This is a genomic window from Kitasatospora sp. NPDC059160 (assembly GCF_042755465.1).
Lineage (GTDB): Bacteria > Actinomycetota > Actinomycetes > Streptomycetales > Streptomycetaceae > Kitasatospora.
On record NZ_JBHZCN010000045.1, the window covers coordinates 31,064 to 74,894 of the forward strand.

Below are 43,831 nucleotides of genomic sequence, written 5' to 3' on the forward strand. Positions count from 1 at the left end.
GTGGGGGGGGCCTTGGTTGGGGGCGCGGGGGGCGCCGGGGCGGCGTCGGTGGCGAGCCGCCCGGTCGACCGCGAGCAGCTGCGATCCGCGGCCGACGACGGCGCGGACCCGCTGCTGGGTGTGGACTGGACCGAAGTGCCGCCCCCGCCCGGGGCAGCGGCCGGACGCTGGGTCCTGCTCGGCACCGACCGCCTCGGGCTGCCCGACGACCTGCGGCTCGGCACGCATCCCGACCTCACCGCCCTCGCCGGGACCGTGGAGGCCGGTGCGACGGTCCCGGACGCCGTCCTGGTCACCTGCGCCGGCCCCGAATCGCCGGACGACGCCCCCGCCGCCGCGCGCGAGGCCGTCGACCGAATCCTGACGGTCGTTCAGGACTGGCTGACGAAGGAGCAGTTCGTCGCCTCCCGGCTCGTCGTGCTGACCAGGGGCGCGGTGGCGGCTGCCGACGGCGAAAGCGTGCCGGACCTCGCCCACGCCGCGGTGTGGGGCCTGGTGCGCTCCGCCCAGACCGAGCATCCGGGCCGCTTCGTCCTCCTCGACCTGGACGGGCACCCTGACGGGCTGCCGCTCACCCTGGCCGCCGCGCTCGCCACCGCCGAGCCCCAACTCGCGCTCCGCCAGGGCGTCCTGCTCGCCCCGCGGCTCGTCCGGGCGAGCACCGGCCGACTGCTGGAGCCCCCGGCGGACACGCCCGACTGGCGCCTGGACACCACCGCGAAGGGCACGCTGGAGAACCTCGCCCTCCTCCCCCACCCGGCGGCCTCCGCACCGCTCGGCCCCGGCCAGGTCCGGCTGGCCGTACGAGCCGCCGGCATGAACTTCCGCGACGTGCTGCTCGGCCTGGGCATGGTCGACCAGGACGTCATGGGCGGGGAGGCCGCCGGCGTCGTGCTGGAGACCGGCCCCGGCGTCACCGCGTTCGCCCCGGGCGACCGCGTGATGGGGATGGTGCCCGGCTCGTTCGGGCCGGTCGCCGTGGTCGACCAGCGGCTGCTCGTCCCGCTCCCCGCACGCTGGACGTTCACCGAGGGGGCCTCGGTGCCGATCGCCTTCCTGACCGCCTACTACGGCCTGGTCGACCTCGCCGGGCTGGGCGCCGGCGAGTCGGTGCTGATCCACTCGGCGACCGGCGGCGTCGGCCTGGCGGCGATCCAACTGGCCCGCCACCTGGGCGCCGAGGTGTTCGCCACGGCCAGCCCGGCCAAGTGGGGCACCCTGCGCGCGCTCGGCATCCCGCCCGAGCGGATCGCCTCCTCGCGCAGTCTCGACTTCGAGCAGCGGGTCCGCGCCGCCGCCGGGGGCCGGGGCGTGGACGTGGTGCTCAACTCCCTCGCCCACGAGTTCGTCGACGCCTCCTTGCGGCTGCTCGCCGACGGCGGGCGGTTCGTGGAGATGGGCAAGACCGACATCCGCGACGCGGCCGAGGTCACCGCCGCCCACCCCGGCACCTCCTACCTCTGGTTCGACCTGATCGAGGCCGGCTACGACCGGATCGGCCGGATGATGGCCGAGCTCATGCCGCTGTTCGAACGCGGGGTGCTCCGTCCGATCCCCGCCCGCACCTGGGACGTGCGGCGGGCGCTGGACGCGTTCCGCTTCATGGGCCAGGCCCGGCACGTCGGCAAGGTGGTGCTCACCATGCCGACGGTCCCGGACCCGGACGGCACCATGCTGATCACCGGCGGCACCGGCGCGCTCGGCGCACTGGTGGCCCGGCAGCTGGTCACCGAGCACGGCGTGCGGCACCTGCTGCTGCTCGGCCGCCGCGGCCCCGAGGCCCCCGGAGCGGCCGAACTCACCGCCGAACTCACCGGCCTGGGCGCCCGGGTGACCGTCACCGCCTGCGACACCGCCGACCGCGAGGACCTCGCCCGGGCCCTCGCCGCCGTCCCCGCCGACCACCCGCTCACCGCCGTCGTCCACGCCGCCGGCGTGCTGGACGACGCGGTGGTCGCCTCGCTGACGCCGGCCCAGGTCTCGGCCGTGATGCGCCCCAAGGCGGACGCCGCCTGGCACCTGCACGAGCTGACCCGCGACGCGGACCTCGGCGCCTTCGTCCTGTTCTCCTCCTCGGCGGCCGTCCTGGGCGGCCCCGGCCAGGGCAACTACGCCGCCGCCAACGCCTTCCTCGACGCGCTCGCCCGGCGCCGCCGCGCCGAGGGCCTGCCGGGCCTGTCGATCGCCTGGGGCCTGTGGGAGCGGGCCAGCGGCATGACCGGCCACCTCGGCAGCACCGACCTGGCCAGGCTGCGGCGCTCGGGGGTGAGCCCGCTGTCCGACGGCGACGGCGTGTCGATGTTCAGCGCGGCACTGCCCTCCGACCGGGACCAGCTGGTGGCGATGAAGCTCGACGTCGCGACCGCCCGTACCGCCTTCCAGTCCGGCTCGGTGCCGCCGTTGCTGCGCCGGCTGGTCGGTGCCGGCACCAGGCGCACGGCGGCGGCCACCGGAACGGACGACGGGCCGGCCCCGGCCCTGCGGCTGGCCGCCCTGCCCGAGGCCGAACGCACCCGCGCGCTGCTGGAACTGGTGCTCACCAACGCGGCGGTGGTACTCGGCCACGCCACGGGCGGGGCCGTCCAGCCGGACCGGGCGTTCAAACAGCTCGGCTTCGACTCGCTCACCGCCGTCGAGCTGCGCAACCGGCTCAACCTCGCCACCGGACTCCGGCTGCCCGCCACCCTGGTCTTCGACCATCCGACGCCGGACGCCCTGGCCGCCTTCCTCCGGACCGAGCTGGCCCCGGCCGAGCCCGCCGCTGGCCGGCCGGCCTCCGACGGCGAGATCAGCCGGCTCCTGGCGACCGTCCCGCCCGCCCGGCTGCGCGCCGCCGGCCTGCTCGACGCCCTGCTGGCACTGGCCGGCGCCGGTCCGGAGGAGCCGCCGGCCGAACCGGACGGGGACCTCGACGAGATCGACGCCATGGACGCCGACGACCTGATCGGCCTGGCTTTCGGCACCACTGACCTCTGATCGCGCTCGGACTGCGGAGAACCAACGATGGCTGCATCACAGGCTGGATCCCAGGAGAACAGGGTGCTGGAGGCGCTCCGGCTCTCCCTCAAGGAGAACAAGCGGCTCCAGCAGCAGAACCACCGGCTGACCGAGGCCCGGCACGAGCCGATCGCGATCGTCGGCATGGCCTGCCGCTACCCCGGTGACGTCGACAGCCCCGAGGAGCTGTGGCGCCTGGTGTCCGACGGCCGCGACGCCCTGTCCGGCTTCCCGACGGAACGCGGCTGGGACGCCGAGGAGTTGTACGACCCGGACCCCGACCGGGCCGGCCGCAGCTACGTCCGGACGGGCTGCTTCGTCCGCGGCGCGGAACGGTTCGACGCCGCCTTCTTCGGGATCAGCCCGCGCGAGGCGCTCGCCATGGACCCGCAGCAGCGCCTCCTGCTGGAGACCTCCTGGGAGGTCTTCGAACGCGCCGGCATCGACCCGGAGTCCGTGCGCGGCACCGCGACCGGCGTGTTCGTCGGCGCCTCCCCCCTCGGCTACGCCTCCGACCCGCGCGGCGCGGAGGGCTCCGAGGGCTACCTGCTGACCGGGACCACCGTCAGCGTCGCCTCCGGCCGGCTCGCCTACACCTTCGGGCTGGAGGGCCCGGCGGTGACGGTGGACACCGCGTGCTCCTCCTCGCTCGTGGCCCTGCACCTGGCCGGCCGGGCGCTGCGCGACGGCGAGTGCTCGATGGCGCTGGTCGGCGGCGCGGCGGTGATGGCGGCACCGCACATGTTCATCGAGTTCAGCCGTCAGCGCGGCCTCGCCCCCGACGGGCGCTGCAAGGCCTTCGCGGGCGCGGCCGACGGCACCGCCTGGGGCGAGGGCGTCGGGGTGCTGCTGGTCGAGCGGCTCTCCGACGCCCGCCGCAACGGGCACCCGGTGCTCGCCGTGGTCCGCGGCTCCGCCGTCAACCAGGACGGCGCCTCCAACGGCCTGACCGCGCCGAGCGGACCGGCCCAGCAGCGGGTGATCCGGGCCGCGCTCGCGGACGCCCGGCTCACCGCCGCCGACGTGGACGCCGTGGAGGCCCACGGCACCGGCACCCGGCTCGGCGACCCGATCGAAGCGCAGGCCCTGCTCGCCACCTACGGCCAGGACCGGCCCGCCGAACGGCCGCTCTGGCTCGGCTCGGTGAAGTCCAACATCGGCCACACCCAGCTCGCCGCGGGCGTCGCCGGCGTCATCAAGACGGTGATGGCGATGCGCCACGGCGTCCTGCCCGCCACCCTGCACGTCGACGAGCCCACCCCGCAGGTCGACTGGTCCCGCGGCGCGGTCGAACTGCTCACCGAGCGGCGCGACTGGCCTGCCGTCGACCGCCCTCGGCGGGCCGCCGTCTCCTCCTTCGGCATCAGCGGCACCAACGCCCACGTGATCCTGGAACAGCACGTCGAGGACCAGCACGTCGAGGACCAGCCCGTGGAGGAGCGGCCCGCCCCCGGCGGCCGCACCGCACCCACCGCGACCCCGTGGCTGCTGTCGGCCCGGAGCCCGGAGGCCCTGCGCGCCCAGGCCGGTCGGCTGGCCGACGCCGCGGCCGCCGCCCCGGAGTGGGCGGCCGCGGACGTCGCGTGGACACTGGCCACCGCCCGGGCCGGCCTCGACCACCGCGCGGTGGTGCTCGGGACCGGCCGCGAGGAGCTGCTCGCCGGCCTCGACGCGCTGCGCCGGGGCGACGACGCGCCCGACCTCGTCCAGGGCTCGGCCACCCGCACCGGCAAGCTGGCGTTCCTGTTCACCGGCCAGGGTGCCCAGCGCGCCGGCGCCGGCCGCGAACTGTACCGGCGTTTCCCGGTGTTCGCGGCCGAGCTGGACCGGGTGTGCGACCTGCTGACGAAGCGGAGCGGCCTGCCGGTCCGCGAGGTGCTGCTCGCCGAGGAGGGGGCGCCGGGAGCGGACCGGCTGGACGAGACGGCCTTCACCCAGTCCGCCCTGTTCGCGCTGGAGGTGGCGCTGTTCCGGCTGGTCGAATCCTGGGGCCTGCGGCCGGACTTCGTCCTCGGGCACTCGATCGGGGAACTCGCGGCGGCCCACGTCGCCGGGGTGTTCTCGCTGGAGGACGCGGTCACGGCGGTGGCCGCCCGCGGCCGCCTGATGCAGCGGCTCCCCGCCGGCGGCGCGATGGTGGCGGTGGAGGCGACGGAGCAGGAGGTGACCGCCCTGCTGACCGACCACGCCGGCGCGGCCGGCATCGCCGCCGTCAACGGGCCCCGCTCCGTCGTGCTCTCCGGCGAGGAGGACGCGGTCGCACCGATCGTCGAGCAGCTGAGCGCGCAGGGCCGCCGGACGAAGCGGCTGACCGTCAGCCACGCCTTCCACTCCGCCCGCATGGACGGCATGCTCGCCCCGTTCCGCGAGGTGCTCGACGGCCTCACGCTGCACGAGCCGACGATCCCGGTCGTCTCCAACCTCACCGGCCGGCCGGCCGCCGCCGAGCGGATCCGCACGTCGGAGTACTGGGTCCGGCACGTGCGCGAGGGCGTGCGCTTCCACGACGGCGTCCGGCACCTGCTCGACCAGGGCGTGACGACCTTCCTGGAACTCGGCCCCGACGGCGTGCTGTCCGCCATGGTCCGGCAGAGTGCCGGGGACGGGACCGGGGACGTCGCCGCGGCGCCGCTGCTGCGCCGCGGCCGCCCGGAGTCGGACACCGTGCTCGGCGCGGTCGCCCGGGCCCACGCGCGCGGCACCCGGGTGGACTGGCCGGCCCTGCTCACCGAACTGGTCGGCCCGGCCGGCCACCGGCCGGACCTGCCGACGTACGCGTTCCAGGGCGAGCGGTACTGGCTGGCCCCCGCCGACGGAGCACCCGCCGAGGCCGCCGAACTGGGCGTGGCGAGCGCCGGGCATCCGCTGCTCGGCGCCGTCGTCGCCCCGGCCGAGGGCGGCGGGCTGCTCCTCACCGGCCGACTGTCGACCCACACCCACCGCTGGCTCGCCGACCACGTGGTGCTGGGCAGCACGGTGGTGCCCGGCACCGCGTACCTGGAACTGGCGCTGCACGCGGCCCGGCTGGCCGGCTGCACGACGGTCGAGGAACTCGACCAGGAGGCGCCGCTGATCCTCGCCGGCGCCGGGACGGCCCAGGTGCAGGTGACGGTCGGCGCGGCCGACGGGTCGGGCCGACGGCCGATCGGCGTGTACGCACGGCCGGACAACACCGCGGACTGGACCCGGCACGCGGCCGGCACGCTGGCCGCCGGGGACGGCGGCGCGGGCTGGCGGCCGACCGGCGTCTGGCCGCCCGAGGGCGCCGAGCCGGTGGACCTCGACGGCTTCTACTCCGCCGTCGCCCGTGACGGTTTCGACTACGGCCCGTCGTTCCGGGGCCTGCGGGCGATGTGGCGCGCGGGCGAGGACGTGTACGGCGAGGTCGCCCTGCCCGAGTCGGAACGGAACCGGGCGGACGGGTACGGGGTCCACCCCGCCCTGCTCGACGCCGCCCTGCACGCGGGCCTGGTCGGGAACACCGGCGAGCAGGTCCTGCTGCCCTTCGCCTGGAACAACGTGCGGGTGCACCGGCCCGGCGCGGTCGCCCTGCGGCTGCGGCTGGCCCCGGCCGGACCGGACGCGATGTCCCTGGACGTGGCCGACGGGACCGGCGCGCCGGTCGCCTCGGTCGGCGCCCTGCGGGCCCGTCCGGTCTCGCTCGACCAACTCCGCGCGGCGGCCCGGGCCGGGCTGGGCGACGCGCTGTTCCGGGTCGAGTGGGCTCCCCTCCCGGCCGCGGACGGCGTCGAACGGGAGCGCGGCCGATGGGCCGTGCTCGGGGACGGTGCCGGGTTCCCCGGTCTCGACCGCCACCCCGACCTCACGGCCCTCGGCGAGGCCGTCACCGCGGGACTTCCGGTGCCGGACGCGGTCGTCCTGCCCCTGCCGGACACCACGGGCGACCTCCCCGCGGCGGTGCGGGCGGCCCTGCGCCGGACGTGGTCCACGCTGACCACGTGGGCGGCGGACGACCGGTTCGCGGCCTCCCGGCTGGTCCTGGTGACGCACGGCGCGGTGGCCGCCGACCGGACGGACCCGGGCGACCCCGCCACCGGCCGGGCCGCGGCCGCGGACGTCCCGAACCTCGCCCACGCGCCGCTGTGGGGTCTCGTCCGGGCCGCCCAGGCCGAGCAGCCCGACCGCTTCGTCCTGCTCGACCTCGACCACCCCGCCGACCTCAACCGTGACGGCCTCGACCACCGTGACGGCCTCGACCCGGACGGCGGCGCGGACACCACCGCGGCACTGGACCGGGCGGCCGTCGGCGGCGAACCGCAGCTCGCCCTGCGCGCCGGCACCGTCCTGGCCCCGCGCCTGGTACCCGCCCGCCCGGCGACGACCGAAGCAGCCGACACGGCCGCCGCGCTCGACCCGGACGGCACCGTGCTGATCACCGGCGGCACCGGCGCGCTCGGCTCGCTGCTCGCCCGGCACCTGGTCACCGCGTACGGCGTGCGGCACCTGCTGCTGCTCGGCCGCCGCGGCCCCGAGGCCCCCGGAGCGGCCGAACTCACCGCCGAACTCACCGACCTGGGCGCCCGGGTGACCGTCACCGCCTGCGACACCGCCGACCGCGAGGACCTCGCCCGGGCCCTCGCCGCCGTGCCCGCCGACCACCCGCTCACCGCCGTCGTGCACGCCGCCGGCGTGGTCGCGGACGGGGCACTGGCCTCCCTCACCGAGGAACGCTTCGAGGCCGTGCTCCGCCCGAAGACGGACGCCGCCTGGCACCTGCACGAACTCACCCGGGACGCCGGCCTCGCCGCCTTCGTGTTGTTCTCCTCCGCCACGGCCACCCTCGGCGGTGCCGGCCAGGGCGGCTACGCGGCGGCGAACGCCTTCCTCGACGCCCTCGCCCAGCACCGCGCCGCGCGGGGCCTGCCCGCCCGGTCGCTGGCCTGGGGCCCGTGGCAGCAGGACCGGGGCATGGCGGGCACGCTCGACGAGACCACGCTCGGCCGGATGCGGCGCTCGGGCGTCCTCCCGCTCGGCCCGCAGGACGGCCTGGCCCTGTTCGACGCGGCGCTCGCCGGACCCGACCCGACCTCGCTGCCGGTCCGACTGGACCCCGCCGCGCTGCGCCAGGCCGGCCCCGACCTCCCGCCGCTGCTGCGCGGGCTGGCCGGCCCGTCCGCCGCCCCCGCCCACCGACCGGACGCCGCGGCGGCCGACGGCCTGCGGCAGCGGCTCGCCGGGCTGTCCGACGCGGAGCGCGAACGTGCCCTGCTGGACCTGGTGCGCGCTCAGGTGGCCGTGGTGCTGGGCCACTCGGCCCCGGCGGCGGTGGGCGCGGACCGGGCGTTCGGCGACCTCGGCTTCGACTCGCTGACCGCGGTCGAACTGCGCAACCGTCTTACCACCGCCTCGGGGCTGCGCCTGCCGGCCACGCTCGTCTTCGACTACCCGACGGCGGCGGAACTCGCCCGCTACCTGGACGCGGAACTCCCGCGCGAGGACGCGCCCTCGGCCGCACCGGTCCTGGCGGAGCTGGACCGCCTCGAAGCCGTGCTCGCCGGGGTCGGCGCCGACCACCCCGAGCGGGCCCGGATCGCGGATCGGCTGCGGGCCGTGACCGACCGCTGGAGCCCGCGGTCCGGGCCGGCGGACGACCCGTCCGCCGGCACCGGACTGGAGTTGGACTCCGCCGACGACGACGAGGTCTTCGACTTCATCACCAACGAGCTCGGCATCTCCTGACTCCTCCCGCCGGCGCCACCGCCGACCAGCCGTCCTGTTCCTGTTCCATCCGAAGGGGTAGCGCCACTGTGGCCAGCGAGACCGAGGACAAGCTCCGTTACTTCCTCAAGCGGGTGACCGCCGACCTCCAGGAGACGCGCCGCCGGCTCCAGGAGACGGAGACCGTCGCGGCCGAACCGATCGCGATCGTCGGCATGGCCTGCCGCTACCCCGGCGGCGCCGACTCCGCCGAACGGCTGTGGCAGCTGGTCGCGGACGGCCGGGACGCCGTCACCCCGTTCCCCGCCGACCGCGGCTGGGACGTGGAGTCGCTGTACGACCCGGACCCCGACCGGGCCGGCCACACCTACGCCCGCGAGGGCGGCTTCGTGGACGGTGCCGACCGGTTCGACGCCGGGTTCTTCGGCATCGGCCCGCGCGAGGCGCTGGCGATGGACCCGCAGCAGCGGCTGCTGCTGGAGACCTCCTGGGAGGCCTTCGAGCGGGCCGGCATCGCCCCCGAGTCCCTGCGCGGCAGCCGGACCGGCGTCTTCATGGGCGCGGGACAGGTCGACTACGCGGCGCTCGCCCAGCGGGCCACGGAGAGCCTGGAGGGGTACCTGCTCTCGGGTGGCGCGGCAAGCGTCATCTCGGGCCGGCTGTCGTACGTGTTCGGCCTGGAGGGCCCGGCGATCACGGTGGACACCGCGTGCTCCTCCTCGCTGGTCGCCCTGCACCTGGCCTGCCAGTCGCTGCGCAGGGGCGAGTGCTCGACCGCCCTCGCCGGCGGCGCGGCGGTCATGGCCGCCCCCGGCATGTTCGTCGAGTTCAGCCGCCAACGCGGCCTCGCCCCCGACGGACGCTGCAAGGCCTTCGCAGCCGCCGCCGACGGCACCGGCTGGGGCGAGGGCGTCGGCGTCCTCCTGCTGGAACGGCTCTCCGACGCCCAGCGCAACGGGCACCCCGTCCTCGCCGTGATCCGCGGCTCCGCCGTCAACCAGGACGGCGCCTCCAACGGGCTCACCGCGCCCAACGGGCCGTCGCAGCAGCGCGTCATCCGCCAGGCCCTCGACAACGCCCGACTGGCCGCCGACGACGTCGACGCGGTCGAGGCCCACGGCACGGGAACCACGCTCGGTGACCCGATCGAGGCGCAGGCCCTGCTCGCCACCTACGGCAAGGACCGGCCCGCCGAACGCCCGCTCTGGCTCGGCTCGGTGAAGTCCAACATCGGGCACACCCAGGCCGCGGCGGGCGCGGCGGGCGTCATCAAGATGGTGATGGCGATGCGCAACGGCGTACTGCCGCAGACGCTGCACGTCAACGAGCCGACCCCGCACGTCGATTGGGCCTCGGGAGCGGTGTCGCTGCTGACCGAGCCGAGGGAGTGGCCCGAGGAGGACGGGCGTCCGCGACGGGCGGGCGTGTCGGCGTTCGGAGCGAGCGGGACGAACGCTCACGTGATCCTGGAGGAGGCGCCGGCTGCTTCGCCCGCCGCCTCGGCGGAGGACGCCGCCACCGACTCGCCGTTCCCCGTCGTGCCGTGGGTCCTCTCCGCCCGCGACGAGCAGGCGCTGCGCGCCCAGGCAGGACAGTTGGCCGCGTTCCTCCAGGACCACCCCGACACCGACCTGCGAGCCGTCGGCCACACCCTCCTCACCGGACGGGCCCACCTGGACCACCGGGCCGTCGCCATCGGACAGGACCACGCCGAACTGCTCAGCGCTCTCGCCGCCGTCGCTGAGGGGACCGCTCCCATCGGCAGCGGCAGCTTCGAGCGTCCGGTGTTCGTGTTCCCCGGACAGGGCTCGCAGTGGATCGGCATGGGCGCCGAACTCCTCGACACCTCACCCGTGTTCGCCGCCAGCATCGCCCGCTGCCAGGACGCCCTGGCCCCGCACATCGACTGGTCGCTGACGGACGCCCTGCGCGGCACCCTCGACCTCGGGCGGGTCGACGTCGTCCAGCCCACCCTGTTCGCCGTCATGGTCGCCCTCGCCGAACTCTGGCAGTCCCTCGGCATCCACCCCGCCGCCGTCATCGGCCACTCCCAGGGCGAGATCGCCGCAGCCACCATCGCCGGAGCCCTCACCCTCCACGACGGCGCACGGATCGCCGCCCTGCGCAGCCGCGCCATCCTCGCCATCAGCGGACACGGCGGCATGGCGTCCATCCCCCTCGGCCACCAGGACACCGTCGAGCTGTTGAAGGCCTGGGACGGACGGCTGAGCGTCGCCGCCCACAACGGCCCCACCACCACCGTCATCGCCGGCGACCACGACGCCCTCGACCAACTCCTCACCCATTGCGAGAACTCGGACATCCGCGCCCGCCGCATCGACGTCGACTACGCCTCCCACACCCACCACGTCGAACAACTCCGCGACCAGCTCGCCGAACAACTCGCCGGCATCACCCCCAAGCCCGCCGACATCCCCTTCTACTCCACCGTCACCGGCGAACGAATCGACACCACCCAACTCAACGCCGACTACTGGTACACCAACCTCCGCCAACCCGTCCTCCTCACCCAAGCCCTCAACTCCGCCCTCACCGACGGCCACACCACCTACCTCGAAATCAGCCCCCACCCCGTCCTCACCCCCGCCATCGAGGAAACCCTCGACACCACAACCCCCACCCTCATCACCGGCACCCTCCGCCGCAACGAAGGAACCTGGACCCGACTCCTCACCTCCGCCGCCCACCTCCACACCCACGGCCACCCCGTCGACTGGACCCCCTACCTCACCCCCGGCACCCACCCCGACCTCCCCACCTACCCCTTCCAACGCAGCCGTTACTGGGTGGACACCGTCGGGACGGCCACGCCGACCGCCGAGCCGGACGAAGGCACCGCGGGTTCGGCCGGGGCGCAGCTGCGCCGTCGCCTCGCCGAACTGGCCGAGCCCGACCGCGAGCGCCTGCTGTTGGACCTGGTGGAGTCCCACGCGACCGCCGTCCTCGGCCTCACCGGTCCGATCCCGCCGGGGCGCTCGTTCCACGAGCTGGGGTTCGTCTCGCTCACCGCGGTCGAGCTGCGCAACCGGCTGATCGCCGTCACCGGTCTCCGGCTCCCGGCGGCCGTCGCCTTCGACCATCCGACGCCCGAGGCCCTGGGCCGCCACCTGCTCGGCCGGCTCGCGGGCACCGAGGCCCCGGCCGACGAGGCGCCGCCCGTTCCCACGAGGGCCGGTGACGACGAGGAGCCCATCGCGATCGTGGCCATGGCCTGCCGCTACCCGGGCGAGGTGCGCAGCCCCGAGGACCTGTGGCGGCTGGTCGCGGACGGCCGCGACGCGATCACGCCGTTCCCGGGCAACCGGGGCTGGGACCTCGACAACCTCTACGACCCGGACCCGGACCGCCCCGGCCGCACCTACACCCGCGAGGGCGGCTTCCTCCATGACGCCGACCGCTTCGACGCCGCCTTCTTCGGCATCGGCCCGCGCGAGGCGCTCGCCATGGACCCGCAGCAGCGGCTGCTGCTGGAGACCTCCTGGGAGGCCTTCGAGCGCGCCGGGATCGACCCGGAGTCCCTGCGCGGCAGCCGGACCGGCGTCTTCGCCGGCAGTAGCGGCCAGGACTACCACCTGCTGGCCCAGGAGTCCGCGGACGGCCTGGAGGGCTACCTGCTGACCGGCAACGCGGCGAGCGTCATCTCCGGTCGGCTCGCCTACACCTACGGGCTGGAGGGTCCGGCCCTGACGGTGGACACCGCGTGCTCCTCCTCCCTGGTCGCCCTGCACCTGGCCTGCCGCTCGCTGCGCGCCGGCGAGAGCACGCTCGCGCTCGCGGGGGCCGTCACGGTGCTGTCCACTCCGCAGGCGTTCATCGGCTTCAGCCGGCAGCGCGGGTTGGCCCCGGACGGCCGGTGCAAGCCGTTCGCCGCCGCGGCCGACGGCACCGCCTGGGGCGAGGGTGCGGGTGTGCTGCTGCTGGAACGGCTGTCCGATGCCCGCCGCAACGGGCATCCGGTGCTGGCCGTGATCCGCGGCTCGGCGACCAACCAGGACGGTGCGAGCAACGGCCTGTCCGCGCCCAACGGCCCCTCCCAGCAGCGGGTGATCCGGCAGGCCCTGGCCAGTGCCGGGCTGGCACCGGACGAGGTGGACGCGGTCGAGGCGCACGGGACGGGCACTCCGCTCGGGGACCCGATCGAGGCCGAGGCCCTGCTCGCGACGTACGGGCGGGACCGGTCGGCGGAACGGCCGCTGTGGCTGGGCTCGGTGAAGTCCAACATCGGGCACACCGCGGCGGCCGCCGGCATGGCGGGTGTGATCAAGATGGTGAAGGCGATGGAGCACGGCGTCCTGCCGCCCACCCTGCACACCGACGCCCCCACCCCGCACGTGGACTGGTCCTCCGGCGCGGTCGCCCTGCTCACCGAGCCGGTGGCCTGGCCGGAGGGGGGCCGTCCCCGGCGCGCGGGCGTGTCCGCCTTCGGCATCAGCGGCACCAACGCCCACGTGGTCCTCGAACAGGCCCCGGCGGTGCCCGGACAGCCGCGCCCGGCCGACGCGTCCGGGGGCGACGCGCCGCAGGCCCCGACGGAGCACGGGGCGCCGGCCGAACCCGCACCTCCCGCGCCTGCGCCGCTCGTCGCCTGGCCGGTCTCGGCCCGCAGCGCGGCCGCCCTGCGCGGCCAGGCGGAGCGCCTCCGGGACCACCTCGCCGACGGTCCCTCCCCCGCCGACGGCCCGTCCCCCGCCGCCGTCGGGCGCTCACTGGCGCTGTCCAGGGCCGCCCTGCCGCACCGGGCGGTCGTGCTCGGCCGCGACCTCGGCGAGCTGCGGGCCGGGCTGGCCGCGCTGGCCGCGGGCGACACCGCCCCCGGACTGCTCCGGGGCACCGCGGTGCCCGGCCGGGTCGGCTTCCTGTTCCCGGGCCAGGGCAGCCAGCGACCCGGCATGGGCCGGGGCCTCCACCAGGCCCATCCGGTCTTCGCGCGGGCACTGGACGAGGTGTGCGCGGAACTGGACCGGCACCTGGCCGCGCCCGGGCGTCCCGCGCTGCGCGACGTCCTGTTCGCCCCGGAGGGCAGCGCCGAGGCCGCCTTGCTCGACGAGACCGTGTTCACCCAGGCCGGGCTCTTCGCCGTCGGCCTGGCGGCGTTCCGCCTGCTGCTGTCCTGGGGTGTGACGCCCGACTACGTCGGCGGCCACTCCGTCGGCGAACTGGCGGCGGCCTGCGCGGCCGGCGTGCTGACGCAGGAGGACGCCTGCCGCCTGGTCGCCGCCCGCGGCAGGCTGATGCAGGACTCGCCGGAGGGCGGCGCGATGGTGGCCGTCGAGGCGTCGGAGGACGAGGTGCTGCCGCTGCTGGCGGGCGGGGAGGGCCGGGTCGGCATCGCGGCCGTCAACGGGCCGCGCGCCGTCGTGCTCTCCGGCCTGGCCGAGGCGGTCGAGGAGGTCGCGGCCGTCCTCGCCGCGCGTGGTCGCCGGACGAAGCGCCTCCGGGTCACCCGGGCGTTCCACTCGCCGCTGATGGACGGCGTGCTGGACCGGTTCCACGAGGCGGCGAGCGGGCTCGCGTACCGGCCACCGCGGATCCGGCTGCTGTCGAACCTGACCGGCGAGCAGGCGACAGCCGAGCAGGTGTGCGCACCGGAGTACTGGGTCCGGCACATCCGGGAGGCGGTGCGCTTCCACGACGGCGTGCGCCGGATGGCTGCGGACGGCGTGACCACCTTCCTCGAACTCGGCCCCGGCGGCGTGCTGTCCGCCCTGGTGCGGGACGCGCTGGCCGACCTGAGCCCGGCCCCGGCGGCGGTGCCGCTGCTGCGGAGCGGCCGGCCGGAGGTGGACAGCGCGCTGACCGCGCTGGCCGGTGTCCACGTCCGTGGCGTCCCGGTGGCCTGGGAGGCCGTTCTCGCCGACTCCGGTGGAGACGACCGGGTCGCCCTGCCCACGTACGCGTTCCAGCGGCGCCGGTTCTGGCCGGAGGGCGTCGCACCGGCCTCCCGGACGGCCGGGCCCGCCACCGGGACGCCCGCCACTGAACCACCGGCCACCGAACCACCGGCCACCGCGCCGGGTGACCCCCGAACGCCCGAGGAGAACGCCGGCCCCCGGTCGCCCGAACGACTGTCCTCCCTCGATCCGGCCGAACGCGGCCCGTTCCTCAGGGAGTTGGTGGCCGCCGAGGTGGCCGCCGCGCTCGGGCACAGCTCGACCGAGGACGTGGAGACCGCTCTGAGCCTGCCCGAGCTGGGACTCGACTCCCTCGCCGCGACCGAGCTGAGCGCCGCCCTCCAGGCCGCCACCGGCCTGGACCTGTCCGCCACGGCGGTGTTCGAGCACTCCACGCTCGACGCCCTCGCCGCCCACCTGCTGGACCGGTTGGACGCCGCCACGGTGCCGTCGGCCGGTCCGCCCGGCGGGCTGCTGGCCTCGCTCGCTCCACGGGCGGCGGAGCTGGGCCGGTTCGCGGAGTTCAACGCACTCCTGTCCGCCGCCGCGCGGTTCCGCGACACCTTCGACTCCCCGCCCGACCCGTCCGGCCGGCCGGCTCCCGTTCGCCTCACCCAGGGTCCGGCGGCCCCCCGCCTGTTCTGCTTCCCGTCGTTCGCGAGCAGGTCCGGCGCCCACCAGTACGCGCGGCTCGCCGCCGCCGTGGGCGGCCGGCACGAGCTGTGGGCGCTGCCGGCCCCCGGCTTCGCCGCGGGCGAGCGGCTCCCGGCCGATCTCGACGCGCTGGTGCGCCTGCACGCCGAGGACGTCGAACGGCTCGCCGCCGGGCAGCAGTTCGCGCTGCTCGGCCACTCCGCCGGCGGCTGGATCGCGCACGCCGTGGCGGAGCGCCTGGAGGACCTCGGCGCCCTCCCGGTGTCGGTCGTCCTGCTGGACAGCTACCGGCCCGGCAGTGCCATACTTCCCCTCGTCCAGGCGGAGATCGCCGCCCAGTTGACGGACGGTCGGATTCCCGCCGACGCCCTGCTGGACGACGTCTGCCTCACCGCGATGGGCGGCTACGCCCAGCTCTTCGAGGCCTGGCGGCCCCGGCCCCTGGCCACGCCCACGCTCCACCTGCGCGCCGCCCGGCCGCTGCCCGGCTTCCCGGCCGCCGACTGGCAGGCCTCCTGGCCGGTCCCGCACACCGGGGCAGAGGTTCCGGGCGACCACTTCACGATGACCGGCGAGCACAGCCCCACCACCGTGCGCGCGGTCCTCGACCGGCTCGCCGAGCCGGTCGCCTGACCACCACGACCGGCACGGCCGGCCCGACCACCACGATGTCCGACTCCTGACGAGGGTGAGCAGAACATGAGCACTGACAACGGCAACCGGCCCACCTCCCTGGACCAGGCGGTCCACGACGGCCAGGCCCCCTACCACCGCCGCGCGCTGACCTTCTACGACCTGGTCGTCTTCCGCGGCAGCGCGCCGCTGTTCTGGCGGTGCTCGCCGCGGAACTTCCAGCAGATGTACGACACCTGCCTCGGTGCGAAGCACCTGGAGATCGGCGTCGGCACCGGGTACCTGCTGGCGCACTCCCGGTTCCCGGTGTCGAACCCGCACATCACGCTGGCCGACCTCAACCCCAGCACGCTCGACTTCACCGCCGAGCGGCTCGCGCACTACCGGACCACCAAGGTGGTCGCCAACGCCCTGGAGCCGCTGCCGGTGCCCGCCGAGAGCCAGGACTCGGCCGCCCTGAGCTTCCTGCTGCACTGCATCCCCGGCAGCCTGCGCGAGAAGGGCGTGGCCATCCGCCACGCGGCCGCGGCCGTGAAGCCCGGCGGCACGGTCTTCGGCAGCACCGTGCTGTCGTCGGGGGTCCCGGTCACCGGGGCCGGCCGCTGGCTGATGAACAACCTCAACGCGAAGGGCGTCTTCCACAACGACCAGGACGACCTGGAGGACCTGCGCGACCAGCTCAAGCAGTCCTTCGACGACTTCGACCTCGTCGTGCGCGGCTCCGTCGGCCTGTTCCGGGCCCGCAAGGCCTGAGGCGTGGGCCCCGGCCCCGTCCTCACCGCTCCTCACCGCTCCTCCCCGCCCCACCGCCCCGTTCCCGGAAGGACCCGACACCATGTCGACACGCTGGTACCCGATCGAGGAGGCCGACGACTCGCTGTTCGCCACGGCCCCGCTCTACCACGCCCGTTCGGTCGAGGTGCCGTTCTCCGCGGAGGAGACCTGGGCGGCCCTGACCGGCGACGGCGTGTCCAGCTGGACGAAGGGCATGCGGCGGCTCACCTGGACCTCGCCCCGGCCGTTCGGCGTCGGCACCACCCGCGAGATCGAGATGGACGGTGACTTCACCCTCCGCGAGCGCTTCTTCCGCTGGGAGGAGGGCACCCGCAAGACCTTCAGCGCGACCGAGGCGACCCGCCCGATCTTCCGTCACCTGGTGGAGGACTACGTGGTCGAACCCACCGAGAACGGCGCCCGGTTCGGCTGGCGCTGGGCGGCCGAGCTGAACCGCCCGTGGTCGTTCCTCCAGGGCCCGCTGGACCGGTTCTTCTTCGCCCCCACCGGCCGCTCGCACATCGACGGCCTGCCCGCCTACATGGCCTCCCGGCACGGCGCCGCGCACCGCTGAGCACCCGGCCCCAACCCCCGCCCCCGAACGAAAGAAGAACCGAATGTGCGGGATCGCCGGCTGGATCTCCTTCCAGCACGACCTCGAACGTGAACTCCCCGCCCTGACCGCCATGACCGACACCATGGCCTGCCGCGGTCCGGACGCCGCCGGCACCTGGCTGTCCCGGCACGCCGCGCTGGGCCACCGCCGGCTCGCCGTCATCGACCTGACCGGCGGCGCGCAGCCGATGGTCGTCGAGACGCCGGACGGCCCGGTCGCCATGACGTACAGCGGCGAGGCGTACAACTTCACCGAGCTCCGGGACGAACTCCGCCGCCGGGGGCACGAGTTCCGCACCTCCAGTGACACCGAGGTCGTGCTGCGCGGCTACCTGGAGTGGGGGCAGGGGATCGCCGACCGGCTCAACGGCATGTACGCGCTGGGCATCTGGGACGGCCGCGTGGAGAAGCTGGTGCTGCTGCGCGACCGCCTGGGCATCAAGCCGCTCTACTACTACCCGACCGCCGACGGCGTGCTGTTCGGGTCCGAGGCGAAGGCCCTGCTCGCCCACCCGGCGGTGGAGCCCGTGGTGGACGCCGACGGCTTCCGCGAGCTGTTCGGGTTCGTCAAGGCCCCCGGCCGCGCGGTCTGGACGGGCATGCACGAGGTCAAGCCGGGCGCCATGGTGACCGTCGACCGCTCGGGCCTGCGCGAGCACGTGTACTGGCGGCTGGAGGTCACCGAGCACCGGGACGACACCGAGGCCACCGTCCGGCGCGTCCGGGAGCTGCTGGAGGACAGCGTGGCCCGGCAGCTGGTCGCCGACGTGCCGCAGTGCGTGCTGCTCTCCGGCGGCCTCGACTCCAGCGCCCTCACCGCCCTGGCCGCCCGCCGCCTGGCGGACGGGGGCGAGCGGGTGCGGACCTTCACCGTCGACTTCGAGCAGCCGGACGAATTCCGCCCCGACGACCTGCGCGGCTCGGCGGACGCGCCGTTCGCCCGCGCGGTGGTCGAGCACGTCGGCGCGCAGCACCACGACATCCGGCTCGACCACCTCGAACTGGCCGATCCCGAGGTTCGCCGGGCCACCGTGACCGCCCGCGACCTGCCGTTCGGCTTCGGCGAGGCGGACAACTCGCTGTACCTGCTGTTCAAGGCGATCCGCCGGCACTCGACGGTCGCCCTTTCCGGGGAGTCGGCCGACGAGATCTTCGGCGGCTACCCGTGGTTCCACCTGCCGGCGGTCCAGCAGACCGCGATGTTCCCGTGGGTGACCGCCTCCGGCCTCGGTCCGCGGAAGCACCCCACCAAGCTGATCGACGCCGGGCTGCTGCTGGGGACCCTCGACGTCCCCGGCTACTGGGCGCAGCGCTGGAGCGACTCGGTCGCCGCCATCCCGGTGCTGGAGGGCGAGGACGCGCACGAGCGGCGGATGCGCGAGTTCTGCCACGTGCACCTGACCAGCCTGCTGGGCCTGCTCCTGGACCGCAAGGACCGGATGAGCATGGCGGTGGGCCTGGAGGTGCGCGTGCCGTTCTGCGACCACCGCCTGGTGGAGTACGTCTACAACACCCCGTGGGCGATGAAGACCTTCGACGGGCGGGAGAAGAGCCTGCTGCGCGCGGCGGTGCGGGACGTGCTCCCCGCGTCGGTGGTGGAGCGGGTGAAGGCCCTCTACCCGCACACCCAGCAGCTCGCCTACGTGGGGCAGTTGCAGCAGCAGGTCGGCGAACTGCTGTCGGGCGGCCACGAGGCGGTCGAGTTCTTCGACCGGGCCGCGCTCGCGGCGGCCGCGGGCGCCCGGCCCGAGGCCGTCGACCGGGACGAGCGCGAGGCGTTCGAACGGGTCCTCGACCTGGCCGTCTGGCTCGACCTCTACCGCCCGACCATCAAGCTCTCCTGAGGAGTCGCACCATGCCCGTCGACAACGACGTCTACAACACCCACTCCTGGTGGCACGACGACCAGCCGTTCGCGACGCTGGAGGCCTTCACCCCGGCCCGGTTCGCCTACTTCCAGGAGGTCCTCACCCAGCGGCTGAGGCTGGACCTCAAGGGCCTCAAGGTCCTCGACGTGGGCTGCGGCGGCGGTCTGCTGGCCGAGCTCTTCGCCGGCGCCGGGTGCCGGGTCACCGGCGTGGACCCGTCCGGCCCGTCCCTGGAGGCCGCCGGCGAGCACGCCCGGCAGTCCGGGCTGGAGATCACCTACCAGCAGGGCTTCGCCGAGGAACTCCCCTTCGCCGACGGCACGTTCGACCTGGTGTACTGCTGCGACACCCTGGAGCACGTCACCTCCGTGGACCGGGCGGTGGGCGAGGCCGTACGGGTGCTCAAGCCCGGCGGCCACTACCTCTACGACACCATCAACCGGACGTTCCGGTCCAAGCTGGCGATGATCAAGATGGCGCAGGACTGGAAGTCCGTCAGCTTCGCGCCCAAGGACCTGCACGACTGGAAGAGCTTCATCAAGCCGGCCGAGCTCCACGCGGTGTTCCGCGCGCACGACCTGACCAATCAGGACCTCGTCGGATTCGCCTCCACCCGGCCGCAGTTCGAGCTGCTGAAGGCGATGCGCCGCCGGGCCCGGGGCGAGATCACGTACGGCGAGCTGGGGCGGCAGTTCCAGCTCGGCGTGCACAAGGACACGTCGGTGATCTACGCCGGCTACGCACGGAAGGCTGCCCAGTGACCCTCACCACCGCCCCCGACGTCCGGGTCCCGGTACTGATCGTCGGCGCCGGCCCGGCCGGCCTGACCGCCTCGCTGGCGCTCTCGCGCTACGGCGTCGCGCACCTGGTGGTCGGCAAGTACCCGGGCACGGCCCACACCCCCCGCGCGCACCTGCTGAACCAGCGCACCGGGGAGATCCTGCGCGATCTCGGCGCCGAGGACCAGGTGATGGCCGAGGCGACCCCGAGCCCGCTGCTGGCCAACCACGTCTTCATGTCGACGTTCGCCGGACCCGAGGTGAGCCGGCTGGACGCCTACGGCAACGGCCCGGACCGCATCGGCGACTACCTGGCGGCCAGTCCGAGCACGATGTGCAACCTCGCGCAGCACCGGCTGGAGCCGCTGCTGGTCGAGCGGGTCCGGCAGGCCGCGGTCGGCGAGCTCCGCTTCGGTCACGAGTTCCTGCGCATGGAGCAGGACGAGGACGGGGTCACGGCCGTGGTCGCCGACCGGCAGTCCGGCCTGGAGTACACCGTGCGCGCCGACTACGTGATCGGCGCCGACGGCGCGAAGAGCCGGGTGATGGAGCAGGCCGGACTCACCGTGGAGGGTGCCACCGGGCTGGCCAAGGTCGCCTCGGTCTGGTTCGAGGCGGACCTCTCGCAGTACTGCGAGGACCGTCCGGCCATTCTCTACATGGGCGCCGTGCCCGGCAACCCGCCGGAGGACGGCCGGGTGTTCGTCAGCATCCGCCCCTGGAACGAGTGGGTCTACCTGCGCTTCCTCGACCACGGCGCGGAGTTCGACCGCGACGACCACGAGGAGATCCTCGCGCACATCCGGGAGAGCATCGGCGACCCGTCCGTCGAGGTCCGGATCAAGAACGTCTCGCCGTGGGAGGTCAACGCGGTCGTCGCCCCCCGCTACGCGAACGGCCGGGTGTTCTGCGTCGGCGACGCGGTGCACCAGATGCCGCCGACCAACGGCCTCGGGCTGAACTCGGCGGTCGCGGACTCCTTCAACCTCTGCTGGAAGCTGAAGCTGGTGCTCGACGGCTCGGCCTCGCCCGCACTGCTGGACACCTACCAGGCCGAGCGGCTGCCGGTGGGCGGACAGATCGTCGACCGGGCGGTGCGCAGCATGCTGGACTTCCTCGGCATCCCGGCCGCGCTGGGCTTCACCGCCGGGCAGGACGCCGCCGAGCAGTGGGAGCTGCTGCGCGGCCTCGCCGACGACACGGAGGAGGCCGCCGCCCGGCGGGCCGCCCTGGCCGCCGCGACCGACCGGATCAACTACCAGGTCAACGCGCACGGCGTCGAGATCGGCTACCGCTACCGCAGCGGTGCCCGGGTCGACGACGGCACGCCCGAGCCGGTCGGCGACCGGGACCCCGAGCTGTACTACCAGCCCACCACCTGGCCCGGCGCACGTCTGCCGCACGCCTGGCTGGAGGACGGCGGCCGCCGCCGCTCCACCCTGGACGTGGTCGGGCGGGGCCGCTTCGTCCTGCTCACCGGCCGCGGCGGCGACCGCTGGCACGATGCCGCCCGCGAGGCCGCCCGACTCACCGGGGTGCCCGTGACGGTCCGGACGATCGGCTCCGCCGAGGGCCTGCGCGACCCGTACGGGGCCTGGGACCGGCTGCGCGAGGTCGACGCCGACGGCGGCGTCCTGGTCCGCCCGGACGGACACGTCGCCTGGCGCGCCCGGACCGCCGACTCCGCCGGCGAGCTGCCCAAGGTGCTGGCCGCCGTCCTGCACGCGCCGGCCGGCCCCGCGGTCTGAGCCGCCGCCGGGCGGCCCCTTCGGGGGGACGCCGAGGCCGGTCGGTCCGACAGTGCGTCGGACCGGCCGGCCTCCCCGGGTGGGGAGGGGACGGTCAGACGGCGCCCATGGGGTACCAGCAGATGTTCATCTGGACGTTGCCGTTCGCGTTCGCGACGTCGTCGATGTCCTCGATCCAGACCTTGGCGGTGGCGTTGCGGGCGAGCGGGACGGTCATGTTGTCCCAGACTCCCTGGGTGTTCTGCCGGGTCTTCTTGCCGTGGGCGACGAGGTCGAAGTAGTAGGTCATCCCGGGGGCTTCGACGTAGACCCGGTGCTTGCGGCCGTGCTTCTCGTCGTCGCTGAACCACTCGTAGCTGGCGGCCTCGACCACCAGGAAGCCGTTCCGGTCGGCCGTCATGGTCCACTTGCTGGTCGAGCGCGGCTTGACGGACGACGTCGGGTAGTTCTTCCGCGTCGGGCTGCCGAAGAGTGCGGTGGCGAAGGAGACGCTGCCGTTGGCGGTGAGGGTGCCGGTGACCTTGACGGTCTTGTTGGCGGTGAGCGGTCCGTTGGCGGTGAGCTCGCCCTCACCGGCCTGGGCCCCGGCCTTGGCGGTGAGCGCGCCGTAGACGGTGATCGCTCCGCCGTTCTGGGGGATGCTCAGGCCCGCGGTGCCCTGGAAGAGCAGCGTGTCGTTGACCTTGATCGCGGTGCCCGCGGTGGGGTGTGCCAGGGCGGCGGCCTTGAGCGTCTTGTCCGACTTGACGGTCAGGCCGTCGTTCGCCGTGATCACTCCGCCCGCCGTCACCTTGCCGGCTTTCAGCTCCTTGTCGGACTTCACGGTGACGTTCCCGTCCGCCTGCAGTTCGCCGCCGACGGTCAGCTTGCCGGACATGGTGACGTCCCCCTCGAAGGCGGTGTTGCGGGCCCAGGTCTTCCTGGCGTTCTTGTTGTCCGCCCAGAAGGTGTCCGTCACGGTGACCTTGTCGGTGGCGGAGAGGGTCTTGGCGGCGATGTCGGGGTTCTTCACCGTGACGGTGGTGGACAGGTAGTGGTGGACGTCCTTGCCCTGGGCGTCCTTGGTGCGGGCGTCCAGGACGAAGGTGGTGGTGTCGGTGAGGGGGCCGACCGGGTGGCTTCCGCCGGAGACTTCGATCGGGGGGCGGTCGTCCCAGGCCAGCCAGTAGCCGGTGCCGGCCTCGCTGCCCTCCCAGCGCAGGACGACCGTCGCCTTCCCGTCGTTGACGATCTGGGGCCTCTCGGCGGCGAAACCGCGGAAGTGGAAGGCCGACGGGCTTTCGAGGTGCTTCTCCACGGGGTCGGTGCTCACGGTGCGGTCGGCCCAATCGTCGCTGGTGGCGGGGGTCGTGTGCTCGGTGATGGTGAGGGCGGCGTGGCCGGGGGTGCGGACGACGGGGATCGCCGAGACCTTGAGGGTGAAACGGCGGGTGGCGTCGAAGGTCACCTGGTTCCCCGGCCCCTCCGGGGTGCACGTGAACACCACGGCCTCGTCACCGCGCTGCGGCACGATCAGCCAACTCCCTTGGCCCCCGTCCTGGTTGCCGTCGAGGGGGGCGGGGCTGCTGGCGAGGTCGGCGGCGGTCGTCCCCACCGGGAGGGAGACGGTGATGGACCGGCATCTGACGTCCGCGGCGCCGTCGGGCTTGGAGAAAGTGAGGCTGAGGACGCCGTTCTTGGTCTTGCTGGGTGTCGAGACGGGAAGCGGGTCCGGGCTTGGCACGCACTCGACCCGCAGCAGGCCGGGCGGTCCTGCGGCCGCGTCGAAGGGATCGGAGGGGGAGGTGTTCGGCAGCACTCTCGGATACTCGGGTGAGGACCTGATTTCGTCAACAACTCCCGCTGGTGCGCCCGAGGTTGGATGTCTGCGCCGTGTCAGAAAGAGAATGCTTTCGATCGGATCACCGAAATTCTCGGAGAGTTTCGATCAGTCCGGGAAGTCATGGCTCCGCCAAGATGTATACGTGCGACCATGGGCGCTGCTCCTCGACCAGTGATCATCAGCCGTACGGACTGAGGGAGTTCGCCATGCCCGTGGAAGCCGTCTTCTTCAATGTGGGGCAGGGCGACTGCACCCTGTTGATCTTCTACGCCGACGGCAAGGACACCCAGGGCGTGGCTTCGGTCCTGATCGACTGCGGGAGCATCAAGCGCCAGGGGCACAAGGGCGGCGGCCCCCTGGCGACGGCCGGGTCCATGTCGGAGCGGGTCATCGAGAAGATCGACGGCTACCTGAAGAACCTGAAAACCCCGAACACCATCGACTACCTGATCCTCAGTCACCCCGACCGCGACCACTACCGCTACGTCCAGGACCTCGTCGCGCCGGTCGACACGGCCACGAAGAAGCGCCGACTGCGCTACACGATCCGGAACATCCGGTACACCGGGAAGCCCGGCGACTACACCAAGGACATCCTGGGGCACGGCAAGGGCCTCAACCTGATGCTCAAGAACTGGACCACCTACGGTCGCGACGGCTCGTCCCACACCATCGCCACCGAGCCGGTCGAACAGGACATGCCCGCCACCCCGCTCCTGCTGCCGCTCGACGGCCTCCCGGACGGCCCGACCACCCCGAAGCTCTACGTGATCTCCGCGAGCGTCTCCAAGACCCGCACCACCGCCAGCGTCGCCGCCAAGAAGCGCAGGACCACCGGCAGCACCCTGGCCCGCCTGGAGGCCCTCCCGCACGGCTTCTGGCCGCTGGGAGGCAGCAAGCGCAAGGCGGACGCGCCGACCGCGGAGAGCCAGGCGAACACCGACTGCATCGTGCTGATGCTCCAGGGAGCCCCCGACAAGGACGGGAAACGGCAGAAGGTCATCCTCACCGCCGACGCCGGCGAGGAGACCGAGGACTACCTGGTGGCCAGGTACAAGGACGACCCCGACCTCAAGCGCGAGGCCGGCTCCTGGTTGAAGGTCGGTCACCACGGGAGCAGCTACTCCTCGACGGCGCCCTGGGTCCGACTGATCAACCCCGACGGCCTGTTGGTCAGCTCGGGCACCCGGGAGTTCGGCGGCACCGGGATCCCCGGGTTCGGCCACCTCCAGCGGATCGCCGACGACCGGCACAAGCCCGCGCCCACCGTCACCCCGAACCCGGCGGACGGCGAACTCCCGCGCGTGGCCTACTACGGGCAGTCCGGCGACGTCATCAAGGGCACCGGGCCGTACCACTACCGGGACCAGGTCGGCGTCGCGGGCGTGTGCACCACGCTCAACAACGTCAAGGACGCCGCGACCGGCAAGAAGCCCGACCCCCGCGGCTGGGACTGGCACCTGACCATCGACCCGGACGGCACCCCGGGCACCTACCGGCTCACCTACAAGTAAGGAGAGTTGACCATGGGGCTGTCCGTTGCGGCACTGCGCGCGAGGATCGAGGCGTCCGACGGAGGCGCCTTCACCCTCGGAGCCGCCGACCTCGACCTGCCGACCGCGGGCGAACTGTTCCAGCGGCACCTGGGCGCCGGAACGCTGAACCTCGCCCGGTCCGTCGCGCTCACCGAGGAGTTGAGCGTCGCGGGCGAGCTGCTGCTCTCCGGCGCCGCCACACCGCTGCCCGCCCTGGTGTGGTTCGCCACCGACCGGGACCCTGACGACCCGGCGGCCGGTGACGACGACGAGGCCCTGGTCACCGGCCTGCAGATCGACGTCTCGCTGCCCGACTTCACCGTGCCCGCCGGCCACCTGGACCGCGAGCTGGATCCGGCGGTGCTGCGCACGGTGGGCTTCGACACCCTCCACCTGCTGCTCGACGCCACCGCCGCCATCGACGACGACCGGACCGACGACCACGCCCGCCCGCGCAACGGCATCGGCGCCGAGTTCCCCCTGCCCGGCGCGGGGCCGCAACAGCGCGGCTACGCCGTCGGGTTCTGCCCGGAGCAGGCCGGGTGCGCCTGGAGCCTGGCGGGCGACTTCGCGGACGTCCCGCTGCGCGACCTGGCCGACCTGGCGGTGCTGGGGCCCGGCCTGGGGGCCGGCGACTTCGCGATCCCCGAGGAGTTCGGCCGGATCGGCCCGCTGGCGATGAGCGGCCTGTCCGTCACCTTCCACCCCGCCGACCAGGCCCGGGGCATCACCGCGGCGATCGTCTCCGCGGGCGTGCGGATCGAGCTCGACACCACCTTCGACCTGTTCCCCGGCGCTCTCGGCGTGTCCGGGCTGTTCGCCGAGTTCACCGTGACCCACGTGGGCCGCCCCCGGGTGCGCAGCCTCTTCGGCGGCACCCTCACGCTCGCCGGCGACACCGAGGCGCACGCCGAGGTCCGGTTGCCCGACTTCCGGGCGGTCGCCCGGCTGCTCGCCCCGGTGCCGCTCGCCCCGCTGGCCGCCGCCTACCTCCCGGGCCTCGGCCTGCCCGAACTCACCGTCTCCGAGCTGCGCTTCGAGGGGACCGCCGGCAAGGGCGCACCCGCGTTCGGCCTGGACCTCTCCGTGGAGGGCCCCTGGGAGGTCCTGCCCGGCCGGGTCGCGCTGACCGACCTCGACCTCGCCCTGACCGTCGACGGTGACGGCTGGACCGGCGAGCTGGAGACGGCCTGGCAGCTGGGCGGCGGCCAGGTCGGCGTGTCGGCCGAGTACCAGGACGGCGTCTGGCGCTTCCTCGGCCAGGCGACGGGCCTCACCCCGGCCGACCTCTTCGGCGTGTTCGAGGCCGACGTCCCGGCACTCTTCGACGAACTCGAACTGCTCTCGCTGTCGGTGGAGTTCGACGGCTCGGGCGAGGAGATCGCGCTGGGCGGTGCCCTGGCGTTCCCGATCGGCGAGGCCGACGCCGTGCTCACCCTCACCACGGTGCTCACCCGGCGCCCCACCGGTGGCGGCTACGAGAAGCAGGTGACCGGCCTGCTCACCGTGGTCGTCCCGGGTGCGGGCACCGAGGAGCCGGACGGCGGGGAGGAGCTGCTCGGGGAGGACCTGCGCCAGGAGGACGCTCCGGCCGGTGTACGGACGGCCGGGCCGCGCACCCTGGTCTTCGCCGTCGACTACCGCGAGGACGCCACCGGCACCACCGTCACCGGCACCTGGTCCTCCCCCGAAGGGGTCCGCCCGACCGATCTGGTGGCCGCGCTCGGCATCGACCTGCCCCGACTGCCCGAGGCCCTGGAGCCGGCGCTCACCGCCCTGGCCGTCCGATACGACTCCGCCACCGGCCAGGTGCTGCTCACCGCCACCACCGAGCACACCGGCTGGGTGTACGCCACCCGCCCCGGCTCCGGCCAGGGCAAGCCGCGCCGCACCACCGCCGCGGCCCGGGTACGGCTGGACGCCCGCGCCTCCGGGCTGCCCCTGGTCGGCGACGCCGTCCCGCCCGGCTCGGACCTGGCGCTGCCCGGGCTCGCCGTCACCTCCGCCCCCGAGGGGTGGAACGACCAGCAGGCCCGCGCCCTCAACACCCTGCTGGACGGGCTGGACGGCGCCGCCGAACGCCGCCTGCCCCGCTTCGCCGTCGGCGAGGCGGCCCGGCCGGGGGTCGCGGTCCAGATCGAACTGAGCATCGGCGGCGAGCCGCAGGACCCGCTCGTCCTGCCGGTCACCTCCCCGCCCGGGCGGGCGCTCACCGCGCGCGGCCCGATCGCCGCCCGTGCCATCGCCGCCCGTGCCCAGGAGGACGGCTCCGCCCGCGAACTCGGCGTCGTGCTCGGCCCGGTGCGGCTGCACCGGCTGGGCGTCGCCGTCGTCGACGGCCGGCTGGTGATCGCGCTGGACGCCACCATGGCGGTCGGCCCGCTCACCGTCGACCTGCTCGGGCTCGGCTTCGGCCTGGACACGGACTGGTCCCTGACCCCGACCCTGCGCGGCGCGAGCCTGGCGCTGGAGCGGACCGGCCCGCCCCGGGTGGTCATCGCCGGGGCCTTCACCCGGATCGACGCGGGCCCGGACTTCGAGCCGGCCTTCGCCGCCGCCGGACGGATCGAGATCCAGGACCTCATCGTCCTGCAGCTGGCCGGGAGTTGGGCGCGCAACAAGGCCGGCTGGGACTCGGTCTTCGGCTACGCCGAACTGGTCGCCGGCCGCAACCGGATCAACGGGCTCTTCACGGTCGGCCCGGTGACCTTCACCGGCGTCGTGCTCGGCTTCGGCGTCAACAGCACCGTCCGGCTGCCCGCCACCCACGAGGTGAGCGAGTTCCCCTTCGTCAAGCGGCTCGGCGCCGCGCCCGGCGAGCCGGGCGGCGAGGTCGAGAAGCTGTCCCCGACCGAGGCGCTGGACCGACTGGTCGGGCAGGGCGGCTGGGTGACCCCGGCGCAGGGCCAGTACTGGGTGGCCGGCGGCATGGAGTTCACCGTCTACCGGTTCATCCAGGCCCGCGCGGTGGCCCTGGTCGAGTGGGGCCCGGCCGGCTGGAAGGCCGTCCTGGCGGGCAGCACCTCGCTCGCGCTGCCGCCCACCCGTGGCGCCGGCGGCACCGCGGCGCGGCGGGGCGAGCTCACCCCGCACGGCGAGGCCGCACCCCAGGGCGAAGCCGCACCGCTCCTCTTCGGCAAGCCGCTCGGCCAGGTCGTCGTCGACTTCGTCTTCGCCTACGACTCCGCGCTCGGCCGCTTCTCCATGGACACCGTCATCGCCGAGGGCTCCTACCTGCTGGACCCGCAGGCGAAGCTCACCGGCGGCGTCTCCCTCTACGTGTGGGGCAAGAGCCTGCCCGGCGTCCCGAAGGGCTTCGTGCTCACCGCGGGCGGCTACCACCCGCGCTTCCGCGTCCCCGCGCACTACCCGAGGCCGCCGCGGATCGGCTGGCTGTGGGAGCGCGGCCCGGTGTCGATCCGGGCCGAGGCCTACGCCGCGCTGACCGACGGCGCCTTCATGATCGGCGGCGAGCTGGCCGCCGTCTACGACAACGGGCACGGCATCAACCTGCGCGCCTGGTTCACCGCCTACGTGCACGCCCTGGTGCAGTGGAAGCCGTTCTACGCCGACCTCGCGCTCGGCCTGCGCATCGGCGTCGCCGCCACCGTCAAGGTGCTCTTCGTCCGGATCCGGGTCTCGCTGGAGGTCGGCGTCGACCTCCAGCTGTGGCTGCCGCCGATCGGCGGCCGGGCCAAGGTCAAGGTCTGGTTCATCTCCTTCACCCTCGGCTTCGGCGCCGACCGCAAGGGCGCGCCGGCCGCCGACTGGGAGGAGTTCCAGCTCCAACTGCCCGCACCCTCGCGCGCCGCGCTGAAACAGGGCGGCGAACTTCCCGACGTCACCGAGGCGGAGACGGCGGCCCGGCAGGCGGCGGCCGCCCCGGAGCTGGTCCGGATCGACGGCTTCACCACGGCCGTCGAGTCCGCCCTGCCCGCGTCCAGGATCACCCTCAACGGCGACCTGTTCGCGGGCAGCGACACCGCCCGGATCGACATCCGGCCGATGAAGCTCACCGGCGTGGTCTGCGAGCAGATCGTCGAGATCCTCGACGAGCAGGGCCGGCGCTACGGCTGGCAGGAGGCCGGCTGGGAGATCACCGCCTCCCGCGAGGGCCTGCCGCAGGCGCTCTGGGGCCGGCCGCTGGCGAACCCGAACCAGGCGCTCGACCAGGACGGCCTGGTCGACGGCTGCCTCACCGGGCTGACCATCGACGTCCCCGGCCCGACCCGGCAGCTCGGCGTCGGCCCGGTGCCCTCCGCCGCCCTCGACGTCGAGGGGCTGCCGCCCGGCCGGATGCCGCTGCGCGACGGGTCCGTGGCCGGGCCCGCCCCGGTCTTCGAGGAGGACGGTGTCGGTGTGATCACCCGCACCCTCACCGGGGCGGCCGCCGAGCGCACCGCCGTGCACGACGCGCTGGCCGCCCTCGGCCTCGCTCCGGGGAGCGACGGCCCGCTGGACCGCACCGCCGAGCTCCTCGGCCACTCCCTGACCGACGCCCCGATGCTGACCGAAGCCCAGAGGTGACCGCCGTGCCCACCCGCCCCGACCTGGACGTCAGCTTCTACGACCACCTCGTCCCCAAGGCCACCGCCGGCGTCTACACCGTCACCGTCGAGCACCGGCTCAGCAAGGACGGCCGGCCCCTGGACACCGCCGCCGAGCTCCCCCCGGCCGAGGGCCGGTACGAGATCCGCGCGGCGCGCTTCCACCTCGACCCGAGCTCGGTGCACGCCCTCTACCCGGCCGCCGGCGCCGCCGGTCGGTACACCCACGTGCTGCCGCACGTCACGCTCACCCGCGCGGTCCTGCCCTGGGAACGGACCCTGGCGAAGCGGTCCGTACCGGCCCCCTGGCTGGCACTGCTGCTGCTCGCCGAGGGGGAGGCGCTGGACGACCCCGCCGCCGCCGGCGAGTTCACCGACCGGCCGGTCGGCGAACTCCGGCGCCCCACCGAACCCGGCACCGTCGGGCCGGAGTTGGGCGGGGACATCGACGACACCCTGCCCTGCCGGACGATCGACCTGCCGATCGGGGTGTTCCACGCGATCGCCCCGCGCAAGGCCGAACTGCTCGACCTCACCCACGTCCGCGACGTCGAACTCGCCCCGCAGCGCCGGGACGACGGCGAAGTGCTCACCGAGGGCGCGTACGCCGTCCTGGCCGCCAACCGCTTCCCGCGCACGCCCGGGAGCTACGCCGTCCACCTGGTCTCGCTGGAGGGCCACCTCGACCGGCTCGAACCCGGCACGCTCGCGGACGCCGGGCACATCCGGCTCTGCAGCCTGTGGTCCTGGTCCTTCACCAACGCCCCCGACGGCACCCTCGACCCCGGCACCCTGCTGCGCGACCTGGTCGCGCCCGGCACCGCGGACCCGGAGCGGCTCGCCCTGCGGCACACCCCGCCCGCCGGCGGGGGCGACACCGCCGCCGAGCGCCACATCCGCACCCGGCTGCACCACGGCTACACCGCCCTCCCCCAGCGCACCCTCGCCGGGGAGTCCACGTACGCCTGGTACCGGGGCCCGTTCACCCCGCTCACCGCCCCCGAACTGCCGCGCGAGGCCGTTGAGGGCCCGCACAGCACGGCCGACCACGCGCTGGTCTACGACCCGGCGTACGGCGTCTTCGACGTCAGCTACGCCGCCGCCTGGACGCTCGGCCGCACCATCGCGCTCGCCGACCCCGAGTACAGCACCGAGATCGTCGAAGCCCGGCGGGCCCTGGCCAACCGCGCCGCCACCCTGGCCGCGCTCGGCGCCGACCCGGTCCGGGCCCGGCAGGACCCGGACGCCCTGCCCGGCGACACCGCCCTCGGCGCACTCGCCGCGGCCGGCCTCGGTGCCCGGCTGGTCCAGGCCCTCGGTGGCGAGCCGCGCCGCGCACCGGCCCCGGCCCCCGCCGCCCGGACCGCCCGCGTCCGACCCGCCCGCGTCCGGCCCGCCGCCCTGCTCGCCGACCCGCGCGCCCGCGCCTCGCTGGCCGCGGTCGCCGAGGCCGTGACCCCGACCGCGCCGGACTGGCTGGAACGCCTGGCCCTGCTGCGCGGGGTGCCCTTCCCGCACCTGGTGCCCGATCCGCGTCTCCTGCCGCCGGAGAGCCTGCGGGCGTTCCGGATCGACGAGGGCTGGATCGAGGCGCTGGTCGCGGGCGCCGCCGACGTCGGCGCCCACACCTCGACGGACCACGCGCTGGCGCCCCTGCTGCGCGAACGCCGGTTCCGCGACGGCACCCGCCTGCCCGCCGCCGGGCTGCTGATGCACTCCGAACTCGTGCGCGCCTGGCCGGTGTTCGACCTGATCGCCACCCGGGCCGGCGAACCCGTCGAGGAACTGCGCCGGGACCACCTCGCCCCCGACCTCCTGCTGGTGCTGTGGGACGCCGTCCCGGACTCGGTGAGCATCCGCGAGCCGGGCCAGGGCATCCACTTCGGCGTCAACTCCGAGGCCCGGATCAGCCTGCGCCACCTGATCGGCAGCGCCGTCGGCTACCCGACCGGCACCGAGTTCCCCGACCCGGCGAGCGGCCGTACCGTCTTCGACCACCTGCGCCCGGGCCAGGGCGGGCGCCTGCCGGACGTGCTCACCCTGCACGGCGACGGCGGGCTGCTGCCGGCCCTCGCCACCGCCTGCGGGAGCGACCTGTCACCGGGGCGCTTCGCCCTGCAACTCGTCAACGCGCCGCTGGAGCAGCTGCTGCTGCCCGCTCCCCGGACCGACCTGCCGTGCGAGGCGGACACCTTCGTCCAGTACGGCCAGGGCCCGGTCGACGGCACCCGCCACGAGCTGATGGTCAAGAACGAGGGGCCGGCCAGCTCCGTCACCAGGATCGCCTACCTGCGCTTCGACGCCACCGGGCTCCCGCCCGCCGACCGGATCGCCCGGGCCGTCGTCCGGGTGCACGCGGCGGCCAGGGACGCGGGCGGCTTCGACCTGCTGCTGCACGGTACCGGCAACGACTGGGCGGAGTCCGCGCTCGCCTGGGCCGACCGCCCCGAACTCTCCGCGCAGCCGCTCGCCCGGGCCCGCCTGGGCGCCGTCGACGCCTGGACCTGGCTGGAGTTCGACGTCACCGACCACGTCCGCGCCCGCACCGGCGGCCGGGTCTCGGTGGCGCTCACCAAGGCCCAGGCCGCCCGGGAGCTCGCGGTGATCACCTCCCGCGAGGGCACCTCGCACCGCCCCGCCCTGATCGTCACCACCACGCCGACCTCGAACGCGGGGGACTCCGACCGATGAGCGACACCGACCTGATCGTGCCCGTCCAGGTGCACGCCCTGCTGGTCAACCGGAAGGTGCGCACCCTGCACCCCTTCCACCGCCCCCAGCCGAGCTTCGACCGGATGCTCGGCACCCAGCCGAAGACCAAGGGCCGGGGCGCCGCCGAACCCGAGGCCTTCACCGGAGGCAAGGAGGTCGGCGGGGACGCGGGCTTCGAGGGCGTGCACCTCCAGTGGCAGCTGCCCGAGGCGCTCACCGACGGCTTCGTACCGGACGACGGCCAGGACACCCACTTCCCGCTGGTGCCCAACCGCTGGCTGGTGGTGCGCTACGCGTGGGTGCGCGGCGCGCGCAAGGTCCGCGGCTGGGTGGTGCACAGCGACTACCTGTACTCGGACGACGAGGGCGCCTCCTGGGACGACAAGGAGGCGATCAACAGCTTCGTCGACCCGCGCCGCGAGGAGCCGGAGGTCGACTGGCTCGGCCGCCGCCACGTGCTGACGCCCGGCACCCCCTGGCGGGAGCCGGAGGCCAAGCGGTCGCTGTTCCTGAACGCCGCCGGCGCCGGACTGCCCAACTTCGCCGCCTTCGAGCCGTACCACGAGAACGTGTTCGCCCTCCACGACGACCTCCAGGACCTCAGGGACCCGGCACACGGCGACAGTTACCCGCCGGACGCCGAACTCTCCTACCTGGTCGCCGGGTGGTACAGCGACACCGACCACGACTTCCTCCGCGCGGCGGCCGCCGTCCCCGGGCTGCTGCCGCCGGACGCCTCCCCCGACTCCGCCGCCGAGGTCGTCGCGGCGCTGGGCTGGACCCTGGCCGGGCGCGGCGCCGCCGTCGCCGGGGGCCTGGGTGCGGCGGCCGGGCACGGCGTCGAGCACCTCCTCGACCACCAGGACGACACCTACTACCTGAGCGCGAACGCCCCCGTGCGCTCGGACCGGATCACCGTCGACCTGGGCACCGTCCAGGACGTGAGCTCGCTGCGCGTCCTGGCCGGCGACCCCGACGACGCCCACCTGCTGCCCGCCGTCCGGATCCAGACCTCGGTGGACGGCACCGACTGGCCCGCCGCGCACCACCAGGACTACGACGCCGGCACGCCCGTCCTCGAGTACTCCCCCGCCGCGCCCGTCCGGGCCCGGTACGTCCAACTGTGGCTGCTGGAGGCCGGACCGGAGCCGGTCGCCGTCCGGACCTTCGAGGTGACCGCCGCACCGGCCCTCGGGCGCAGCGTCTACCACGGCACCGCGCTCGGCCTGGAGTGGCGGCACGACGGCGACGCCCCCGAGGACAGTCGGCCCGACCCCAACCGCACCGACGTCGCGTTCGGCCACAGCACCGGCGAGGCCGCGGCCGAGCTGTTCGACCGGCAGAGCGACCCGCAGCACGACTCGCCGCGCACCGCGCAGCTGCTGAACGCGCTCTACCACGGCACCCTGGACACCTTCGACGGCCCGGACGGCGACCGCGACCTCGCCGAGACCACCCGGCGCAGCTGGTTCTCCGGCAGCGAGGGCGGTCACCGCTGGCAGATCCTCGCCCGTCCCGATCAGGACCCCGGGGCCGGGAGTCGCCGGGCGCCGGCCGTCGCGCCGGAGTGGCTGGCCCGGCTCAACGCGGACCAGGCCGAACACGACTCCCGGCTGCGTGAACTGACCGAGCACCAGTGGCGGGTGTGGGCCCTGCACTGGCTGCGCCACCTGCCGGAGGGCGAGCGGCCCTCGCAGTTGCCCGAGGGGTTCGACGACGAGTGCGACCGGCTGCTGGAGCCCGCCAACGAGGGCCCGGCCAAGGACGCCGACGACGCCCTGCGACGCATCGAGGAACTCCGCGGCCTGATCCCGTGGCCCGAGCCCGGCCAGGACCTCCAGGACGTCGCCGACACCTGGGCCGCCGAGCGGGGCCTCGACCCGGGCCTGCAGCTCCGGCGGCAGCCCGGTGACGCCTTCTACAAGCCCGCCGAACCGGTCCTGCTGATCAACGGCAGCGGCGGCGGCACCGTCCCGCTCACCCGCGACCGCGACAACCCGCTGCCCTGCCGACTCGGCACCGACCTGCTGCGCGAGGTGATGATCGGCTCCTCCTGGAGCCCGGTCGAGGCGAGTCCGCCCGACCCCGGCCTCACCGGCCTGCCCGCCGCCTGCGCGGCACTGCTCAAGGAGTTCGCCCTCCTGGAGCGCGCCGCCCGCACCGCCGACGGCGCCCGCACCGCGCTGCACGCCGTCGTGGAGAGCCCGGCCACCCGCGCGCGCGGTCCGCTCGCCGAGTACACCGCGCCCTGGCGGCAGCCCTGGCTGCCGATGACGCTGATGTGGAAGCTCAGCTGGTTCCCCACCCCCTACCGCAGCGACGGCACCACGCACTGGACGTTCAGCCCGCCCGATGACGGCATCGACGCCCACCACTACACCTGGGACGGCACCGGCACCCTGGCGGCGGACTTCGAGAGCGAGGGCGACGTCCTCAACCGCCTCTTCCGCTCCCGCGCCTACCTCGCGCCCACCACGGTGTACGTGCTGCGCGAACAGCTCGCCCGCTACCGGGCCAGCCACCCGGGCGCCGACCGCGCCGCGCTGGCCGGACTGCGCCGGGAGCTGGAGCCGCTGGACGTGCTGTCGCAGACGCTCGACGGGTTCAACGACTGGCTGCTGCAGCTCGACGGCGGCGCGCAGGTGCCCGTCGAGGGCGCGGTCGCCGGGCTCGCCGGGCCGCAGAACCACGTGCCCGACCCGGCGACCGGCGCGTTCACCGACCGCCACCAGCCCATCCGCGCAGGGCAGTTGTTCCTCACCGACCTGCGCCTGCTCGACCGCTTCGGCCGCTGCGTCGACCTGGTCACCTCGGGCGACGAGGGCAACTGGTACGACCAGTACCCGGTGCTCACCGCCTCGGTCACCCCGAGCCGAGCGCTGTACACCGACCCCGCGCCGGTCAACCCCGAGCGGTTCGTCCAGCTGCCGCCCCGGCTGCTCCAGGACACCCGGCTGGCCTTCACCCAGGAGCCGTCCGGGCGCAGCGACGGCCTGGCCGGCTGGCTGCTGGTCAACCACCTCGACCAGGCCCTCGGCGTGTACGCACCGGACGGCGCGGCCGTGGGGGACGTACGGATCGTGCTCACCCCGGACTCCGGCGAGGCCGCCAGGTGCGTCCCGCTGCCGCACTCCCCGTACACCGGGCACACCGACCCCCGGCTCCTCGCCGACCATCCCGAACTCGCCGGTTTCCTGGCCGGGTTGATCGACCGGCCGGACTCGGCCGGGGCGTTCCGCGCGCTCGTCGCCACCGTCGACCGCAGCGTCGCGGGCATCGTCGACACCGCGCCCGAGTCCGGGCCGCTGCCCGCCCGGCTGATCGGGCGGCCGGTCGCCCTGGTCCACGCCACCCTCGACCTCGAACTCCACCACCAGTTGCCGACCGACCCGTCCTGGGACACCGTCCTCGAACCGGTCACCGGCGCCCACGAGGACGAGGACTGGAACATCCGGCTCGGCGACCCGGAGCGCCTCGACGACGGCCTGATCGGCTACTTCGCCGGCGCGCCCGGCGAGCGGGTGGACTACGGCCTGCTGCGCGCGCTCGACCCGGCCGCCGACAGCGACTACCTGGACCCGGTCACCGACGGCGGCGACCTCGCGCTGCCCGCGCGCCCGCCCGTCCGGCGCCGTTTCCGGCGCGTCACCATGATCGCCCACCCGCACCTGCCGGTGCACGCCACCACGGACATCCTGCCCGTGCACGCCCTGCGGCTGGACGCCGAGCAGGTGCACCGCGCGCTCGGCGCCATCCGGGCCTCGTTCCGGCTCAACCCGCTGCTCGCCACCACGCGCGACCTGCGCCGCCTCGACACCACCATGGCCGTCGACCCGGCGCACCCACTCGGCAACATCGCCGGACGCGCCCCGGCGGCGGCCGAGTTCCGCAGCCTCGGCGCACCGGCCGCCGGGAGCACCGTCGTGCTCGACCTCGGGTCGGTCCAGCGGCTCGCCGGGTACTCCCTGCTCACCGGCACGGCCGACGGCTCCCACCGGCCGGGGAACCCGGTGCTGGAGTACTCGGAGCGCGGCGAGCCGAACGGCTGGCGGCACCTGCCCTACGACGCCGAGCAGGCGGTGAACGAGCACACCCTCGACGAGGCCGTCCCCGCGCGGTACGTCCGCCTGCGCCTCACCACCGGCGCCGACGGCGTCTTCGGCATGCGGCGCTTCGCCGTCACCTGCGACCCGGACGACGCCGCCCTCCTCCTGCCGCCGCTGTCCGCCCGCTACGGCACCTGGAGCTGGGCCCAGCCGCAGGCGACCGCCACGGACGACCTGGACTGGGACGAGCGGCCGCTGTTCCCCGCCGACCACCTCAGCCACCCGGACGACCCGGCGCCCACCGCCCGGGCCGGCTACCTCCAGCTCCACCCGGCCGCGCCGAACCCCCCGGCCCGCTGACCCGCCGACCGCTCGTCCGCTGACCCGCCGAACCCCGACCCCGGCCGCCACCCACCACCGGAAGGACCGCGCCGCATGGCCGTGACCGCCACGACCGACCTGCTCCGCTACACCCTCACCACCTCCCCGCCCGACCTCGTCCGGGCCACCGCGGGCCACCCCCGGCAGGCCCGGCTGGAGATCGCCGTCACCCGCAACCCGGCCGCGGACGGCGTCCCCGACTGCCGCAGCATCACCGTCGAGGTGCCGATCGGGGACGGGGCCGACGCCCTCACCGCCCGTGCCGAGCGCATCGACACCGCCTACCGGGCCCCGCACGGCCGCGGCTGGCACATCCGCGCGACCACCCCGGAGCCCGGCCGCACGGTGTTCACCTGCACCCCCGAAGGCCCGCGCGGCAAGGCCGGGTTCGACGACCGGGAGGACTTCACCCTCGTCCTGGAACGCATCCCGCTCACCGGCCCGCCCGGCACCGTCCAGCTGCGCATCAGCGACGAGACGGCGACCGGCTCCGGCGCCTACGCGCGGCGCAGCACCGTGCTGCCGGTGGCGGTGGTGGGCGAGTGATCGAGGTCATGGCCGCCGCGGGGGCCCTGCTCGACCTGGTCTGCGACACCAACCCCGACCCGGTCACCGTCTCCACCGCCACCGAGACCAAGCGGGCGACGGTCTTCCTGACCTTCCGCAGGCCGGCCGGGAGCGCGGACGTCAAGTGCCGCGCGCTCAGGGTCACCGTTCCGGTGGGCACCGCGGCCGGCGACCTGTCCCTCAACACCGACGCGGCCCACGCCGACGACATCGACGACTACCCGCGCGACAACGGCGGGCCGGAGTGGGACATCGAGCGCACCACCGTGCCGCCCGAGCCGACGGCACCGGGGCAGGTCACCTCGATCACCTTCACCTGCACCCCGCCGTCCGGCGAGACCACCTTCGGCGCCGGGCGGGAGTTCACGCTGCTGCTGTCGAACATCCCGGTCAACCGCACGGTCGGGGCCGCCCGGCTGACCGTGACGGAGACGACGCGGCCCGGCTCGGGGAGCACCGACTGGGCGGACCGGCCGACCGGGGTGCCGGTGGTCGAGAAGCTCGCGAACGAGTTCTACGTGCGGAACTTCTCCAGCCGGGTCGGCCGGGTCGCCCACGGGCAGGCCGCCGTCCTGGAGTGGGAGGGCACCCCGCAGAACAGCGAGTACTACCTCTACTGGGACGACGAGCCCGCGAAGCGGCTCCCCTCCACCGTCCCGCTCACCTACACCACCCACGCGCTCACCCGGACGACGACCTTCGTGCTCGACGCGCAGACGCGGAACGCCGCCAACCAGACGGTGCACCACTACCGTTCGACCACCGTCACCGTGAAGGACCCGGACGTCCTGGCCAGGACCCTCACCGCCGCCGACAGGCTCGCCGTCCACGACACCTTCACCGCCGACCGGACCGACGCGCGCAGGACGTGGGCCCGCACGACGGACTTCACCGGCGACGTGACCATCAGCTGACGACCCGAGGCGCCCCCATCCCATGGCAACCAGTCCGCTCGCGCCCGACGGCCGCCTCCAGGCCGAGTGCGTGCCCAGCCCGAACCCCCTTCCGGTCTCCACGCCGAGCAAGACCAAGAACGGCGTCCTGCGCCTGACCTTCTCCAAGCCCGACGGCAGCCCCGACGTCGAGTGCCGCTCCATCACCGTGTCCCTGCCCATCGGGACGGCGCCGACCGACCTCACGGACAACCCCGTGCCGATCGACGGCAACCAGGACGGCGGGCAGGGCACCTGGCTGATCGTCCAGCGCCCCTCGAAGGAGAACTCCCTCACCTTCGTCTGCACCCCCGAGGCCCCCGGCAACCAGGTCACCTTCGACGCGGGCCGCCGCTTCACGCTCAAGATCTCCGCCATCCCCGTCGCCCGCACCCCCGGCGACGTCCGGCTCACCGTCACCGCCCACACCGCCACCGACAACGACTGGGAGGACCGCCCCGTGGACACGCCCGAGGTCGGGAAACACCGTGAGGACGCCTCCGCGTTCTTCTTCCGCGCGTTCTCCAGCGTGCAGCCGCGGGTGGCGAACAAGGGCAGGGCGACCCTGCGGTGGGAGGGCAGCGAGGCGGGCACCGAGTACTGGCTGTCCTGGGACGAGGGCGCACCGGTGAAGGTCACCGGCCTCAGCCACCAGACCCACGAACTCACCGACACCACCACGTTCGTCCTGGACGCCCGCACCAAGGGCGCCGACGGCCAGGACGTCCACCACTACCTGTCCACGACGGTCACGGTGAAGGACCCGGACATCGTCGCCAGGACGGTGACGGCGAGCGACAAGGTGACGGTGACGGAGACCTTCACCGCCGACAACAAAGCCGGGAAGAAGACCACGATCGGCGCCACCACCTTCGACGGCAACGTCACCGTCACCACCGGCAACACCCTGACCGTCGCCGGGCAGATCAACGCCAACGGCGGCGTCAACGCCACCACCCTCACGACCAGCGGCGCCCTCAACGCCAACGGCACCGTCACCGCGAAAGCCGACGTGATCGTCGAGTCCGCGTACGTCCTGCGGACCGATCACATCTGGTCCTCCGGCAGGAGCACGACCGGCACCGTCAACCTCCAGAGCAAGGTCGACTTCAAGCAGCCGGTCACCGCCAACAACACGGTCACCGCGAACCGGGACGTCACCATCGACTCCGGCTACTCCCTCAAGGCGGCGAAGATCTACGCCGCCGACGGGACCACGACCGGCACCGTCACCGTCAAGAGCAAGCTGGCCGTGGAACAGGCCGTGACCGCCATAGGCGCCGCCCAGACACTGTTCTCGGACTACCTGTCGGGCTTCGCCGACCGCACCTACACGGCCGCGGGCGGCGACGGATTCGTCCACGTCCGGCTCCAGAGCCTGCGGGCGGACACGTCGTCCAGCGCCTGGCAGTTGCACGCCCACCACCGCATCACCGTCAACGTCGGCGGCGTGGACTACCAGTCCTCGACCGCCCAGTCGGGGTGGAAGGACAACGGCACGTTCCCGGGCGACAGCGTGGTCGTCCCCGTCAAGAAGGGGCAGACGATCCGGGTCACCGCGCAGAAGGGGAGCACGGGCGCGTGGTTGGCGCTCACCTGGACCCCGCTCGGCGGCAGCGACGCGCTGACGTAGGAGCAGCCACCGGCCCCGGAAGAGCACGGCAGCACAGGCCGGTGCCGGCCGCGCCCGGAGGGCGTGGCCGGCACCGGTGAGCCGGGGGGAGCGAATTCACGTTACGGAGAGTTCGACGGCGACCCAAGTCCCGGGTTCTTCCGGGAGTGGCGGTACTACGGTCGGAGAATTGCCGTTCGGGGGCCCGCTCCGCCGGTTCGTCAGAGGATCTTGATGGAGTTCACCTTCGGCGGGTGGTTCGGGTACGAGATGTCCGTCCAACGGTTGACCCGCACCGAGTCGCCGTTGGCGTCGGAGTAGACCAGGTCGTTGTTCCCGGTGGAGATCCGGTCGACCCACCACCCGCCGAAGCCGATCTCCCCACCGTTCGCATAGCAGTCCACGCTGTCGCGACCGTCCAGGTGCGACCAGATCTTCAGGAAGTCATTACGGCTCCCGTCGCACGGGATGTGGTCGATGGCGAAGGCACTGCCGGACGGCACCGCCACGGTGAGGGTGGCCGCCGCGGCGAAGGCCATGGCCATCGAGCCCACGACCTTCTTGACATTCGAGAACATGGATTCTCCCCAGTCGGATCACATGAATAATCGGAGTCCGCTCCACAACGAGTTTCCGTTGCGTCGTGCTCGATCAGTATCCGGAACGCCTTTATGAGGGTCAATCGAACAGACCTTGGCGCACGGCGTTCTCGGTCATTTCCCTCCGGAATTTCGGCAAGGCGTGGGGCGTGTCGTTCCGGTGGGTTCACCCGATGACGTGTCGCGGCCTGCCGGGAGGAGACGGGGCGGCGTCCTCGCGCCCGGGGGGCAGTGTCGGTGGGGCGGGGCGGTGGTGTCAGTCCGGATGGTTCCGGGTTCCGGGGTGGGTGGCGGGTGGTTAGCGTGCCCCGGGCGGTCCGGAGGGGCCGCTGCCACGCGTCTTCAGGAGGTCAGGATGACCGCGCACCACCCCGGTCGTAGGGCTCGCCGCCGGTGTACGGCGTGAGGGGCCGAGCGGTGCCGGGCTCCCTTCCCCGGCTGGCGCTGATGGCGGCCGCGCTGCTGCTGCCGGTGGCCGTACCGGCCGCGCCCGCCGGGGCCGCGCCGACGGCGGTGGCCGGGTTCGCGGCGTCCTGCCCGGCCCGCGGCCAGATCTCCCAGGGCTACAGCCAGGAGCACAACGGCATCGACATCGCCAACGACTACGGCACCCCGATCTACGCGGTGGGCGACGGCGAGGTGACGGCCTCCGGGCCGGCACAGGGCTACGGCCAGTGGATCCGCATCCTGCACCCGGACGGGACCATCACCGAGTACGGGCACATGCGCGAGCGGGACGTGGCCGTCGGCGAGCACGTGACGGCCGGTCAGCAGATCGCGCTGATGGGCAGTGAGGGCCAGGCCAGCGGACCGCACCTGCACCTGCGGGTCTGGGCCGACGCCAACGCGACCGTGCGCACCGACCCCGTCCCCTACCTCGCGGACCGCGGCATCACCATGCCCTGCCGACCGGGGACCGGTCCGCGTCCGGCACCACTGGTGTATCCGGCGCAGTCCGGGAAGGTGGTGTCGGCCCGCGGCGCGGACGGTCGCCTGGAGGTGTTCGCGGCCGGCACGAACGGTGTCTCGCACGCCTGGCAGACGGCGGTGAACGGCGCCTGGTCGGACTGGGAGTCCCTGGGCGGCCCGGGCGGCGCCGAGTCGGCCATCGGCCCGAACGCGGACGGACGCCTGGAGATGTTCGCCTTCAACGGCAGCACCCTCCAACACCGCTACCAGCTCGCACCCTCCGGCACCTGGTCGAACTGGGAGACCTTCGGCGGCGGCGGCCACGGCCTCGCCGTGGGCGCCAACCAGGACGGACGCCTGGAGGTCTTCGCCTCCGGCCCGGCGGGCCTGTTCCACAAGTACCAGACCGCACCCAACAGCGGCTGGTCCGACTGGGAATCGGCCGGCGGCGGCCCCGCCGACAGCGAGGTCCGCCTCGGCAAGGCCCCCGACGGCCGACTCGAAGTCTTCGCGCTCAACAACACCACCTTCCAACACCAGTGGCAGACCGCCCCCAGCGGCGGCTGGTCCCCCTGGGAGACCTTCGGCGGCGGCGGACGCGCCCTCACCGTCGACCACAACGAGGACGGCCGCCTCGAAGTCCTCGCCTCCGGCCCCACCGGCGTCTTCCACAAGTACCAGACCAACCCCACCACCTGGTCCGACTGGGAGCCCACGGGCGGACCGGCCGACTCCCGGCTGACCAGCCAGCCGACGGCGGACGGCCGCGTCGAGGTCTTCGGCATCAACGGCAGCGCAGCGCAGCACATCTGGCAGACCGGACTGAACGCCCCGTACGGCCAGTGGGACACCTTCGGAGGCGGCGGCACCGGGATCACCGCCGCGACCAACGCCGACGGCCGGATCGAGGTCTTCGGGACCAGCAGCGCCGGCGTCTACCACAAGTGGCAGACCGGCTTCTCCACCTGGTCCGACTGGGCCTGGCTCAACACCACCGCCGGCCCCGCCGTCAACTGAGGAGAGCTCACGTGACCAGCACACCACGCGCCCGTCGGGCGCCCCGCCGCGTCCTGCTGTCCGCGCTGACCGCGCTGGGCGTGGCGGCGGGCCTGACGGCGGGCGCCACGCCCGCGCCGGCCGCCGCCGGCATCGACCTGTGCGCCGAGGTCGGCTACACCGCGGGCTTCCGGGGCGACGCCCTGGTCACCGCGATCGCCGTCGGCATGGCCGAGTCCAGCTGCAACCCCTCGGCGTCCAACGTCCAGAACAACACCCCGCCGTCCCGCGACCGCGGCCTGTGGGAGATCAACGACTACTGGCACCCTGAGGTCAGCGACGCCTGCGCCTTCGACGCCCAGTGCAACGCCAACGCGGCGTACCGCATCTCCAACGGCGGCACCAACTGGCAGCCCTGGTCGACCTACAACCAGCGCGCGCACGAGCGCTACCTCGGTGCGGCGCAGGCCGCGGTGGACCGGCTCGGCCACCACGACCCGGGCCCGGCGCCGTTGGTCTACCCGGCGAAGTCCGGGAAGGTGGTGTCGGCGCGCGGCGCGGACGGCCGCCTGGAGGTGTTCGCGGCCGGCACGAACGGTGTCTCGCACGCCTGGCAGACGGTGGCGAACGGCGCCTGGTCGGACTGGGAGTCCCTGGGCGGCCCGGGCGGCGCCGAGTTGGCCATCGGCCCGAACGCGGACGGACGCCTGGAGATGTTCGCCCTCAACGGCAGCACCCTCCAACACCGCTACCAGCTCGCACCCTCCGGCACCTGGTCGAACTGGGAGACCTTCGGCGGCGGCGGCCACGACCTCGCGGCGGGTGCCAACCAGGACGGACGCCTGGAGGTCTTCGCCTCCGGCCCGGCGGGCCTCTTCCACAAGTACCAGACGGCGCCGAACAGCGGCTGGTCCGACTGGGAATCGGCGGGCGGCGGACCGGCCGACAGCGAAGTCCGCCTCGGCAAGGCCCCCGACGGCCGACTGGAGGTCTTCGCGCTCAACAGCACCACCTTCCAACACCAGTGGCAGACCGCCCCCAGCGGCGGCTGGTCCGCCTGGGAGACCTTCGGCGGCGGCGGACGCGCCCTCACCGTCGACCACAACGAGGACGGCCGCCTCGAAGTCCTCGCCTCCGGCCCCACCGGCGTCTTCCACAAGTACCAGACCAACCCCACCACCTGGTCCGGCTGGGAGGCCGCCGGTGGACCGGCCGACTCCCGGATCACCAGTGAGCGCTCCCCGGACGGCCGGGTGGAGGCCTTCGCCATCAACGGCACCACCGCGCAGCACATCTGGCAGACCGGCGTGAACGCGCCCTACGGCCAGTGGGACGGCTTCGGCGGCGGCGGCACCGAGATCTTCGCCGCCGCCAACGCCGACGGCCGGATCGAGGTCTTCGGCGCCAGCAGCGCCGGCGTCTACCACAAGTGGCAGACCGGCTTCTCCACCTGGTCCGACTGGGCCTGGCTCAACACCACCGCCGGCCCCGCCGTGGGCTGACACCCCCGGCAG

At 74.2% G+C, this 43,831-nt stretch carries 18 protein-coding genes and 1 pseudogene; 17 read left to right on the forward strand and 2 right to left on the reverse strand.

All coding sequences use genetic code 11. From position 1 onward, the window contains the following. Positions 1–48 precede the first annotated feature (48 nt). The 8 genes and pseudogenes from ACFXOZ_RS20605 to ACFXOZ_RS20640 all read left to right on the forward strand — a co-directional run bounded on the left by ACFXOZ_RS20605 (position 49) and on the right by ACFXOZ_RS20640 (position 21,659). On the forward strand, positions 49–2,976 hold the full coding sequence (locus ACFXOZ_RS20605; protein WP_380591859.1) for an SDR family NAD(P)-dependent oxidoreductase: 2,928 nt from the start codon (positions 49–51) through the stop codon (positions 2,974–2,976). 63 nt (positions 2,977–3,039) lie between these two features. Beyond that, the gene (locus ACFXOZ_RS20610) at positions 3,040–8,697 is read left to right on the forward strand and encodes a type I polyketide synthase (protein WP_380591861.1); all 5,658 of its coding nucleotides are present in this window, start codon (positions 3,040–3,042) and stop codon (positions 8,695–8,697) included. Between the two features lie 68 nt (positions 8,698–8,765). Further along, a pseudogene (locus tag ACFXOZ_RS20615) lies at positions 8,766–15,833 on the forward strand (type I polyketide synthase); the annotation flags it as partial. Positions 15,834–15,941: 108 nt separating this feature from the next. Next, entirely contained in the window at positions 15,942–16,628 is a 687-nt protein-coding gene (locus tag ACFXOZ_RS20620) for a class I SAM-dependent methyltransferase (protein WP_375894657.1), read from the forward strand. An 82-nt stretch (positions 16,629–16,710) separates the two neighbouring features. Next, positions 16,711–17,223, forward strand: coding sequence for an SRPBCC family protein (locus ACFXOZ_RS20625; RefSeq protein ID WP_375894654.1), 513 nt, complete (start codon positions 16,711–16,713; stop codon positions 17,221–17,223). Positions 17,224–17,266: 43 nt separating this feature from the next. Next, on the forward strand, positions 17,267–19,108 hold the full coding sequence (asnB, locus tag ACFXOZ_RS20630; RefSeq protein ID WP_380525769.1) for an asparagine synthase (glutamine-hydrolyzing): 1,842 nt from the start codon (positions 17,267–17,269) through the stop codon (positions 19,106–19,108). A gap of 11 nt (positions 19,109–19,119) precedes the next feature. Continuing rightward, positions 19,120–19,893, forward strand: coding sequence for a bifunctional 2-polyprenyl-6-hydroxyphenol methylase/3-demethylubiquinol 3-O-methyltransferase UbiG (gene ubiG, locus ACFXOZ_RS20635; RefSeq protein ID WP_375894649.1), 774 nt, complete (start codon positions 19,120–19,122; stop codon positions 19,891–19,893). Beyond that, positions 19,890–21,659, forward strand: coding sequence for an FAD-dependent monooxygenase (locus ACFXOZ_RS20640; protein ID WP_380591863.1), 1,770 nt, complete (start codon positions 19,890–19,892; stop codon positions 21,657–21,659). Before ubiG ends, ACFXOZ_RS20640 begins: the two co-directional genes overlap by 4 nt. A gap of 94 nt (positions 21,660–21,753) precedes the next feature. Here ACFXOZ_RS20640 and ACFXOZ_RS20645 read toward each other — a convergent pair whose 3' ends face one another. After that, positions 21,754–23,457 (reverse strand): hypothetical protein, encoded by a 1,704-nt coding sequence (locus ACFXOZ_RS20645; protein WP_380591865.1) that lies wholly within the window; start codon positions 23,455–23,457, stop codon positions 21,754–21,756. A 230-nt stretch (positions 23,458–23,687) separates the two neighbouring features. On the opposite strand from ACFXOZ_RS20645, the gene ACFXOZ_RS20650 reads away from it, so the two are divergent. From ACFXOZ_RS20650 to ACFXOZ_RS20680, 7 genes are all read left to right on the forward strand, one after another. Beyond that, positions 23,688–24,995 carry a ComEC/Rec2 family competence protein gene (locus ACFXOZ_RS20650; protein WP_380525763.1) on the forward strand — a complete coding sequence of 436 codons (1,308 nt, stop codon included), beginning with the start codon at positions 23,688–23,690 and terminating at the stop codon, positions 24,993–24,995. 12 nt (positions 24,996–25,007) lie between these two features. Then, entirely contained in the window at positions 25,008–29,543 is a 4,536-nt protein-coding gene (locus ACFXOZ_RS20655) for a DUF6603 domain-containing protein (protein ID WP_380591867.1), read from the forward strand. 5 nt (positions 29,544–29,548) lie between these two features. Continuing rightward, the gene (locus ACFXOZ_RS20660) at positions 29,549–32,254 is read left to right on the forward strand and encodes a DNRLRE domain-containing protein (protein WP_380591869.1); all 2,706 of its coding nucleotides are present in this window, start codon (positions 29,549–29,551) and stop codon (positions 32,252–32,254) included. Next, a complete protein-coding gene (locus tag ACFXOZ_RS20665; protein ID WP_380591871.1) occupies positions 32,251–36,681 on the forward strand; it encodes a discoidin domain-containing protein in 4,431 nt (1,476 codons plus the stop codon). The genes ACFXOZ_RS20660 and ACFXOZ_RS20665 overlap by 4 nt, the downstream gene beginning before the upstream one ends. Positions 36,682–36,756: 75 nt before the next feature. Beyond that, positions 36,757–37,248, forward strand: a complete 492-nt coding sequence (locus tag ACFXOZ_RS20670) for a hypothetical protein (RefSeq protein WP_380525755.1) — start codon at positions 36,757–36,759, stop codon at positions 37,246–37,248. After that, positions 37,245–38,183 (forward strand): hypothetical protein, encoded by a 939-nt coding sequence (locus ACFXOZ_RS20675; RefSeq protein WP_380591873.1) that lies wholly within the window; start codon positions 37,245–37,247, stop codon positions 38,181–38,183. The genes ACFXOZ_RS20670 and ACFXOZ_RS20675 overlap by 4 nt, the downstream gene beginning before the upstream one ends. Positions 38,184–38,205: 22 nt before the next feature. Next, entirely contained in the window at positions 38,206–39,834 is a 1,629-nt protein-coding gene (locus tag ACFXOZ_RS20680) for a hypothetical protein (protein ID WP_380525751.1), read from the forward strand. Positions 39,835–40,034: 200 nt separating this feature from the next. Here the strand turns inward: ACFXOZ_RS20680 and ACFXOZ_RS20685 are convergent, their stop codons facing one another. Continuing rightward, positions 40,035–40,391, reverse strand: coding sequence for a beta/gamma crystallin domain-containing protein (locus ACFXOZ_RS20685; RefSeq protein WP_375894624.1), 357 nt, complete (start codon positions 40,389–40,391; stop codon positions 40,035–40,037). Between the two features lie 468 nt (positions 40,392–40,859). On the opposite strand from ACFXOZ_RS20685, the gene ACFXOZ_RS20690 reads away from it, so the two are divergent. Further along, on the forward strand, positions 40,860–42,338 hold the full coding sequence (locus tag ACFXOZ_RS20690; RefSeq protein WP_380591879.1) for a peptidoglycan DD-metalloendopeptidase family protein: 1,479 nt from the start codon (positions 40,860–40,862) through the stop codon (positions 42,336–42,338). Positions 42,339–42,349: 11 nt separating this feature from the next. Then, complete coding sequence (locus tag ACFXOZ_RS20695) at positions 42,350–43,819, forward strand: hypothetical protein (RefSeq protein ID WP_380591875.1); 1,470 nt, start codon at positions 42,350–42,352, stop codon at positions 43,817–43,819. Positions 43,820–43,831: the final 12 nt, after the last annotated feature.

Excerpts from the sequence above, each read along its gene's own strand:
- ACFXOZ_RS20620 (WP_375894657.1), top strand. The coding sequence starts at position 15,942 with ATGAGCACTGACAACGGCAACCGGCCCACCTCCCTGGACCAGGCGGTC.
- asnB (WP_380525769.1), top strand. The coding sequence starts at position 17,267 with ATGTGCGGGATCGCCGGCTGGATCTCCTTCCAGCACGACCTCGAACGT.
- ACFXOZ_RS20655 (WP_380591867.1), top strand. The coding sequence starts at position 25,008 with ATGGGGCTGTCCGTTGCGGCACTGCGCGCGAGGATCGAGGCGTCCGAC.
- ACFXOZ_RS20690 (WP_380591879.1), top strand. The coding sequence starts at position 40,860 with ATGGCGGCCGCGCTGCTGCTGCCGGTGGCCGTACCGGCCGCGCCCGCC.
- ACFXOZ_RS20665 (WP_380591871.1), top strand. The coding sequence starts at position 32,251 with ATGAGCGACACCGACCTGATCGTGCCCGTCCAGGTGCACGCCCTGCTG.
- ACFXOZ_RS20625 (WP_375894654.1), top strand. The coding sequence starts at position 16,711 with ATGTCGACACGCTGGTACCCGATCGAGGAGGCCGACGACTCGCTGTTC.
- ubiG (WP_375894649.1), top strand. The coding sequence starts at position 19,120 with ATGCCCGTCGACAACGACGTCTACAACACCCACTCCTGGTGGCACGAC.
- ACFXOZ_RS20685 (WP_375894624.1), bottom strand. The coding sequence starts at position 40,391 with ATGTTCTCGAATGTCAAGAAGGTCGTGGGCTCGATGGCCATGGCCTTC.
- ACFXOZ_RS20670 (WP_380525755.1), top strand. The coding sequence starts at position 36,757 with ATGGCCGTGACCGCCACGACCGACCTGCTCCGCTACACCCTCACCACC.
- ACFXOZ_RS20680 (WP_380525751.1), top strand. The coding sequence starts at position 38,206 with ATGGCAACCAGTCCGCTCGCGCCCGACGGCCGCCTCCAGGCCGAGTGC.
- ACFXOZ_RS20650 (WP_380525763.1), top strand. The coding sequence starts at position 23,688 with ATGCCCGTGGAAGCCGTCTTCTTCAATGTGGGGCAGGGCGACTGCACC.